The sequence below is a fragment of the Collinsella sp. TF10-11AT genome (assembly GCF_003437565.1).
Lineage (GTDB): Bacteria > Actinomycetota > Coriobacteriia > Coriobacteriales > Coriobacteriaceae > Collinsella.
Window position 1 is genome coordinate 108,215 of record NZ_QSQW01000006.1, and the last position, 47,681, is coordinate 155,895.

Genomic DNA, 47,681 nt, shown 5'->3' on the forward strand with positions numbered 1-47,681 from the left:
CATTGCCGCCAACGTGCTCAAGGCGCTCGACGCCGTGGCCGAAGCGGAGGCCGAGTTCGGTAACTCGCCGCGCTCCATTGCGCTGGCCTTTGACCGCTTCCTGGCGGGCAAGGAAGCCCCGGGCGCGCTCAACGAGGAGGGCGACGGCGCGGTGCGCATCATGACGGTGCACGCCTCCAAGGGCTTGGAATATCCGGTCGTGGCGGTCGCCGAGTGCTTTGGCGTGCGCAAGTCCTCGGGTGCGGCACAGATGGGTCGCGTCGAGGGCGGAGCGCAGGTCGTGGCACTGCCGGCACGCTTCGACGGCGTTAAGCTCGCCGACGGAACCTTTGTGAAGGGCGACGACGTTAAAAAGCAGTTTGAGCATGCGTTTAAGGGCAAGGGCACGTCGCTGTGGCTGCCGCCGGAGCTCATGGAGGACGTCTGTGCGACGGGTTCTCCCGCCGAGGCATTTGCTCGCCTGCGCAACGATGACCTGCAGCTTTCGCTCGAGGAGCGGGCTCGTCTGCTCTATGTGGCCATGACGCGTGCGCGCGAGCTGGTGATCTTGGCGATGGATGCCGGCGTGAGCCGTGGCAAGCTGTGCGCGCCGACCTTCGACGTCGAGACCGATCTGACCTATGACGTGCTGCGCCGTATTTTGCCGACGGACGGCCTGGACATGCCACAGCTCGATGCCGACCGCCTGGTGTTCGACAACTCCCAGCCGGGCGACTACGAGCTTATCTCGCTGGCGGACTTTACGTTTGGCGAGCAGGCGTTTGAGGCCAACGCTTTACTGGATGCCGAGGGCAGGCTTGTCTGCGGCGATGCGGAGCCGGAGGGTGCCGGTGCAGATGCCCGCGCCGCCGTTCCCGGTCCTGCCGACCCCGAGCCCGATGCGTTTGAGCTCGTGTATCCCCAGGCGGTGGGCGTGCGCATGGGCGCCTGTCCGTTCCCGGCGCGTGACTCGTATAGCTACTCGTCAATTGCCGCGGCGCTCCATGCCGAGTCCGAGGACCGTGCCGCCGAGGCACACGTGCCCATGGACGAGGCTGGCGATGATGCCGAGTCGGATGGCTCGGAGATGACGGATGCAGACGTGGCTGCTGTCGAGCCCGCCGGCAATCCCATGGCCTTGGGTTCGGCCTTCCACGCCGCATGCCAGTGGCTCATCGAGATGGGTGCCGATGCACTGCCCACCGCGCGCGCCGAAGCGCTGGCGCGTCTGTGGCGCTTGACGCCGGAGCAGCGCGAGCGCTTCGACGTTGCCCTGGACCGCTGGCTCAAGTCGGCTGTTCGTGCCGACCTGCTCGCGTGGCCGTGCGTTCGCGCCGAGGTGCCGTTCTTCTCGCTGGGTTGCGAAGACGAGGACATCGCCCGCTACGGTGCCTATGCCGAGGGCGCCATCGACGCTTTGGCGACGAACCCGGCGGATTCGTCACGCGCGCTGGTCATCGACTACAAGACGGGCGGCACGCCGGACGAGACGCCGGAACAGCTGCGGGAGAAGCACGCCCTGCAGGCGCGCGTCTACGCCGATGTTCTGCACAAGGCGGGCTTTGAGGCCGTGACCGTCAAGTTCGTCCGCGTGGAGCAGGCCGATCCCGCCAACCCCTGCGAGCCCCAGGTGGTCACCTACAACCTCTAACCCTCAACAACCTGCGGTGGAATACGGACTGTTTTGGCCAAAAAAGCCGCCAAACAGTCCGTATTTCATCGCAACTCAATAGGAGCCGTGTGGGTTTGGCTAGGTTCGGGTGCTGTCCGTGCCGTGGGGTAAAATCGTTCAGTCAGAACACGAACCCGCATCGGAGCTCATCACATGGCATTCGTCCATCTGCACAATCACACTGTCTTCTCCATGCTCGACGGCGCAACCCGTATCCAGGATATGGTCAACCGTGCCGTTGAGCTGGGCATGCCCGCCGTGGCCATTACCGACCACGGCTACATGTATGGCGTACCCGACCTGGCGCTGGCCTGTGACGCCGTCAACCACAACACGCCCGAGTACAAAACCTGGAGCCACGACAAGGCCTTCTTGGAAAAGGACCGCCGCGACGAGCTGGTGGAGCCCGACCCCGAGGAAAACCCGCGCGAGCATGCCCAGTATGTGAAGGACATGGCCATGTGGGACGAGAAGGGCAACATCGACGAGCTCAAGCCGCCCCTGGTCATCAAGCCCATCTTTGGCTGCGAGGTTTACTTTACGCCGGACGAGACCCTTGCTCGCGACCATAAGCCCGAGCTCTACCACATGATCCTTCTGGCCAAGGACCAGGAGGGCTACGTCAACCTGATGCAGACGGTCTCCGAGGCCGCCGTTCAGGGCTTTTACTACAAGCCGCGCGTGACGCTCGACAACCTACGCCGCCACGCCAAGGGCATGATCTGCACCAGCGCCTGCATCGCGGGCATCATTCCCAAATACATCGACCGCGGTGACATGGAGGGCGCCATCAAGTGGGCCGAGACCTTCCGTGATACCTTCGAACCTGGCGACTTTTATATCGAGATCCAGGAACACGGCATCACCACCGACAATGGCCTGACCGACGAGCAGATGGACCGTACGCTCATCGATATCGCCAAGCAGGTGGGCGTCAAGGTCATCGCCACCAACGACTTCCACTACCTGCGCCGCGAGGACGCGCCCGTGCAGGACGTCATCATGTGCATCGGTATGAACGCCAAGGTCGACGACCCTAACCGCATGCGCATGACTGGCTCGGAGTTTTACATGAAGACCGAGGAGGAGATGCGGGCGATGTTCCCGTATTGCCCCGAGGCCTGCGACAACACGCTCGAGATCGCCGACAAGTGCTACGTTGAGCTGGACTGGGACTCCATCATCCTGCCGCGCTTCCCGCTGCTCGATCCCGGCGAGACGCACGAGAGCCAGTTCCGCCGCGAGTGCGAGAAGGGCCTGCGCCAGCACTACGGCGACGACTGGGCCACGCGCGAGATTGGTGGCGTCAACATCAAAGAGCGCTTTGAGTACGAATACAAAGTCATCTGCGACAAGGGCTTTGCCGCCTACTTCTTGATCGTTGCCGAGTACGTGCAATGGGCCAAGGACAACGGCATCGGCGTCGGCCCCGGCCGTGGCTCGGCCGCCGGCGCTATCGTCGCCTACGCCATGAACATCACCGCGTTCGACCCGCTCGAGAACGGTCTGATGTTCGAGAGGTTCCTGTCCCCGCAGCGTACCGAGATGCCCGATATCGATATGGACTTCGACGATGAGCGGCGCCTCGAGGTCGTGGAGCACGTTCGCCAGCTCTACGGCCCCGAGAAGGTCACCCACGTCATCACCTACTCGACCATTAAGGCCAAGCAGGCCATCAACGACGCTGCGCGCGTCCTGGACTACCCGGTCTACATGGGCCAGCGTCTGTCCAAGATGGTCTCGAGCGACCCCAAGGTCAAGCTCAAGCAGGTGCTCGAAAAGCAACCCGGCAAAGAGGATCTGTTTAACCCCGATTTTGCCGAGGCCTATAAAAAGGACGACGACGCCCGCCGCATCATCGACACGGCGCTCTCGATTGAGGGCCTTACCCGTGGCGAGGGTGTGCACGCGTGCGCCGTTCTGATCTGCCGCGACCCCGTCAACGAGCACGTGCCCACCAAGCTCGACACCAAGGGCGGCGTCGAGATTACCCAGTACGAAGGTCATACCGTTGCCGACATGGGCCTGCTCAAGATGGACTTCTTGGGCCTGCGCACGCTGACGGTTATCTCCAAGGCCAAGGCAAACATCAAAAAGAACTTCGGCATCGACATCAAAGAGGAAGAGATCCCCTTTGACGACCCCGAGATCTTTAAGCTCATGGGCTCCGGCCATACCGCCGGCGTCTTCCAGGTCGAGTCCGCCGGCATGACGGCCACGATCAAGAACATGAAGCCCACCGAGTACAAGCACGTCGTGGCATTGATCGCCCTGTACCGCCCGGGCCCGCTGGGCGCCGGCATGGTTTCGTCCTACATCAACCGTATGAACGGCAAGGAGCCGGCCGTCTCCTACGACGACCGCCTGGACGACATCCTGGGCGAAACCTACGGCACCATGGTCTACCAGGAACAGGTTATGCTCATCTCCGTCGAGATGTGCGGCTTCTCCAAGGGCGAATCGGACTCGCGTATCCGTAAGCCCGTGGCTAAGAAAAAGATCAAGCTGCTCACGTCGACGGTGCTGCACTGGGAGGATGGCTCGGACGAGACCACCTACGACCACTGGATGAACGGCGCTATCAAGAACAACTACACGCGCGAGGTCGCCCAGAAGATTTGGGACGATGTTCTCGAGTTCGCATCCTACGCCTTCAACAAGTCGCACTCCGCCGGCTACGCCATCCTGGTTATGCAGACGGCGTGGCTCAAGGCGCACTATCCGCACGAGTACATGGCGGCCGTTCTGACGTCCTATACGGGCAAGACCGACAAGATCGTGCACTACGTCTCGGCGTGCCGTCACGACGGCATCCCCGTGCTGTCGCCAGATGTCAACGAGTCCGGCACCGAGTTCACGGCTACCAAGGAGGGCGTGCGCTTTGGTCTGGCCGGCATCCGCGGCGTGGGCACCGGCGTGGCGCAGGCGATTATCGCCGAGCGCGAGGCGGGCGGTCCATTTAAGACACTGCACGACTTTGTCGAGCGCGTGGACTCGAGCCAGGCCAACCGTCGCGTAATCGAATCGCTGATCAAGGCAGGCGCCTTCGACTCCACGGGGTATCCGCGTCGTCAGATGATGCACTTTGTGGACAAGAACAACCCCGAGAACATCATCGACGCCGCGATAAAGCGCCAGAAGGACCGCGCGAGCGGCCAGACCTCGTTCTTCGACATGTTTGGCGACGTTGAGGGCTCGGGCTTTGAGGTGAGCGTGCCCGATCCGGACGGCCAGGAGTGGGACCGCCACCTTAAGCTGAGCCAGGAGAAGGAGGTTCTGGGCATCTATGTCTCGGACCACCCGCTGCGCCCGTTTGAGTATGCACTAGCCAAGGCGCGCGACTTCTCGTTCTCGCAGATCGATACCGGCTACGAAGTTCAGAATCCTACGGGCGGCACCATCAACCAGGAGATTCCCGAGGGCAAGGCGCTGTGGTGGGCCGGCATGGTCTCGAGCGTGTCCAAGCGCGTGACCAAAAACGGTGACCCCATGGGCATCGTGCAGCTCGAGGACATGGAAGGCGAGGCCACCGTCGTCGTGTTCCCCAAGACCTATAAAGAGGCCGAGGGGTACCTGTACGGCGAGGTCGATCCCGAGACCGGCGCGCAGCTGTCCGATGCCTTTGTGCGCATTAAGGGCAAGCTCGAGCGCTCGGACCGCGGCGACCAGATCATCGCGCAGGAGATCGTGCCGCTCGAGCTCAACGAGGAGAACAACAAGCCCAAGGTGTTTGAGGTCATGGTGCCCAACAGCCGCTTTAGCCAGGGCAATATGGCGCGCCTGGCCACGGTGCTCACCGCTAACCCGGGCGGCGACCGCGTGGAGATCTTTATCGAGCAGGTGGACGGGCGCGTGCTGCGTGCCGAGGTACCTGCCAAGGTCAACGCGCGTTCGATTCCGCTGCTGGCCGAGGCCAAGGCCATTGTGGGTAACCAGGGCCGCGTGACGGTGATCTAAGCTACCCCGGGTGAGATTGGAGGAAGTGATGGCGCAGGGGACGTTTGTGCAGGCGCTTCGCAAAGAGGCGGCGTTGAGCGGCACCTTTATGAAGGGGCGTTCGCTCATGCTCAACGGCGCCGTGCTGTCGATCGAGGACAGCGGCTCGCGCTTCTCCAAAAACGTGACGGTCGAGGGCTCGGTGCGCGGTTCGCGTGGCGACCTGTACAAGACGCACGTGGCGCTCGACATGGACGAGCACGAGGTGATCGACTACGACTGCGATTGCCCCGCCGCCTATCGTTACCCCGGTATGTGCAAGCACGCTATTGCCACGGCTCTGGCGTATTTGGATGCCAGCGGCGCCGAGCCCGTCGAAGGTTTGCGCACGCCGGTTCGCACGTTTACGGCGCAGTCGAAACAGCCCGCGCGCACCGCACCCAAAGCGCCGGCCGTCAACCCCAACTTTCCCTTTCCGGCGCCCGTCCCCACGAGCCCGAGCCTTGTGGCGGCGCTCTCCGATCTTTCGGACGCGCGCATGGATGAGCTGGCGAGCATGCGCCGCAAGCTTGCCGGTGCCGTTGATCCCGACGCCCCCAAAGCGGCATTGGAGCCCTCGTTGGTGCCGTACTACAATCCGCTGTTCGCTGACCGCTTTAGCTGGGCGCTCGAGTTCCGCATTCGCTGTGGATCGGTCTCCTACGTGGTCAAGGACATCGACGGCATGGCCGATGCCTACGTGCGCGGCGGCACGTTCTCCTATGGCAAGAAGCTCACGTTTGTCCATTCACCTGAGGCCTTTGACGAAACATCGGCAAAGCTGCTCAACCTTGTTGTGACGACAGTTGCCTATCTCGATGACATCACAAGCTCGCGTTCGGCGTCGTACGACTTTGCCCGCAGCGGTTTTGTTGCCGAGCGTCAGTTGCCGCTGTCCGAGCATAGCATCGTATATGTGCTGGACCTGCTGCGCGGCCAGACCATCTCCTTTGAGCCCGCCTGGTCGCGGGGGATGACGACGCATCGCACCTACGACGTGGCGGTTGAGCTGTCTCCGCAAGGGGAGGACGAGGCATCCGCTAAGCGCCCACCGCTGCTTGCCGCCAAAATCGCGCCGGCGGCTGGTGGTAGCTATGACCTGCGCCTGCCCGCCGATATGTACTGCTTTGCGTCGGGCGATGCCGCCTACTTGGTTGACACGCGCCGCGCGCGCCGTACCGACGCTGCATTTGCTCAGCATGCCGCACCTTTTTTGTCGCGCTTGCTGCCGTGCCGCACGCCCGCCCATATTGCCGCCGAGCAGGTGGGTGAGTTCTGCCGTATGGCGCTGCCCATTTTGCGCGACTATACCGACCTCACCGCGCCCGCCGCGCTCGATACTGTGGCACCCGAGGCGAGCTTTGCCATGGCAATCGGCGTCGACGATGGTCTTGTGACCTGCAAAATTACGGTTACCTACGGCGATTGGTCGGCTGATCTCTTTAGTCTTGGTGCTCCGGGCAGTCCTTTCGAAGAGCAACGCCCCGGCGTTCCGCCCCGCGATACGCTGGCGGAGTTTCGCGTTATGGACACGGCTGCCATGTACTTCGATTTCTACGAGGGCGGCCTGGCGTTTGAGGAGCGCGATGACGAGAGCCTGTTCCACTTGCTGACCGAGGGCCTGTCTGCCCTGTCCGAGCTGGGCGAGGTCATGCTCAGCGACCGTCTGCGCCAGATTTCGGTCCGCCCTGCGCCCAAGCTCTCGGTGCGCGCGACCGTCAAGAGTAACCTGCTCGATGTCGAACTGGGCGCGAGCGGCCTTTCGGCGGCAGATCTTGCCATCTATCTGGACTCGTACAAGCGCCACCAGACGTTCGCGCGCCTGACGTCCGGCGACATCGTGCGCCTGGATGAGGGAGCGCGTGCCGCGTTTGGTCTTGCCGAGGACCTAGGCGTCGATGCCGTCGACCTGCTCGACGGCGTGTCGCTTCCCGCGTCGAGTACCCTTTTTGTCGATAGCATGCTCGCACGCACGCCGGCGCTCGAGGCCGATCGCGACGCTGCGTTCCGCCGCACCGTCGAGCGCCTGGACACGCTCGGCAAGATGGACTTTACGGTGCCGGCATCGCTCAAGGCAACGATGCGCGGCTACCAGGTCGACGGATACCAGTGGCTCGGCTCGCTCGAACACCTGGGCCTTGGCGGCATCTTGGCCGACGACATGGGCCTGGGCAAAACGCTCCAGATGATCGCGCATATCCTGGCGCGCGTGGAGGCGGGGGACACCAAGCCCACGCTCGTGGTATGCCCGGCCTCACTCGTGTACAACTGGACTGCCGAGCTGGAGCGCTTTGCCCCGTCGCTCGATGTGTGCGCCATTGTGGGCGCCAAGGCTCAACGTCGTGTACAGATTGCCGGCGTGGCCGAGCATAACGTGGTCGTAACGTCGTATGACCTTATGCGGCGCGATATCGACGAGTACGTCGAGCAGGATTTTGCCCGCGTGGTGCTCGATGAGGCACAGTACATTAAAAATCCGCTCACGCAGGTGGCGCGCGCTGCCAAGCGCCTGCCTGCCGGCGTGCGCTTTGCCCTGACGGGCACGCCCATCGAAAACCGCCTGTCCGAGCTCTGGAGCATCTTCGACTTTTTGATGCCGGGCCTTTTGGGGACGCGCGAGTCGTTTGCCAAGCGCTTTGAGAGCCCGGTCGAGCACGCCGAGGGTGACAGTGCCGCTCGCCTGCAGGCGCTCGTGTCGCCGTTTGTGCTACGCCGCGTAAAGGAAGACGTGGTGGCCGATCTACCCGAAAAGATCGAGGACACCGTCATGGCACAGCTCACCGGCGAGCAGCGCAAGCTCTACCTGGCCAACCAGGACCGCATCGCCCAGCAGGTGCAGCACCGCGAGGCATCCGAGTTTAAAAAAGACAAGCTCAAAGTGCTCGCCGAGCTCACCAAGCTGCGCCAGATCTGCTGCGACCCGCGTCTACACTACGAGGATTACAAGGCGGGGAGCGCCAAGCTCGATACGTGCATGGAGCTCGTGCACGGCGCACTCGACGGCGGGCATCGCATCCTGTTGTTCAGCCAGTTTACGGGCATGCTCGATATCATCGGCAAGCGCTTGGCCAAGGAGGACATCGCCTTCCTTAAGCTCACGGGCGCTTCGTCTAAGGAGAGCCGCGCCAAGATGGTCGCGCAGTTCCAAGCGGGCGAGGTTCCGGTCTTTTTGATTTCGCTCAAGGCGGGCGGCGTGGGCCTCAACCTGACGGCGGCCGACGTGGTCATTCACTACGACCCGTGGTGGAACGTGGCGGCGCAGGACCAAGCGACCGACCGCGCGCATCGTATTGGCCAGCAACATACCGTGACCGTGTACAAGCTCATCGCCAAGGACACGATCGAGGAACGCATTATGCAGATGCAGGAGTCCAAGCGCGACCTGGTCAACAGCGTGCTTGGCGGCGACGGCATCTCGTCGGCGCTGTTCACGCGCGAGGATGTTCTGGCACTGCTCGGCGGTGACGGTCGCTAGCCGCGCGCGGGGTGGGACTGCTGGAGTGGGCAGGACGGTCGACGCATTTTGGCCCGACCGCTTGCCTGATCCGTTATGTGTTCATTTGCAATGCCGTGGATGGTTTGTCTGCCTTTGGGCATAAGAACCATCAAGAACATTGGCACATCAGAAAAGGAGAACATCATGGCGAAATTCTTTAAGGACCCCGACGGTAAGCTCATCGCCGCCCTTGGCAACGACGTTGCAACCCCTGCCGGCTGCACGGAGCTGACCGCGAACACCGAGGACGCGGCGCACGAGAAGCACGTGCCTGTTGTCGAGACCGAGCGCGACGGTCACGTGATCCGCGCACGCGTGGGCTCGGTCGAACATCCCAGCCTGCCCGAGCACTATATTGAGTGGATCGCCCTTGAGGCTGAGGGCCGTCTGGAGATCCATTACCTTGAGCCCGGCATGAAGCCCGCGACGTTTTTTGCCGGCGGTTCCAAGACCGGTACCGTCTATGCCTACTGCAACCTGCACGGGCTGTGGTCCGCGACGTTCTAGGAGCGCGCCCCCGCTCGGGGTATCATAGCTAGCATATGCACATGCGAGCGCCGACTGCATTATGCGGCCGGCGCTTTTACTGCGACAACGATGGTTTACGACGGAAAGGGCTGAGCCATGAAGTTCGCGCTTGCACAGATCGATATGCGCCTGGGTGATATTGAGGGCATTTGCGGCCGCATCGAGGACCAGGCTCGTCTGGCCCACGGGCGCGGGGCGCGCGTGCTGTGCGTTCCGGCTCCGCTCTTTATGGGCGCCATGCCCGGGGGCCTGGTGGGCGCTGCCGACTTTGAGCACGACATGCTTGCCGGCTTGACTGGTGTCGCCGAGCGCATCCAGGAGCTTGACATGATCTGCATCGTGCCCGCGGCGGTTTCGTTTGAGGGTCAGCCGCTGCTCGACTACATGATGCTCAAGGACGGTCATGTGGTGCCGGCGCGTTCGAGCATTGCCCTGCAGCGCGGCGAGAACAATGATACGCGCTGGGCGCCGCCGGTGTTTGACGTGGACGGCGTGCGCATCGCCGTGGTGTTTGACCTGGACCGCGAACTCGAGATGCTGCCGACTGGCGTCGACCTCATTGCGTATTTCCAATTCAACGCGTTTGACATGACCGACCGCGAGACTGCTGCCATTGCCGCCGTACGCAGCGGCGCCTACCGCAAGATCGCATCCAAGCGCAGCGTGTGGTTTGCCTGCATGGCGCCGGTCGGTGCCTATGACGAGTCGGTGTATACCGGCGGTTCGTTTGTGCTCGACGACTGCGGCCGCGTGGTGGCCCAGGCGCCGTGTTTTGAGGAGAGCCTGCTGGTTCAGGAGATTCAGCGCGGCGTGATGCTCGATGCCCTGGAAGATCACGAACTGCCCGAGTTTCGTTCCGAGGAGTGGCTGTGGCAGGCGCTGGTGCTCGCTGTGCGCGACAACGCCCGAGCCCACGGTGCGTCGCGTGCTGTGGTGGCACTCGAGGGTGACTTGCCGTCGTCCCTGCTGGCGGCGCTGGCCGTCGACGCTCTGGGCCCGCGTAATGTGATTGGCCTGGTGCTGGGGCGCAACCGTATTTTTACGCCGGCGCAGGAGGAGGTGGAGGCCGCCCGCTGTGCCGCCGTCCGCGCCATCGCCGAGCGTCTGCACATTCGCACCGTCGAGCGCGATGCACCGGATGCGGCGCGTGTGCTCGATCGCGACGTGTCGGCGGGCGATGCCGAGCGTCTGCGCTCGCGCACGTTGGGCCTCATGCTGGAGGACACGGCGCTCGAGCTGGGTGCGATGGCGCTGAGCCCGCTGTCCAAAACCGAGTACGCGCTGGCGGCGCCCGCCCTTTCCGGCGGCTACCAGGGCGACTTTGCGCCCTTTGGCGATGTGTATCTGTCGACGCTTGAGTTTGTGGCACGTGTGCGCAACCGCACGTCTGCCGTGGTGCCCCAAGAGCTCGTGACGCTCAACGCGGTGGAGGATTGCATGGAACGCGTGCTGGCGCAAGCGCTCTCGACGCTCGACGGTCCGGTCGACATGCTCGACCGCGCGGCGCAGCTGCTCGGTGGGCTCGAACCGGGTGAGGTCGATGGTGCGCTCGAGGCGCACGTGGACCGCAATCGATCTTTCGACGACATCCCGATGGCCGCTGGCAAGCCTGAGGCCTGCTCGCTGCTGCTGATGCTCGTTCGACAGGGTGAGGCTGCCCGCCGCATATTGCCGACGGCACCGATCGTCTCGTCCCGCTCGTTTGCCGAGCGCTCTTGGCCGTACATGCTCGCCTGGTCCGACCTGGGGCTTAATGGCAAGGAGCGTATGTCGGTCGATTCGCTGGCGCGCGCCGAGGTGCGCCGTTTTGCTGACGAGGATACGAGTGAGCGCATGCGAAACGAGATGATGGGCGTGCTGGGCGAGCTACTGGGTATTTCGCCCGAGCAGATGGAGGAGCTGCGCTCCGAGGACGGTCAGCGTCGTTTGCACGAGGGAATGAAGAAGTTCGAGGGCGAGGTTCAGGACGCCATCGATAAGATGATGGGCGGTCAGGGCGGCTCGCAAGGTGGTCCCCAGGGTGGTCCGATGCCGCATCCGCCGGTGGATCCCCGACAGTTCCCATTCTTCTCGCAGAACTAAACTGGGGACGGGGCCAAGGTTACGCGGTTTTGCCAAACCGCGTAACGAGTCGACGCTGCGCGAGCCCCTGTCGGGCAATCTGCCGCTCAAACCGTCGCTTGCGTACAGAAGTACGCGGCGCTCCTCTTTCGCGACACCTTGCCACGGCAGGGACTCGCTCGCTGACTTATGCTCAACCTATGGTTCAACCTTGCTTGTTAGATACGGTCGCTGTTGTGTTATTCTAGAACAGACGTTCGTGAATAGTGCGCGAGGCCTTGTCTTGCGCCGTACTTGTGGCGAGGGGAGGTTGGCTTGGTCATTTTGGGTATCGACCCCGGTTTGGCCCATACGGGTTGGGGGATTATCGAGGAGCGGCGTGGCGAGGTTCGCTGCCGTGCCTACGGTTGTATCGAGACCAGCGCGGGTAGTCCGCTCGCGGTGCGCCTGTCGCATATCGCCCGCGACCTCAAGGGTGTCGTGGAGCGTTATCGACCCGATACCGCTGCCATCGAGAGCATCTACTTTGGCGCTAATGTCCGCTCGGCAATCCCCACGGCACATGCCCGCGGTGCCGCGCTCGTGGCGCTTTCGGAGTGCGCGCTCGAGATCGGCGAGTACACGCCTATGCAGATCAAGCAGGCTGTGGTGGGTACCGGTGCCGCAGATAAGCGGCAGGTCGCCTACATGGTGCGCACGCTCACGCAGCTCGATCACGACCCGCATCCCGACCATGCCGCCGATGCCCTGGCCTGCGCCATCTGCCACGTTAACCTCAGCCGTACCCGGGCGCTTACCGGCGGCGAGTTCTATCAACAGAGAGGAACCGGATACTGATGATCTCCCAGCTCCACGGAACGCTTGTCGAGGCCACGATGAGCTCTGCTGTCGTCGATGTGTCGGGCGTTGGCTTTGAGCTCGGCATCTCGGGCAGCACTGCGGCCACGTTGCCGACGCCCGGCGGCGAGGTCCGCCTCTACACGCGTATGCAGGTGCGCGAGGACGCCATGACACTTTTCGGTTTTTCCTCTAAGGATGAGCGCACGATGTTCGATCGGCTCGTGTCTGTCTCGGGCGTTGGCCCGCGCTTGGCGCTCGCCGTGCTTTCCACCTATACCGTGGGGCAATTGTATTCGCTGGTGATGGCCGAGGACGACAAGGGCATGGCCAAGGTGCCCGGTGTGGGCAAAAAGACAGCTCAGCGTCTGATCCTGGAGCTCAAGAGCACCTTTGCCAAGGACAAGGGCTTTGTGCCGGTCGACGTGATTCCCGGCCAGGTTGCGATGCCCGTGCCCGCTGCCGCTCCCTCGGCCATCGATGACGCCCGTGCGGCGCTCCTTTCCATGGGCTTTAGCCCGCAGGAGACCGATGTTGCCCTGAGCGGGTATGATGGGCAGAACATGCGTGTCGAGGATCTGCTCGGCGCGGCGCTTAAGCGACTCGGAATGGATGCGTGATGTGGGAAGCCGATGACTCTCAGGACCTGTGGGCGACGCCCGGCAACTCGCCGGCGGCATCCATGGCGCACGGCGAGCGCATGGTGGGCTCGGAGCTGACGGCCGAGGACCTCGATGTCGACCGCACTTTGCGCCCCCAGCGCCTGGACGACTACTGTGGCCAGGAGCACATCAAGCAGAGCCTGCGCGTGTTGATCGAAGCGGCGCAGAGCCGTGGCGAGACGCTCGACCACGTGATCTTCTCGGGTCCTCCGGGCCTGGGCAAGACCACGCTGGCCACCGTTATCGCCAACGAGCTGGGCGCTCAGATCAAGACCACGAGTGGCCCTGCCATCGCGCGCACCGGTGACCTGGCGGCTATCCTTACCAACCTGCAGCCGGGTGATGTGCTGTTTATTGACGAGATCCACCGCCTCAACCGTTCGGTCGAGGAGGTCCTGTACCCCGCGATGGAGGACTTTGCCCTCGATATCGTGATTGGCAAGGGTCCGGCGGCGCGCTCGATTCGCCTGGATATCCCCAAGTTTACGCTGGTAGCGGCAACGACCCGCTCAGGCATGTTGACCGGCCCGTTGCGCGACCGCTTTGGCATTTCATATCGCCTGGATTACTACACGGTCGAAGAACTCGCGCAGATTGTGACGCGCTCGGCGTCCATCCTGGGCGTGACGATCGACCACCCCAGTGCGCTCGAGATCGGCTCGCGTTCGCGCGGCACGCCACGTCTTGCCAACCGCCTGCTCAAGCGCGTGCGCGATTACGCACAGGTGCGCGGCAACGGCCCTATCGAGCTCGATATCTGCCGCCAGGCGCTCGAGTTCTTCGAGATCGATGAGCTTGGTCTGGACTGGATGGATATTCGCATTTTGGAGACACTCGCTAAGACGTTCTCCGGACGTGCCGTGGGCCTGACAACGCTTGCCAGCGCGGTGGGCGAGGACCCGGGAACGCTCGAGGATGTCTATGAGCCCTATCTGCTGCAGTGCGGCTTGATGATTCGCACGCCCCAGGGCCGCCAGGCAACGCTTCGCACCTTTGAGCACTTGGGGATTGAACCTACCATTTAGGGCGCTTTGTTTTGGCGGGCTGTTAAGCTATCGCTGAGCATTGGATAAACATATCGCCATTCATCGGTTACGGGTGTTTTACTATTGCGCGCCCGTGCTATGCTGAATTGGTCTTTTTCTCATTCGGTAACGAAAGGACCGCTCATGCCTACTGACATCGAAATCGCACGTTCTGTCACGCCACTGCCTATTACCGAGGTGGCCAAGAACGCCGGCGTCGACGTTAAGCACCTTATTCCGTACGGCTTCGACAAGGCTAAGGTCGACTATTCACTGCTCAACGAGCCGACTGATCACCAGGCCAAGCTCGTCCTCGTGACCGCTATCAACCCAACGCCTGCGGGCGAGGGCAAGACCACCACGACCATCGGTCTGGCCGATGGCCTGCGTCGCCGCGGCGTCAAGAGCGCCGTGGCCCTGCGCGAGCCTTCGCTCGGCCCCGTCTTTGGCGTTAAGGGCGGTGCTGCCGGTGGCGGCTGGGCTCAGGTGATCCCCATGGAGGATATCAACCTGCACTTTACCGGCGACTTTCATGCTATCGGTGCTGCCAACAACCTGCTGGCCGCCATGCTTGATAACCACATCCAGCAGGGCAATCAGCTCGGTATTGACGTTAAGCGCATTACTTGGAAGCGCGTCGTCGATATGAACGACCGTCAGCTGCGCCACGTTATCGACGGCATTGGCGGTAAGGCCCAGGGCGTGCCGCGCGAGGACGGCTTCGATATCACCGTCGCCTCCGAGGTCATGGCAATCCTGTGCCTGTCTACGAGCATCAGCGACCTCAAGGAACGCTTGGGTGAGATCGTCGTCGGCTACAGCTTTGCCGGCGAGCCCGTCCGTGCCCGCGACCTTAAGGCCCAGGGTGCCATGGCCGCGTTGCTTAAGGACGCGCTCAAGCCCAACCTGGTGCAAACGCTCGAGGGCACGCCCGCGTTTGTCCACGGCGGTCCCTTCGCCAACATTGCCCACGGCTGCAACTCCATCATGGCTACGCGTATGGCGATGCGCTTTGGCGATGTCGCCATTACCGAGGCCGGCTTCGGTGCCGATCTGGGTGCCGAGAAGTTCCTCGACATTAAGTGCCGCATGACGGGCGTTCGCCCCAGCGCCGTCGTGGTCGTCGCGACCGCTCGTGCGCTGAAGTACAACGGTGGCGTTGCCAAGGCCGACCTCAACGACGAGAACCTCGATGCCCTCAAGGCCGGCATGCCTAACCTGCTGCGCCATGTTGACAATATCCAGAACGTCTATGGTCTTCCCTGCGTGGTCGCCATCAACCGCTTCCCGACGGACACCGAGGCCGAGCTTGCGCTCATCGAGTCCGAGTGCCAGCAGCTCGGCGTCAACGTTAAGCTTTCCGAGGTCTGGGCCAAGGGCGGCGAGGGCGCGCTCGACCTGGCCGATGAGGTCATGCGCCTGATTGAGCAGCCGAGCGAGCTCAAGTTTGCCTACGAGGACGGCGCCGATGTGGCCGATGCCCTCGAGGCCGTCGCCACCAAGGTTTACCGCGCCGATGGTGTCGACTTTACGCCGGCTGCCAAGCGTCAGCTCGCCGAGCTGCGCGAGAACGGCTTTGGCAACCTGCCGGTGTGCGTCGCCAAGACGCAGTACAGCTTTAGCGACAACGCCAAGGCGCTGGGCGCTCCCGAGGGCTTCCGCATCACCGTGCGCGAGCTCAAGGTTTCCGCCGGTGCCCACTTTGTGGTTGCGTTGACTGGCAGCGTTCTGACCATGCCGGGTCTGCCCAAGGTTCCCGCGGCCGAAAACATCGACGTCGACAACGACGGCAACATTACCGGCCTGTTCTAAGCCTGCTGCCCATAGCTGCTTGTCCGCCCCGCCGTGCCCACAAGGCCCGGCGGGGCTTTTGTTTTCTAGCCGCGCTTGTCTTGTAGATATGGACGGGCTCTGTCCGTCACGGGCTTTTGCGCGGGTAGAATGCATGGATAACTTGATGCTTACGGGCGACGGAAAGGAATCGTTGCATGGATCAGGACAAGACAACCGTGATGGGCGGCTACGGTTCCGCGCAGGCTGGCGATAGCGCCGATGCGACCCGCGTTGTTCCCAACCCCGGTTATACCGACCCCGCCGCGACGCAGCCTTCTGCCGAGCCAACCCGGGTTATGGGCTATGGCGACACAGCGCGGGATTCTTATGCCGTATCTTCGCAAGGCCCCTATGGCAACGCAGCTCCGGACCCGTTTGATTACGCGCCGCAGGATTCTTATGCCGCCTCGACGCCGAATCCCTATGATGACCTGCCGCAAAATCCCATTCCGCAGCCTCAGCAGACGACGTATATGCCTCGCACGGCGCAGTCTCGCTACGAGTCGCGCGAGCCGTATCGCGAGTACCCCAAGTCGATTCCGCAATATGGCGAGGACGAGGAGAAGAAGCCGTCGCGTTCGTCGAGCGTGATCAAGAAGATCCTCATCGTGCTGGCGATCTTCTTTGCGCTGTCGGTTGTGTTTGCCATTGTGTCGGGCATGCTCAACAAGCGAGGGAGTTCAACGGCTGATACCGCTGCCGAGCAAACCGAGTCCGCCTCGTCTAGCACCGTCGATCTGAGCGATATCCCGGGGCAGTACTGGTCCAACGCCAAGAAACTTCTCAAGTCGCGCGGCGCCAATCTTTCGAATGCCGTGGTCCTGACTGATGATGGCTCAACGCCCGTCATCGATGCCAACTGGGTCGTTACTTCTGCTTACTATAACGACAGCGGCAACCTCGAAATTCAACTCACGCACAAGAATAGCTCGGGCAACTCGCCCGACGGCCAAAGCGGTACCGACAGCTCGAGTTCCAATACGCTGGAGGACTTGAGCAACAAGGCACAGGAGTTGGGAGACAAGGCGCAAGAGCTGGGCGATACGGCACAAAACCTGGGCGACACCGCGCAGAACTTGGGCGACATGGCGACGGGTGCCTGGAATGCACTGCAAAACGGCATCTCGGGCGCGCAGGGAAACTAGCTGTTAAGCGGGCTACAGCTGCTCGGCCGGACGGTCGGGCGAGCTAAAGCCCGAGTCAAACGTAACGACGCATGAGGCATTGGGTCGGCGCTCGTGCACGATGCGCGTGACGAGCTCCAACAGCTCCTCGTCGGATATGTCAAAGTCGTCGGGACGCACCAGGTCAAACGAAACGAACCCGTCGTGCTCGTGCAGGTCGTGGATGGAAAGCGCGGGGTCGATCTGCGCTACGCCGCGCTTGACCCAGCCGCGCAGGTCATCACCGGTTGTTGCGATGGGGTCGCAGTGCAGCGTAATGCCAATGCCCATCTGGCGTTTGATATCGTGCTCGATGGTGTCCAGAATCTCGTGGTGCTCAAAGGCATCACCCTCGCCGGGCATTTCCACGTGTGCGCTGGCAAACTGACGGCCGGGGCCGTAGTCGTGTACCATGAGGTCGTGCGTGCCCAGGACCTGGGGGTACGACATGATCCTGTCGCGGATTTCCTGGACGAGCTTGGGGTCGGGCGCTTGCCCCAGCAGCGGGCTGATGGCGTCGCGCACCAGGCCCATGCCGCTGATGCAAATGAAGACGCCCACGCCCAGGCCCGCCCAGCCGTCGAGGTCAAAGCCGGTCGTTTGCGAAATAAGCGCCGCTGCTAAGACCGAGCCCGAGGTGATGACATCGTTTTTGGAGTCCTGCGCCGTGGCGATGAGCGTCTCCGAGTCGATGCGGTCGCCCAGCGTGCGGTTAAACGCGGCCATCCAGAGCTTAACGAGCATGGACGCAGCCAGTGCCGCAAGGGAAACGAGCGTGTAGGCGGTGGGGGAGGGCTTGATGATCTTGGTAACGGACTCGAGCACCAGGTTGATGCCGACGGCACAAACGAGGACGGCGACAAACAGGCCGGCGAGGTATTCGTAGCGGCCGTGGCCATAGGGGTGGCCTTCGTCTGCCGGGCGGCTGGCAAGGCGGAATCCGAGCAGGCTCACGATGTTGCTCGAGGCGTCGGAGAGGTTGTTGAAGGCGTCGGCGATGAGCGAGACGGAGCCGGCGAGCAGGCCCGCGATGCCCTTGGCTAGGCACAGGGCAATGTTGAGGCCAATGCAGATAAGGCTTGCGGCAAAGCCCGCGTTGGTGCGACAAGTTGTATCGACCGGCTCGTCCTCACTGCCGGGAACAAGCGTATGTACCAGCCGATTTACAAATAGCATGGCAATCGTCCTCACAATCATGGTTAAGGGGATAGTGTAGCTCGCATGGGCGCACCGTGCGCCGATGCTCAGAAAATGCAGCAATGGTCTGCTGGTGCTAACGAGTGGGGCTTCTTGTCCGACCGGGTGCTCCATTTTGGGCCACATGGGTATGGGCATGTGCCTGCCCGCCCGACATACTTAATGTCGACAGCCCCTGCGCAAAGGAGGACGTATCCATGGACGAGATGTTTGCCATTAAATGCCAAAACTGCGGCGGCCCTATGTACTCACACCAGGCTAAACGCAGCTTTGAGTGCGCCTATTGCGGCACGGTCGTTCCGTGGCAGGCCGATGCGGGGGAGCCCAAGAGCGCCCTGGGCATTCGCCATACGCCACTGACGGTTGTCGATGGACTGCTTAAGCTCACCTATGTGTCGCAGCTCGAGCGCCCGGAGGACCCGGACTGGTATTTCTTCAATTCGTACTGGCGCAACCAGTCGGTTCTGGAGCATCTGCTGTGGGAGGACCGCGGCACGGCTCAAGAGTTCCAAGAGGCAGCGCACGTGAGCATTCCCTGCCCCTTCTGCGGTGCGTCCTTTGAGGGGTCATCGACCCAGCGCGTGTTTGAGTGCCCGTCCTGCGGTAATACGATCGGCGTTGCCGACCTGCTCAAACCCGGTACCTTTAGCAAGCGCCTGACTATGGGCGTTGGTGCGGAGTATGTACCTGAGCAGGGTATTCCCTGCGAAATCTCGCCGCAGCAGGCACGTGCCAACGCGCTGCAGCTGGTGCGCCAGTACCCCGACGCCTTTGCCGGGCACGACGTGGAAGACGCGATTCAAAATGACATGATGCTCTTCTACTTCCCCATGGCGCTCGCGGATCTACGCATGATGGCGTCCTTCCCGGGCAAGGGGCTGAGCAAGGAGACCCTGGTGTACTACGAGGTGCTCGACTGGGCGTATTCCAGGGCAAACTACCTGGACGTTCGCCTTATGGGGATTTTGGAGCCGTGGGACTTTGCCAAGGTTGGGCCGTTTGACCCGGCCATGCAGGAAGGTGACTTCCGCGTTGTCTCCGTCGATGCATCTACCAAGGACCAGGTGGTCATTGATAAGCTGGCGCTCGACATTGCCGGCAACGATGCCGAGGCGGTGCTGGGGCTCAATAAAAAGAGCATCCGCGCCCGGGCGCGCAAGGCCCGCAAGCACAAGGATGGTTTGCTGATGGTGCCGGTCTACTTTGTCGATCGTCCGGCGACAGACAGCCGCGATGGCGAGCAGGTGCGCATTGCCGTAAACGGCCAGACGGGCCGCGCGGCCGCGGTGGTGTTTAGCGACAAGCGCGAGACGCATGTGGTGGCGCCACTCAACCCGAGCCTGCATCTGTCCGGTGAAAGCACTGTGCATGCCACGCCCATCGAGGTCAAATACGTTAAATCACCCTTCCTATATCAGATCGTGCGCCGTGGAGGCGGCGAGCAACCGCGCCAGGTTACAGCCGCCGTCGAGGGTTCCTACCGAGAAGAGAGGCCCAAGCGCCGTGGTCTTCTGGGTGCGCTATTTGGGAAGTAGGGAGTAGTGCCGGGGTGTCGGGCTGCATCACAAGGTCATTAGATGAATTTAAAAGTGCTGGGAACGTGCTAACATTGCCGATAGCCTTAATCTTGCAAAAGCGGAGGTCGGATTATGGGTTTTGCCGATCAGCAGCTTCAGATTCAGATACCGTATTCTCCTGACGACACGTTTAATGCCTTGAAGGCAGCTATGGAAAAGCTACCTAAAGTAAAAGTTGATAGCGCATCGCCCACAACAAGAACAGTTGCAGCCGAGATTGGTATGAGCCTTTGGTCCTGGGGTGAAAATGTCAGTATTTCGGTTGTTCCAGTTGAAGGTGGATCTGGCGTTACTGTCAACTCGTCATCTAAGGTCAGGACAAACGTACTAAACGGGGGCAAAAATGCAAAGAATATTGCCGAGATAGTCGATGCCCTATCGAAGGAGCTCGAGCAGTATCCGCAGGTTTCACAGACTATTGAGACGCTGGTGGATAGTGGTGATGTAGTTGCAAGGCCCGAGAGACTTGCAGCGCTGCGTGATAGTGGAGTACTTACCGAGGAAGAGTTTGCTGCAGAAAAGGCGAAAATCCTTTCGTAGTTAGACACGATGGTTGGATTTGCATTCTGGTATTGAACTTGTTTATACCAGGCTGAAAACATCGTGTGGAATAAAAGTGCGCAGTAGCCTCGCCTTATACAGCAATAGGGACCTCTTTGGGGCGTCCCGCCTTTGGTGCGTCGGCGAGTCGTGCCTCGATGGAAGCTTTGGACACCATTCGCTTGGTGCCATCCTTCCATGAATCCAACAGTTCAGCATTTATCAGTTGCGATACTCTTGCCGAGCTAACGCCAAGCATGCGCGCGGCATCCGCTGCGGTGACGGCGGGGGTATCGTTGAGTTCGCAACTGACGGCCACGGCGATAATTTTGCCACCGTGCTGCGGCTCGTGGCCAAAGTCCGGCGCAGGCAGGTCGACGCCACCCATAAGGTGATCGTCGACCATACATGCGAGAAAATCAGCGGCGCTTTCGACGGCGTCGTTTAGGTCGGAGCCGAACGTCCCACCTCCGCCCAGCGAGCCACATGGCACAGCGTCGACGACGCCGTCCGAATCAAAGACTCGAATTCCCATGTCACCTAGCGCCTTCGTGCGGGATTCCCGAAGTGACTAAAATGTGACCATAGAGGCAGTTTTAGCGAACCCCATGGGAGTGACACGCATGGACAACAACACCTTGCTGTTTCAGGACAAGGGTTCGGGTAGGTTTAAAGACGTCAAGATCTACCCTAACCGTATCGAGGTGCTCAAGAAGGGCGCTTTCGGCGGCAAGCACACCGAGATTGTCTACCTTAAGGACATCACGGGCGTCAATAGAATCAAAGGCCGCGATGTTTTTCTGCGTAACAGGCTGTTGACTGCTTGCGTCTTTAGCCTGAGCAGCCGTGCGAAGGCCCAGGAGTTTGTTAACGTGCTGAATATGGTGATGTAGCCTATGGCGGCGTTCGGGCCAAGGTAAAAATTGGGGGCACAGAACGGTGTCCTGCGCCCCTCGTCGGGTCGATGTGTCCAAAAGGGTCGGCTTGCCTATTCGCTAGCGCCTTCGCTGTCTTCGCGATCGTTGGCAAGCATTGCCGCGCCGGCGACCGTTGTCGCCACGGCGGCAGCGGCGAGCCCGGCGACGATGCCAGAGCCGTCGCCCGTGCCGGCGAGCTTCTCGCCCGATTCCTTGCTCTTGTTGCCCTTGCCGTTCTTGTTGGCGCTGCCCGCGTTGGTGCCGGTGCCGGTGTTGCCTGCACCGTCCGCGTTGCCCGAAGTCGTCACAGTAAAGCTTGCGGCTCCGTCGGTGGCGAGCGTGTAGTTTTGCGCCGCGTCGCCCAACAGGCCTTTCGCACGCACCCAATACGTCCCCGCGGCAAATGCCTCATCCTCGGCCATTGCCGTGCCCGGAGCGCCGTTTGCATCGTGCATAAACTCGAGCTGGGCGGTGCAGGCATCGCCTTCGAGCTTGCCGTCGAGCGGCGCCGCGATCTTTGCGCGCACGTCCTCGCCGGCCTTAAGGCCCTCGAGCCCTTCAAAGTGGGGCGTCAATGCGCGCGGGTCGATATCGATGGGCACGGAACCCTGCAGTTCCGTAACGGTCTCGTTGCCCAGGGCGTCGACATCCACGTATTCGATAGCAAACGTGTTGCCCGAAGCTGCCACGTTGAGTACGTTACTGCTGTCGACAAGGCGGAAACGACCCTCGCCAACGGTCTTTCCATCCCGGAGTGAGGCATCGCTCAACGAGTCGCCGTATGTCATGCGCATACGGGTCGGGAGGTAGTACGAAACGGTCTGCTTGTGCTTCGCATCGTAATTGCGCTGGTAGATGCTTCGGGCCAGTGCCGCATCAACAAAGTCGGACGCAATGATGCCAATGTGCTTGAGGCAGTCCTCCTTTGTGCTCTCATTTCCGGTGCTGTTTATATACTGGCTCTTGTATAGATGCTCGTTGACCACTCGTGCTGCGGTAAAAGGATTGCTTCCTTGCTTGTAGTTCGTGCAGCTGGTGTAGTTGATACACCAGCTGTGCTCCAGGACCTTTACCTTGGCCCCGTCATTGTCCTCGACGTCCACCATGATGCGGGCGAGCTTGGTTGTCTCCTGCAGCGCCATATCGACCCAGCCGATTTTGTCGGTTCCTGTGCATTCGTAATGGTCCTGGGCGTATACCTTGGTGCAATAGGGCTCTTCGTCACCCGTTTTCCCCACGGCTTCAAAGCCCCGCTCGTCTCGAACGAGACACATGGAGGTGCTGTCGGTGTGTGCTGCGATTTTGTCGTCCCATTGGGTGAGGTCGAGGCCCCATGTGTGGCTGCTTACGCTGTTGCCGGCGAGCCCAAACCGACGCAGCAGGACGATCTTTCCGCGCACCTCGCCCAGCGTGGGGATGCGACTCGATGTGTAGAACAGGTCGGGGTTCTCATCCAAAACCTTGCCAAAGGCCGTCGTGAGGCTTTCGTTGGTAGCCTCGCCATTGCCCCGCGACACGAGCATGATGAGCGCTTCTGTCGGGTTTTCGCTCAAAAACGTATTGAAGTACCCGATGACATCGGAGAGATGCATAAAGTTCCCGTCTTTTTTGAGCAGGTAACAAGCTCCGTGGTCGATGCCGGGGTCGCCGTTCTCGTCGTTCTTTCCAAGTCGGATATCAAAGTAGCGAATGCCTTCGAGCAACTGCGTGGGGATGTAATCCTGCTGGCATTTTGCTTGGGAGGATTGGGGCTCGGTGTCATTGTCCACGCTGCAGGTGCCCGAATCGTGCGTGCCCGGGATGCTCAGTTCGTCGAGGAACTTGCTGTTGTCGACGTATTTCATCCAACAGGGCCCGTCGACGTAGCTGCTGTACGTGATCCAGTCGAGGCTGCTAACCGTGGCATCGTTCTTTTTCATATCGTAACCGATAAGTTCGAGCTCCCACGGAATGCTCTTACTCTTATGGCAGATCTTATTGTTGTCCTGGTCTTTGCCGTCCGATTCTATTGCCAGGTACTTAATGTCTTTTTTCTCGGTTTCTTTCTCGACCGTGCGGTCTCGGATGATATAGGTTCCGTTTGACTGGCGTTTAAACGCAAAAGCGCGGCTGGGCTTGTCGTCATACTCGCCACTCCATACGTGGATGACCTTTCCATCTTTGTCCGAGTCGCCGTCGACCGACCAAATGCTGTAGCCCGTCTTTTTATGCTCTTCGAAATTGAGTAAGGTGCGGATGGCATACCAATTTGTATTATCTGCATCGGTCACTACGTGTTCAAGGATGAGTTTGCTGGACGTGCCGTCATTAAACAGGTGGCAGACGTTGCCGCGAACGTTGCCGTCTTGGTTGACGCTCGCGGTGCGAAAATAGCCCGCGGGGCGAAGGCGAATGATGAACTTGTCGAGGGTGGCCGCCGGTGTGGGCGTGTCTTCTGCAAATGCCGCGCGCACGGGAAGGCCCAGCGCCGCGGTTTCGGGCAGGCTTGCAAATGGCGACAATGCTGCGAGTCCTAGGCCCAGCGTAAATGCTCGACGACTGATGGCGTGGTGTTCGGTCATAACTCCTCCATTCGCGGGGTGCGGTTATGCGCTCGTTTTGGTCACTATACTGCCCGGATGTCTAAACGTGTTGGCTTAATTGTCTGCGCGGTGCTATTAATCGGCGGGCGGACGCGTTGGGGCGCTTGTCTATTTGTGTTGCTACCGCGCTGGGGGTGGTTTTGCCGTCCGGCACCCTCGCGTTCGCCGGCTATCGGCATAAGAAAGGGAGGGCCGGCGAGCCGATCCTCCCTTAGTACGAAACGCTGGGGCACCGCCGCTTGTTGGCGCTGCGCTCGTGTTTTTCGTTGCGCTCGCGAGTCGCTTAGCGCTTAATCTCGATATCGTCGAGCTTAACATCCATGGCCTCGGTCTTGGCCTTGGCGATATCATCGGCAAATTCCAGAGACTTCATCATGGTTTCGACGGCATCCTTGTGCTCCTCGACGTTGTCGATGCGCACGTAGACGCTGCCGCCGCCTGCTTCGGTGAAGTACTCAGTCGTCACGCCGCCCGAGTGTGTATAGGAAGCGTTGCGCCAAGTCTTGCCGTTGTACTTGACGGGGTCATTCTCGGTCCACTCAAAGCTGGCATTCCACTTTGCCTCGTAGTCGAACAGCTCGTCGGCGTTCTTGTCAGGATCGAAGACGGGGATGAAGCGATCGCTGGCGTGCTCGCTCTCGGTGAACTTAAACTGGGCCCTGTCGGCGGTATCGCCTGCGACGTCGGTGACCTCGACGCCCTCGGGGACCTCGACCTTAAACCAGATGAAGTCGGTCCTCATATCCACGGCTGGCTTTTCCGCACCGCCACCGCTGCCGGTAGCTCCACCGCTTCCGCCACAGCCCACCAGGGCAACTGCGGCAAAGAGACTCATGCAGAGGGTGAGAATCGCAAAGGCCTTCTTTTTCATGGTCGTGTCCTCCTCGATCTGTAACCGCCCATGGATTACCTGCCTTTACTGTACGCGCGGACGGCTCGCTAGGGTGGGCCATGTGTCCCATTCTGGGTGCCGGATTTGCGCCGTTAAGTGGCAATATGCGCGGGCGCAAAAGAGGGGAGGGCCGGTGCCGACGCCTATCGTTCGTCATAGAAATCCGCGATGGCCAGGTGTGCTGACGCTTATGTGCTTATGGGCTAGACTTAGCATCATTACGTGTTTGATGCGGTTGGCCGGCGGTTGCCGCCCGACCGATCTATATGACTTGAAGGTGCATGCGTATGAGCCAAGAGATGATGGACAAGACCTGTCGCGGGTTTGCCGAGGCGCTGGCCGCGCGCGAGCCGGTTCCCGGCGGTGGCAGCGCGAGCGCCTTTGTGGGCGCGCTGGGCGCCTCGCTGTGTGGAATGGTTGCCCGCTACGGTGCGACCAATCCCGCGCTTGCTGATCGTGCGGATGACCTGACGCGCGCGTTTGCCCAGGCTGATGAGCTGGCCCAGGAGCTTGTCGAGTTGGTTTCCGAGGACGTTCGTGCCTACAGGCGGGTGTCCGCGGCGTACGGTATTCCGCGTGACGATCCGGCTCGAGCGACCGCGATTCAGGATGCGCTGCATGTGGCAGCCATGCCGCCGTATCGCATTATGGATGCCTGCGGGCGCGCACTGGCGCTGCTCGAGGACATGGCCGATAAGGGTTCGCGTCAGCTGCTGTCCGATGTGGCGTGCGGCGCCGTGTTCTGCCGTGCCGCTATGCAGGGCGCGAGTTTGACGCTCTTTGCGAACACCACGTCTATGAAGGATCGCGCTCGTGCTGAGGAGCTCGAGACGGCGTGTGATGAGTTGCTCGACACATGGTTGCCGCGCGCCGATGCGCTGGCGCGCCGCGCCTCCGACGCTGCAAGGAAGAGGGGATAGCCATGGCTGAACTGCTGAAGGGTGCTCCCGTTGCTCGCGCTTTGACCGTGGAACATGCTGCTCGCTGCGCAGCCCTGCGCGAGCGCGGCGTTGTTCCGACGCTGGCCATCGTGCGTGTGGGCGAGCGCGAGGACGACCTGTCCTACGAGCGCGGCGCCCTCAAGCGCTGCGAAAAGGTTGGCATTGAGGCTCGCCGCATTTTGCTTCCCGCCGATGTTTTGCAGGACGAGTTGTTGGCCGCCATCGAGGACATCAATGCCGACCCCGCTGTTCATGGCTGCCTGATGTTTCGTCCGTTGCCCGCTGGGCTTGACGAGGATGCGGTTGCCGCGGCACTCGATCCCGCCAAGGATGTTGACTCCATGACGCCGGCCTCGCTGCTTACCACGCTTTCGGGGCGAGGCGAGGGCTTTGCTCCCTGCACGGCCGAGGCTGTGTTGGCGTTGCTGGACCATTACGACGTTGAGCTGGATGGGGCCAAGGTCGCGGTCGTCGGTCGATCGCTGGTGATTGGCCGTCCCGTTGCCGCCATGCTTACGGCTCGCAATGCCACGGTAACGACGTGCCATACGCATACGCGTGACTTGACTGCCGAGTGCCGTGCGGCTGATATTATGGTTGCGGCCGTTGGACGCGCGCGCACGATTGGCGCGGATGCGGTTCGCGATGGCCAGACGATTATCGATGTTGGCATTAATTGGGACGAGGCCGCTGGCAAGCTGGTCGGGGACGTTGATTTTGATGCTGCAGAGCCGGTTGTTGGTGCCATTACTCCCGTGCCGGGCGGCGTGGGGGCTGTGACCACCGCGATTCTCGCCAAGCACGTGATTGAGGCGGCGGAGCGCGCATCGAAATAGGCGTTTTTGACCACAGAGGTTGCCGAGGTCGCGGTTTCGCCCTTTTTGTGCCGAAGCGATACACTGTTGCCGTTTGATTTCTTCGCTCAAGGAGGATGCGCATGCCGTGCACAACGATTTTGGTTGGTAAGAACGCGAGTTACGACGGCTCGACGCTGGTTGCCCGCAATGAGGACTCGTCCAATGGAGTATTTGAGCCCAAGCGCATGCGCGTAGTACATCCCGACGAGCAGCCGCGTGTCTACACGAGCTTCCTGAGCCACCTGACCGTTGAGCTGCCCGACAATCCCATGCGTTACACAAGCGTCCCCGACGTTGTCCCGGGCCATGGCATTTGGGCCGAGGCCGGTTTCAACGAGCTCAATGTGGGCATGTCCGCAACCGAGACGCTCACCACCAACGAGCGCGTTCGCGGCGCCGACCCGCTCGTCGACTACGTGCCCGCCAAGGGCAACGAGGACGAGGACGGCTATGTTCCGGCGCAGCCCGGCGGTCTGGGCGAGGAGGACATGGTGACCCTGGTGCTGCCATATGCCAAATCCGCCCGCGACGGCGTACGCATTCTGGGTGACCTGCTCGAGCGTTATGGCACCTACGAGAACAACGGCATCGCCTTTAGCGACGTGGACGAGATCTGGTGGCTCGAGACCATCGGCGGCCACCACTGGATCGCCAAGCGCGTGCCCGATGACGCCTATGTGACCATGCCCAACCAGCTGGGTATCGACAGCTTTGACCTGGATGACGCCGAGGGCGCCCAGGCCGACCACATGTGCTCCGCCGACCTGCGTGCCTGGATGGCCGAGTGGCATCTGGACCTGACGCTGGGCGTCGATGGCGACGGCCCGGCTGCGATCTTTAACCCGCGCGAGGCCTTTGGCTCGCACAGCGACAGCGACCATGTCTACAACACGCCGCGCGCCTGGTACATGCAGCGCTGCCTCAACCCCAGCGATGTGTGGGACGGTTCCGAGGCCGACTACACGCCCGAGAGCGACGATATCCCCTGGAGCCGCGTGCCCGAGCGCAAGGTGACCATCGAGGACATCAAGTACGTGCTTTCGAGCCACTACCAGGGCACGGAGTACGACTGCTACGGCAGCAAGGGCACGCCCGCCACGCGCGGTGCCTATCGCCCCATCGGCATCAACCGTAACAGCCAGCTCGCCGTGCTGCAGCTGCGCCCCTATGCGCAGCCGGCCTACCGCGCCGTGCAGTGGATGGCCTTTGGTTCCAACTCGTTTAACGCGCTGGTTCCGCTGTACGCCAACGTCGAGACCATGCCCGAGTACTATGCCGATACGCAGGCTCGCGTGACGTCCGAAAACTTCTACTGGGCCAACCGCCTGATCGGAGCGCTGGCCGACGTCCGCTTCCATGAGTGCGGCCGCGCTGTGGAGGACTACCAGGAGAAGGTCGGTGGCATGGGCCACAAGCAGATCCATGACGTCGACGCTGCCGTAGCCGCGCTGCCCGAGGCCGAGGTGCCTGCCGAGCTTGCACGCGCCAACGAGGAGTTTGCCGAGCTCGCGCGCGTGGAGACCGATGCCCTGTTGGGCAAGGTGCTCTACACCACGAGCTGCGCCATGAAGAACTCTTTCGCGATGAACGACAACGTGAGATAGGGATTTCCCGTCGATCGAATAGCGCTTAAACGCTTTGTCGCTTTCACTCAATCTTGGGTACAAGAACGCCAATGCAGTTGTTTGTGATTGGAGACAACCATGGTTATGAAACTCGATCAGCTTGTTAACGGCGCCATCAACGTGGGCTTTGGCGCTGCCGCCGTTGCTGTCGAAGGCGGCAAGAAGGTCCTCGACGACCTTAACACCAAAGGCGAGCAGGTCCGCAAGGACACCGCCACCCCCGATATCGCCCGCAGCGTGTCCGACATGTTCGAGCAGGCCGGTGGCACCATCTCCGATCTGACCGAGCGCTTGGGCATGCAGGGCGAGACCGCGGCCCAGCGCGTGCTCGACGAGCTCATCCTGGCCCGCGTCCGCGTCATGACCGCCCCCGAGCGCACGGCCTTCCTGGCCCATGTGCGCGACATCGTCGATTCGGTCGAGGACAACGTGACCTCGGTGCCCGTCGAGTCCGTTGAGCCCGACGATGCGAAGGATACCGAAGAGGCCGAGTAGCAGCGCAGATGGCAGATTCCACCACCGATTACAACAATCTAGATCCCTTGGGTGACGAGGCGGCGGTTGTCGATGAGGTCGATGCCGTCGTCTCGGGCGCTCGCAAGAAGCCGCGCGCTGTCGATATGGTCCCCGAGGAGCCCGACGCGATGGCGCCGGACGAGGAATACCAGCTCACGCCGGCGGGTCGCCGCGAGCGCATCGGACAGATTGTTCGCCTGGTCAAAAAGTACCGCGTGTGGGATAACCTCACGCCGGTTCGTTTGCGCCGCCTGCTCGAGGAACTCGGCCCCATGTTCGTCAAGATGGGGCAGATTCTGGCCAACCGGTCCGAGATTCTGCCGCAACGCTTTTGCGACGAGCTGCGTCGTCTGCGCTCCGACGTGGAGCCGGTGCCGTACGAGGTCGTACTCAGTTGTCTGGAAGAAGAATACGGCCTGCGCCTGGGGGAGATGTTCGATGCGATCGACCCCAATCCGCTTGGTAGCGCATCGCTTGCGCAGGTGCACCGCGCACGTCTGGTGACGGGCGAGGACGTGGCCGTCAAGGTGCAGCGCCCCGGTGCGCAGCAGGTTATGGCACAGGACATCGATATCATCCGCTCGGTGGTGCGTATCGTTTCCAAGTTCGTCAACACCGATCAATTCGTTGACCTGCACGGTGTAGTCGAGGAGTTGTGGACCTCGTTTCGCGAGGAGACCAACTTTTTGGCCGAGGCCAAAAACCTCAACGACTTCTACGAGTTCCATAAGAGCGTTCATGGCGTGACGTGCCCTAAATCCTATCTGGACCTGTGCACCGAGCACGTGGTGGTTATGGACTACGTCGACGGCATTTCGATCGCCGATCCTGAACGCTTGGTGGCCGAGGGCTATGACTTGGAAAAGATCGGTGCCGCAATCGTCGAGGACTACTCGACGCAGGTGCTCGACGATGGCTTTTTCCATGCCGACCCGCATGCGGGAAACATCATCCTCAAGGATGGCATCGTCTACTTTATTGACCTGGGCATGGTCGGACGCATGTCGAGCCACGATCGCGGTATCGTAAAGGACATGATTTTCGCCGTGGCCGAGGGTGACGTGCCCAAGCTCAAGGATTCGCTCATGCGCTTCGCCGTGACGCGTGGCGACTCGGCTGAGCTCGATCATTCGGCCTTTTTGTCCGATTTGGACTTTATCGTTGCCGACTTTGCCGGGCTCGACCTTAAAGACCTGGATATCGGCGAGTTTTTGACCTCGCTGCTCAATCTGGCGCGCAAAAATGACGTTGAGCTGCCGAGCGTGGTGACGATGTTCGCCCGCGGCATGGTGACGCTCGAGGGCCTGTTGACCGAGTACATGCCCAACGTCAACATGATCCAGATCATCCAGACGCACATCAAAAACGAGAAGAGCACCTATGCCCGCATGCGTGATATGGGACGCGATCTGGCCGCGAGCAGCTATCGCGCGGCAAAAGGCTCGCTCGAGGCGGCCGAGTATTTGGGCTTGGCTTCGCGTATGCTCACGCGCGGCCAGCTTAAGGTGAACACGCAGATCATGAGCAGCGATAAGGCGCTGCGACAGCTGGGCGGAATTATCGACCGCATGTCGATGGCTATCGTGATCGCCGGTCTGTTTATCGGTTCGTCGGTGGTGTACTACGCGCGCATCGAGCCGGTTGTCCTCGGCATTCCGGTCATCGGCTTCTTTGGCTACGTGAGCGCGCTGGTGCTGGCGCTTATGCTGGGCCGCAATATCTGGCTCAACAGCCACGGCGGCAAGCACTAGAGGCTGCGACCGTCACCGCATTTTCCTATCGCAAACAATAGCTTTTACCTTGGGCTTCGCCTGCGTGCGAGGCCCTTTTGCGTGATACCATTTTGACGGTAATAATCGATGGCCTAGATGGTGGTGCGGAGACGCACGAATGCGCGGTTTTCCTGCGCGTTTGGGAGAATCGGGGTGCAAGTCCCCGGCTGTACCAGTAACCGTAATTCCTCTTGGCTCGGGATGTTCGCGTCGCAGATCGGACGGCGCGCCCGAGTCGTTAAGGTTAAGTCGGATCGCCTCCCATCTTGCGTGCGGCTGCGGCGTATGCCGCCGGTGTGCATAGGGCTCTGGAGGGAAGGAGGACCCCGATGGGGGAACTCGAGCGCAACATGCGCGATGACGTGGGGCAGCCTCAAGGCAACGCTCCAAGTACAGACAATGGGGGACAAATGGATATGTTTGTGGACGAGCGCCAGCGCGTCTCGCATCGCCGAGGCGCAATTGCGCGCGGCGTAGCCAAGCGCGGCCTGGTGGCATTCCTGGCCTTCGCGATGGCCTTTGGCACCACGCCGGCTCAGCTGTGGGCCGAGGGCGCCGAGGGCATTGCCGAGGCTGTGGCTCAGGCTGCGACGCCGAGTGAGGACGCAGCGCTTGCGGGCGGTGCCGCCGAGCAGAGCGGCGCCGAGGTTTCAGATTCTGGGAGCGCGCCCGCAGCTAGTGCCGCCACAACAGGGGCGGCAGCTGGCGACGAAGGCTCGGCGACGGGGGAGAACCCTGCCGCGAGTGAGCAGTCTTCGACGGTAGCCGCTGGCCAAGCAGGATCTGCCGCCGCGACTGCCGTCCAGACAGAGAACCCGACAGAAACCGGCGATGTCGCCAAGAAGCAAGTCGAGGTCTCGTTCTCGATTATCGGCATCGATGCCGACGGCAAGGCTCAGACCTGGGTGGCACCTACGCAACTCAAGCTCGACGAGGGCGCGACGGCTGCGGACGCCTTCGTTAAGCTGCAGCAGAAGGTGGGCTTCAAGGCGAAATACGATCCGAACACGGCATACGGTTTTTACCTCGAAAGCATCACGTCCCCGAGCGATGGCCGCACGCTTGCCTTCGATCCGGCGACTTATGCCTACTGGCAGCTGTTTGTTGACGGCGCGTCTTCCTCGGTTGGCGCGAGCGGCGTCAAGCTCACCCAGGGGCAGAAGATTGAGTTTGCCTATACGGCTGGTAGCTCGTCCCCTGTCGTTAAGGACCAGGTTGCCGCAAATGTGACCGTCATTGGTCGCGATGCCCAGGGCAAGACTCAGACTTGGGTCGATAACGCGCAGTATGTGGTGACGTCCGGCTCGAACGCACTTGACCTTACGAAGGTCGCGCTCGAGGCGAATGACATCGATGCCGTTGTTGCGGGCTCCTTCATTCTGAGCCTTAAGTACAACGGCGTTGAGCTGGGTAAGCCGCTCGATTATTCGACCTATTGGCAGCTGTTCATCAACGGCAAGTCGAGCGACTACACGGCAGACAATGTCACCATTCATGCTGGCGATACCGTTACGTGGTTCTACGGTGGCTGGGGCGACCAGTTGCCGTCCGATTCCGTCCATGCTTCCGTTCAGGTCCTCGGTAAGGACAAGGACGGCAAGCAGCAGGTTTGGGCTTCGACGGGCCAGACGAGTCTCAAGGCGGGTTCTACTGCCAAGGATCTCCTTGAGCAGACCGGCCTTACTCTCGATGCTGGCGAATCGTCTTGGGGCTGGTTCCTCAACGGCATTACTTCGCCGCTTGACGGTAAGACCTATAAGTATGATCCTGCGACCCGCAGTTATTGGCAATTCTATGTAAATGGCAAGTCCGCCACGGTCGGTGCCGGCAACTACGAGCTCCAAGAGGGCGACGCCGTCACCTTTATGTATGGTGCTGACGCCGATGCCCTCCCCGGTCAGGTTCTTGGGTCTGTCGATGTTGTCGGCCCCGATGTCAACGGCAACAATACTTGCTGGGGCTCGGCAAGCAGTGTTTCTTTGCCCGAAGGCTCTACTGCCCAGAACCTTATTGAGACGGTCCTGAAGGCCAAGGGCGTTACGTACAACGGCTCCCAGAGTGGTGAGTACTGGTTCCTCAATTCCATCAACTCGCCGTTCGATCACAAGCCGTATGCCTGGGATGCTGCGACCAATAAATCTTGGCACCTGTATATCAATGGAGAGCCCTCCTTACTCTGCGCCAACCAGATTACGCTCAAGAGCGGCGATAAGGTTACGCTTGCCTATACCACCGACGATTCGCCCATGCCCGATCCCGACAAGATTGTCGTGGACCCGAGTGCGACGACTCCTGATTGGGATGCCGAGTGGGCCGGCTACGGCAACAGCGGCAACGGTACGTCCGTTACGGACGCCAAGACGCCTGCGCAGGCCGCCGGTCTTAAGTGGGCCTTCGATTGGAAGGCCGAGTCTGGTCAGCAGTATGCCAACTGCAGCGAGCCTGTCATTGCTAACGGTTTTGTGTACATCGCGACCGAGAACGAGCTCATTAAGATCGATTCGTCCACGGGCAAAAAGGTTGCCTCTGCGCCGCTTGCCTCCAAGGTGAGCTATACCTCTCGTCCGATCTATACCAATGGCCTTATCATCGTTCCGCTCAACGGCGGTGCGGTCCAGGCGATTACTGCAGACAAGCTGATCTGCAAGTGGCTGACGCCTGGTTTGACGGACTTGACGCAGAGCTCCTGCACCGTCGTTTCGGACGGCGAGTACGTCTATGTAGGCTCGGTCGATATTTCGTATGACGAGAATTACAACGCGACCTACGGCAACGGCTCCCTGAAGCGTATCAAGATTGCCACGGGCGAAGTCTCTTGGCAGAACATTGACCCTTCCGAGGGCTATTATTGGACTGGCGCTGCGCTGACGGATAAGTACACCATTGTTCCTACGAGCGCGGGCACGCTTAAGTGCATTGATAAGACGACGGGCGATGTCGTTTCGGCCATGAAGCTCGGCGCTGTCGCAAATGCCGATTGCATTGCCGATCCGTCCAATGGTTCGACCTTCTATCAGATGACGCACGACGGAAAGCTCCATGTGATTTTGCTTTCGGCAAAGGGCGTGCTGAGTGAACAGAAGACGGTTGATCTGGGCCTTACGAATAATCTGAGCGCCCCTGCGGTGTCTGGTGACAATCTGATTGTCGGCGGACAGACGGCTACGGGCTCTGCTCTGGTTCTCTATAACCTGAAGACGGACAAGACCACGATGGTCGCTGCTGCCGACGGCAAGGCGCTGCCGGCTGGCCTCAACGGTATTGCTGCTACTCCGCTGGTGAGTGTTCAGGGCGGCAAGACCTATGTGTACTTCACCGTGAACAGCGCGGATAGCAAGGATTACGTCAACTACTCTGCTGGTGGTGGCGTGTATCGCTATACTCTCGGCGATGCAGAGGCGACGCAGATCTATGATGCGGCCGGCCATTACCAGTACTGTGACTCTCCGGTCATTGCCGATGCTTCTGGCAACCTGTACTACATCAATGATTCGGGTACTCTGTTCAAGCTGGGGGCTGTTGAGTCTTGGACGGTTGCCTTTAATTCCAACGGCGGGTCTGCTTGCGACACTAAGTTTGTTGCTACGGCCGACGGCAAGCTGGTCAAGCCGGCCGATCCGACGCGCGATGGCTACACTTTCGGTGGTTGGTATACCGATGAGGCTTGCACGCAGGCGTATGACTTCAGTACGCCAGTGACGGCCGATCTGACACTGTATGCCAAGTGGACCAAGAATGCCGTTAACCCTGGCGGCAATGGCGGTTCTGGCACTAATGGTGGCAACGGTGGCGCTGGCAACGGTTCCGGCGCTGGCGCTGGCACTGGCACGGGTTCCGGCTCCGGCTCTAAGGGCCAGCAGGCCGGCGGCGCTATCGCCCCGGGTCATAAGCCGACGACCAAGACGACGGTGTCGACCAAGACCGAGACCAAGGACAACAAGTCCGACAAGAAGGACACCGATAGGTCCGATAAGAAGGACGAGAAGAAGTCTGACAAGAAGGACAGCAAGTCCGACAAGAAGTCCGATTCCAAGTCCGATACGGGTGCTGCTTCCACGACCACTGCTAAGAAGTCCTCTAGTGCCTCCGAGCAGGAGGCTGGCACCAACCCGCTCGCCATTGTTGGCGTTGCCGCCGGCGTCATCGGTCTCGCCATCGTCGGCGTGTTCGTGTTCACCAAACGTCGGTAGGTGAGGGCTGTGTCCAATAAATCCAAGGACGCTGACCCCAAGCAACCAGATTCCTCGTTTATCCAGCTTGACGATGCAAAGCAACAGGGCGCCGCTTCGGCGGCGTCCGCCCTTCGTCGCAAGACGTTCCTCGGCGTCCTGACTGCCGCGTGCACCATTCTGATCGTCGTCTCGCTGGGTTTCGTCCATCCTTCCGAGAGCGGTGCCTGGTCCATCGACTGGATCATTCAGACCGTGACGGGGGAGAGCGTCGTCACCAAGGACACCAAGGTGTCTGGCTCGACTACGACTTCGGGCGAGGCCAGTTCCAAGGATTCCAAGTCATCGAATGACGCAAAAGATGAGTCCAAGCATTCTGATGAGTCCAAGTCCAAGGACGATTCCGAGTCTTCAAACAAGGAATCGGACAAGAACTCGGATAACAAGAAGTCCGAGGACCAGGACGGCAAGAAGTCTGGCGATAAATCCGCTGCCCAAAATACGGGAGCCGGTGATACTTCCAATGCGTCTGGCGGTGGCCAGTCGTCTGATGGAGCCTCATCCTCTAATGGTGGAAACGCCTCCTCGGGCGGCCAGAGCGGCTCGCAGGAGTCCAGCTACGTAACAGTGACGGTTTCGGTCACATCGAGCGCTGTGGGCAATCCTGTGTCTTCTGGTGGCACCTTTACCTTTAACGAAGGCGCTACCGTCTATGATGCCCTGTGCGCGCTGGGCCTTTCCGTTAACGCACATGGCTCGTCGTACGGCACGTATGTCTCCGCGATTGGTGGTTTGGCCGAGAAACAGCACGGTGGCACGAGCGGCTGGATGTACTCCGTCAACGGCACAACGCCCATGACGGCCTGCAGTAACTACGTTCTCTCCAATGGCGACAACGTGGTCTGGTATTACGTTACAGGCTAGGGACCTCGACATAGTGCGCCAGACGGGCGGTTCGGACAAACATCCGGGCCGCCCGTTTTTCATGCGAATGGGACTGGGTCGCCGGGTCTCTCGGCAAACAAAAAAACCGGTTGGAACGGGAATTCCAACCGGTTTTACATTCAAGCAAATAGTGAATCGACTACGACCGTGCGCCCTCGAGGAAGAAGCGGCGGCTGAAGTAGTTGTACCAGGTGACGAGGAACGTGGCGATGGCCTTCATGGCCTGGTAGCCGATGCTCAAAAACGTGACGCCCACAAACATGTACAGGTCGTTGAGGCCCAGGCCGATCACCGACAGGATGGTGAAGATCGTGAACTCGCGCTTGCGGCTCATGCCCTCGCGGTGGTCGAACACGTACTTCATGCTGAGCCAGTAGTTGACCACGACGGACGTGATGAACGAAACCGTGGTGCTCATCAAGAAGTCGAGGTGAAACAGCTCGACGAGCGCAATGAGCATACCCCAGTCGATGCCAAAGGAGACAAGACCCACGACAGCGAACTTGAGGAACTGCTTGGTATGAGGTTGTGCCAGTGCCTTGCGCACGTAATCACATCCAATGCGTTGATGAATCGAGCAGAGGATACTTTAGAGCTTTTGCAAGGGAAACGTAAGGTCCTTGCCAAGAACTATACGAACTCGCCAAATTTTCAAGAGCTAATCCGCAAACGTTGAAAACTTGCCCGTAAACGAGCAATGCCCGCGAACAACACGGCGCTCGACGCGCGTCATCCGTGGGCATTGTAAAGCTGTAAGGTTGCGAGTTACTTGGTCTCGTCGCCTTCCAGGAAGATCTTTCGGGTCACAAAGTTGTAGACCATGACAAGCGCGGTGGCGCAGATCTTGGCGATATTGGCCTCGAGTCCCAGGCCGGCGTTGAGTGTCAACACGATACCGTCGTTGAGTGCCAGGCCGATCACGGACAGCACGACAAAGATAATGAACTCGCGGCGGCGGCTTATGCCTTCCTTGTGCGCAAACACGTATTTCATGCTTGCGAGGTAGTTAAAGATGAGTGAGATGATAAAGCCGCTGGTGTTGGCGATTAGGATGTTAAGGCCCAGACCGTAGTGGAGCAGATTCATAATGCCAAAGTCGATGACCGTGGCAATGACGCCGACGACGCCAAACTTCATGATCTGCGCAAGGAGCTTTTGCATGGTACCTGCCTTATGGTGGCGCCGGGGCGCCGCGGGGATGACAAACTCAGCAAGTTTAGCCAATCCCCGCGGGTGGGGCTAGACGCGCTCCTCGATAGCACCGTTTCTATATGCATCGAGCAGCTGGCGCAGATCCTGGATCTGGCTGCGGATCTTGGCGCCGGTATCGGTGTCGCTCACCATGCGGCGGCGGTCGGCCTCGTCAAAGCGGTTGGTCTCGCTTTCGATGTCCACGTTGCGCGTGAGTGCCTCGGCAACGGTGGTAAAGGCCTGGTGCGACTTGAGGCGGCATCCTCGCGAGCTCGAGATAAGCGTGTAGCCGGCGATGCCCGTCTTGGGATGGTAAGCGCGGCAGAATCCGCCATCGATGACCAGCAGCTTGCCCTCGGCGCGGATGGGCTGCTCGCCCTTGGTGGTTTTAACGGGCGTGTGGCCGTTGATGATGTGACCGGTCGGTGAGCATGCCATGGGCGCGACGCCAAACTCGCGCATGATGTCGTCGCAGACCGAGGGCGACTTGGTAAGCGTAAAGTACGGGTCCATCGGCTCGACCCAGGTGCTCTTGTCGGCGATATAGGCGCGCTCAAAGGTACGCACCAGGCGTCCGCTGGCGGGTGAGTTAAAGCCAATCCACAGGTACCACATCCAGTCGAGAGCGTCGCGGTCGCCCACGCGCCAGGCGCGGCGGGCGATGTGGTCGCAAAAATCGAGATAATCGCGGCCAGCGTGCCAGGTGCCCAGGCAGTTCATGCTGCTAAAGGTGCCGTCTTCGTTGAGCGGCACGCAGCCGTGGAACAGCAGGTTGCCGTTGGCGACCTTGTACATCGAGCCGTGGGAATAGAGGAAATCGATATGGCGATGCAGGTGATCGGCGGTGACAAACTCGGACACGAGCTTGTCGATGATGTGCTGCTCCTGAGACGTGAGCGTATAGGGGTCCGCCGGGTCGACGGTGGGGAAGTCGTTGGTCGTGAGCGGCCACACGCTGCCGTCGGCGAGCGTGACCGTGCCGGTGCCGTGATCGATCTTGTCGAGTAACAGACGGTCGGTCATGTCGAACTCGGGATGGCGCTGGATAATCTGGCCCTCGAGCTTAAAGAGCAGGACGTTGATGGCCTTGATCAGTGGGGTGATGGACTCACCGGCGGTGTAGGTGGCATCGGCAAAGGCGACAAGCTCACGCAGCGAGATGCCGTAGTCGTTCTCCAGGATCTCGTAGTTGTCGTAGCGTAGGTTGTTGCGCAGCACCGTTGCGATGCAGGCGGGCTCACCGGCCGCAGCGCCCATCCACAGCAGGTCGTGGTTGCCCCACTGGATGTCGAGTGAATGGTAGGTGAGCAGGCGGTCCATAATCTTGGCAGCGCCGCCGCCGCGGTCGAAGATGTCGCCCACCAGGTGCAGGTGGTCGACGGCCAGGCGCTTGATGAGCGAGGCGAGCGACTCGATAAAGTCGTCGGCGCTGGCGGTCTCCAGAATGGACTCCACGATGCGCTCGTGATAACGCACGCGATAGTTGTTCTCGTCCGGATGCGTGTGCAGCAGCTCGTCGATGATGTAGGCGTAATCGCGTGGGATGGCCTTACGCACCTTGGAGCGCGTATAGCGGCTCGAAAGCGAGCGGGCGACCATGATGAGCTGGTCAAGCATCGTCCTGTACCAGGTGGGCGAGTCTTCGCGCCGGCTGCGGACCAGGTCGATCTTCTCGCGCGGGTAGTAGATGAGCGTGCACAGCTCGCCCTTTTCGTCAAAGGAAAGCGTGTCGCCAAAAATCTCGTCGACATGTTCGCGCACGACGCCCGAGCAGTTGTTGAGGATGTGCATAAAGGCTTCGTACTCGCCATGCACGTCGCTCATAAAATGCTCGGTGCCTTTGGGTAGGTTGAGGATGGCCGAGAGGTTGATAATTTCGGTAAATGCGGATTGTTCGGTGGGGAACTGTCTCGACAGCAGGCGCAGATACTTGAAGTCTTGCGGATTGCGATCGAATGCGACCATGAAACACCTTCCGATAGGGCTGGTAAAACTGATAAACAGTGTCAAACGTTTATCAGTATGCGCCGCTTTTGTTTCGATTGGGGATGGGCGGCCGAATTGTTAGCCGAACGGTTTGCTAAATCGATTTAGTGGAGGTAGATATGGCGGTTGAGTGGAGACGAAGCGGGTGATTTTGCCCACGTTGGCCCATGGCGGGGGATGGGGATGTTCATGATAAAGATATTGGATGCAAATGGTTCGCATTGGTAAATAGCGGACATTTGTATCGTATTTAGGCTTGCTGTGCGATAATTTGCGCAGCAATACTTAAGGAGCCTCATATGAGTGATTTTGTCCTGACCTGTGAATCTGCCGCCGATCGAACCCGTGAGTTCTTTGAATCGCGCAATATCCCCGTCGTGTGTTTTCATTACGAGATCGACGATGTTGTCTATACGGACGATCTGTATCAGTCGATTACGCCGGACGAGTTTTTTGCCCAGATATCCGCGGGCGCCATGCCCAAGACGTCTCAGGTGAGCGTGGGTGAGTACGAAGAGTTTTGGGAGCCGCTTGTTGCCGAGGGCAAAGACGTGCTGCACCTGACGTTGTCGTCGGGTATTTCGGGCACGTATGGATCGGCCTGCGTTGCGGCGCAGATGCTCGCGGATCGCTATCCCCAGGGCGGCAAGGTGCGCGTCATCGATTCGCTGGCAGCGTCTTCGGGCTTTGGCCTGCTGGCGGAATGTGCCGCCGACGTGCGCGATAGCGGGGCTTCACTCGACGAGACGGCCGCTTGGATCGAGGAGCATAAGCTCAACCTGCACCACTGGTTCTTCTCGACCGATCTGTCGAGCTACCTGCGCGGCGGTCGCATTTCGGCTGCGAGCGCGATCATCGGCACGGCGCTTAAGATTTGCCCACTTATGACGGTCGATTGCGAAGGTAAGCTGTCGCCACGTGAGAAGATTCGCACTAAGAAGCGCGCGATTTCCGAGATGGCTAAGACCATGATGGCACACGTGCAGGACGGTGCGGATTATTCGGGTAAGTGCATCATGTCGCACTCGGCGTGCCGCGAGGATGCCGAGGCAGTTGCGGCGCTGATTGAGGAACAGGTTCCGCAGCTTAAAGGCAAGATTGAGATCAATAACATCGGTACTCTGATTGGCTCGCATACCGGACCTGGTACGGTGGCGCTCTTCTTTATGGGCGACAAGCGCGTGGATTAATTTGCCCCATCACATCGCTGCATGATTGCTCAAACGAAAACGGCCCGCCTCACGTTTGTGGGGCGGGCCTTGCTGTTGGGGTTAGCGTTTCTTTCCTCGGAAGAAAAAGCCGTGCAGTGAGGGCTTGAGCCCGCGGTTGGCGCGACGCTCCTCGACGCGCTCGTGGATCGAAGCGACGCGCTCGATGACCTCGTCGGGAATCGGCACGTCGGGATTCATGTTCTCGACCTGGCTGACCTCGGCGGCGGAGACCTGGTCGATAATGGGCACATCGTCGTGCGAGATGACAGGTGTGGCGTCTTCCTTCATCTTGCGATAACGCTGCATCATGTCGGTCTGTAGCTGCTGTGCCGAAGGCGGCGTCCAGATGATGGCGTTGGCGCCGGCAGCGATGGTCTCGCGGATGCTCTCGGGCGTCTTGCCGCCCGGCGCGATGAGCGGCAGGTTGGGATAGTGCTCGCGCAGTTCACGCAGGACCTGCGGCGTGTTTTTGCCAGCGGCGATGTTAAGAATCTTGGCGCCGGCGCGCACCTTTGCGTGAGCATCGTCGTCGCAACGTACGACCGTGGCGATGACGGGGATGTCGGCGATGTTGGTGATGTGCTCGACCATCTCGGCGGTGGCGGGGGAGTTGACCACGCAGCCCGCCGCGCCCTGCATCTCGGAGACGGCTGCCATCTGAACGGAGCGCTTGCCGGTGGTGGTGCCACCGCCCACGCCTACGAAGACCGGGCACTCGGCGACGGTCAGCAGCGCCTGCGTAATGGCGGGCTGCGGCGTGAAGGGGTAAACGGCAAAGACGGCATCGGCGTTGGAGTTGCGGATGACCGCGACGTCGGTGGTGTAGATGAGCGATTTGATACGACGGCCGAAGAGCGTGAAGCCGCTGGCCTCCTCAATCTCGTCAGGCATGCGAAGGGCCGCCTTGCGCAGGCGCCCGTCGATGGGCAGCGGCTCCATGGGAAGCAGTCCGTTGGGGGTCACAGCTACCTGGGGTTCGGTGAACTCGTCTGCGAGCTCGACCTCGGAGAAATCGACCGAGGCGACAATGTCCTCGTGAACCTCGGCGGGCACATCGATGGGGGCTTGGTCGTTTGCCGCGGCAGGCGTGTCGAAAGAGCTGGTGCCGACGAAGGCGTCGACGCGCTCATTTAGATCGTTGAGGGTATCCATGGAAGCTCGATTCTATGTGATGACGGCCGGCGCGATGCAGCCGGAATTGCGAATGCTAAACCGTTTGACGAGTTGATTTTTCCCCGCCGCGTCCTCCGTTAGACCGAAGGGCGGCGAACGTGAAGGAGCTGTGGTGGCGGTGATCGGGGTGCTATCTTGAAAGTCCCGTTTAAAAGAGAGGTGACGCGGTATGGAATTTTCGGCAATGTTGGGCTCGATTGGCCTATGCGTGGGCGCAATCGTAGCCGCCGCGGTCATCTACTTTGTGGTCACGGCCATTAAGGGCAAAAGGGCCGAACGCAAGGAGCGCACGATGCTTAAACAGCATCGCGACCAGCAGGGCAAACGCGCACAGAGATAGCTTGTTGAGTTTTGGATCCGTGCGCTAGCTGCGTTTTCGGATCAGGGCAATGTAGAAGCCCTCAAAGTCGCGGCTAGGCGGAATGGTCAGCGTGCCGGGCATACCGTTGGCGACGGACGAGACGTGGCTGGCGGCGATGGCCTCGGTGAGGGCGTTGCACTCGATGCGTGGCTCTTCGCCAACTTCCTGAGCACGGCGCGTTTCACTTTCGCTCGGCGTGCCGTCGAGGGGGATAAGCTCGCAATCCATGTGCTTGTCGAGGGCCTCTTGCAGGGCGTCCTCGTTTTCCTGCGGCAAGATCGAACAAGTCGAATAGACGAGCGTGCCGCCCGGTTTAAGGGCTCCCATGGCGCGGTCCAGAAGTGCTCGCTGCGAGCGGGCACACTTGCTCAGCAGCTGCTCGGTCAGGCCGCGCAGGCTTTTCTCGTTGCCGCTGATGACGGTGCCCGTGCCGGTGCAGGGGGCGTCGAGCAGGATGCGGTCAAAGCGGAAGAACTCGTCGAGCTCGCGTGCGTCGATGCGCATGACGGGCACGTTTTTTGCGCCTTGGCGGTGGAGGTTGGCTTCGAGCTTCTCGGCGCGGGGAATGCTCATCTCGCAGGCGGTAAGGTGCGCCTGCCCCTGCGTGAGGGCGGCGATCTGCGTCGTCTTGCCACCGGGGGCTGCGCACATGTCCAGGATGTCCTCGCCTGCCTGTGCGCCCAGGACCAGCGGCGGCATCATGGACGACAGGCTCTGCAGGTAGATTTTGCCGTCGCGGTAGATGTCGAGATCCCACAGATCGGAAACCTGGGCCTCGGGCAGGATAAAGGCGTCCGGGTACCAGGCGACAGCGTTGTGGGCGATGCCGGCGGCATCGAGCGCCGCAGCGATGTCCTCGGCGGTTGCCTTGAGCGTGTTGGCGCGCAGCGTGACCGGGCGTGTGGCCGCGGCGCCGAAGCCCTCGATCATGAGCTCGGCATCGGCGGGCGCATAGGCGCCGGCGACCGTGTCGACCATAAAGCGCGGCAGGTCGGCGGCGCAAGGAAGGGCGGCAAGCTGGTCGGAAAGCTCGGTGGCGGCAAACTGCCTGAGCTTGAGCTCGGCCTTGACCTGCTTTTTCTGCTTACGACGACGCGGCTTGGACATCCGTCTTTCCTTCCCATTCCATTACATGTCGAGTGTTTAGTACTGGCTCTCGTGCTTGCTAAAGAAGTCGAAGCGCTGGGGCAGCGGCTTTACGCGGTGCTCGCCGGGCTTCTCGCCCAAGCTCTCCACAAACTCATCCGTGGAGGCGAAGATGTTATCCCAGCTAAAGAAGGCGACCGGGTCGATGTCGAAGTACTCGCAGATGAGCTCGCAGCCGGCAGGGACGATGCCGTGCATGAGCACGGTCACCACGCGCAGCTCGGTAAAGGCGTCGACGAGCGCCTGCGTCATTGCGGCGTTTGCCTCGTTACCCTCGAGCTTGTTGGCGGCCTTGGAAGCGTCGCTCCAGCGCTTGTTGGCGGCGCGCAGGTAGTCGTCGCACACGGCAAGCGCGCGGTGCGTCTCGAACTTGTACATAGCCTGCTCAAAGGCGAGAGCTGCCTGCTCGGCGGCTTCGACCACGGTGTCAGAAGCGGCACCGGCGGGGATGCAGCCGTTGCGGTAGGGGCTCTCGTCGCCTTCCTTGACGGCGACGCCGTAGAAGCAGCTGCGGGCCAGACGGTTGAACACGCCGGTCAGCAGCGCGCTCTCCTTAAGGGCCGGGTCGATAACGCGCTTGTCGTCGCAGGCGCGTACCTCGTTGCCGTCCTTGTCCTTGCCGGTCACACGCGTGTCGTATGCCTTGGGGCTAAAGCTCACCGGCTTTTCGGATAGGCCGAGCGACAGCCAGTGCGCGCGCATCTGCTCGCAGGTATAGTGGTTGAGCAGGTCGTCTGCCGGCGGGGGAGGCGTCTGCGAGGACGAGCTGGCCTTTTTGCCCATGTAGAGCAGGTGGTAGCAGGCGCTGACGGTGCTCTGCGTGAGGTCCCAGCCCAGGGCCTCCCACATGGCGGTCTGCGCGATGCAGTAGAAATAGATGTTGTCCTGACCGATGAACTGGTAAATCTGAGCGTCGTCAGAGCACCACCAGTCGCGCCAGTCGAGCGAGCTGTGCTGGTAGGTGGGTGCGGGCACCTGCGTGGAGTCGGCGGCGGGCTCGCCCATGAGGGCGGCATCCTGGGCGGCGACGCCCTCGGTCACGCCGGCGGCCTTGGCATCGCGCGCGAGCACGGTACGCGTATAGCTGATGGGCGCCCACAGGCTCTCGGGCCAGCACCAGCAGGTGACGTCGGAGACGCCATCGACCTCGGGCACCGGAACGCCCCAGTCGATGTTGCCGGTGATGCGGAAGGGCACGAGTGCCTTGCCGCTGCGGAAGCGCACGCCACCGTTGGCGAGCACCGCGTGGGCGTCGTCGCGCTCCTTCCAGCTGGGGAAGGTGACGGTAAAGCTGCTCTTGTTGCCCTCGGGCTCCAGCACGGTGTGCTCGGGGAGCTGGTCCTCGACGGCATCGAAGGCCTCGCGGAACTTGTTCTGGATGTAGAGCTGAGCCGGCAGCAGCCACTCCTCCATGGTCTTGGAGACCACGGAGCGAACCTGCGGGTTCTGGGCGAGCTTGGCGGTGTAGGTCTTCATAAAGTCGAGGTAGGCCGGCAGGTCAAAGTAGAGATTGTCGACCGGGCGCAGCTCGGGCACCTCGCCGGTGAGCTGGCTCTTGGGCGCGATGAGCTCCTCGGGCTCAAACTGGTGGCCCAGATCGCACTCGTCGGCATAAGCCTTCTCGGACTTGCAGCCCTGGATGGGGCAGCGGCCGATGACCTGGCGGCCGTTGAGGAACGTGCCGGCCTTGGCATCGTAGAACTGCAGCGTGGAGCGCTTGGAGATGGTGCCCTGCTCGTGCAGGCGCTCGATAATCTCGGCAGTCACCTCGTTGTGGATCTGGGCCGCCGGCTCAAGGCCCGAGCCGCCGTAGATGTCGCAGCTGATGTTGTAGTTGTTGAGGGTCGCGGCCTGGCGGGAGTGATTGGACTCGACATACTCGCCGATGGACTTGTCGTAGCCCTCGTTCTCCTTGAGCTTGCGGTAGCTCTCCATGATGGGCGAACCGTAGCAGTCGGTGCCCGAGGTGAAGATGACGTTTTCGCGGCCCAGGCGGTCGCGCAGGAAGCGGGCGAAGAAGTCGGCCGGGACAAAGACGCCGCCGACGTGGCCAAAGTGCAGACCCTTGTTGCCGTAGGGCTCGCCGGCGGTAACGATGGCGCGGCGCGGCCAGCTGGGACGGTCGTTCATGGAGTATTTGGATGCCATGGGACTCCTTCGCATATAGGTAAGAGCGCGGCCGGGCACGGGGTTCGGCGGCGCGGTGGTCAATTCGTGCATATCGTTCGACATTATCGCACATGCGGGCGGGTGCGTGGCAGGGGCGCTATCCTAAGATGCTATGAATGAGATTTCCAACATACATGCGTTTGAGGACGAGGATTTTCTACACGCTTGCTTCGTGTGGGGGATGGCCGTGATCGCGGTGTTTGCCGTGTGCCTGGTGCCGGTGTTTATGCTGTTGGGCGGGCCTGCGGACTTGGACGCGGCTGAGGCGGGCGGCTGGATGGCTGTCGTGGGCTGGATAGTCGGCTTGGCTGCGGTCTCAATGGCATCGTTTGCCGTGCACGAGCTGGTGCATGCGGTGTTTTTTAAGCTGCTGGCGCCTGCGGGCGCGCAGGTGACCTTTGGGGCGAATCGCGAGACGGCGATGATCTATGCCTGCGCCGAGGGCGTTGTGTATTCGCGCCGGCGGTACATGGCGGTTTGCCTGGCGCCGACGGTTGTTGTGACGACAGCATTTGCCCTGGGGTTTGCGTTCTCGGACTATCCGCTGCTGTGCTACCTGGCGGCTGGTCTGCACTTGTCGGGCTGTGTGGGTGATTGGTATTACGTGCGGACCATTCTGCGCGACCGCCGTATCGTCGCCTGCGAGGATACGTCCTTTGGCGTGCGCTTTTTCGCAAAGTAGTCTTTTTGGGACGGGGCTATTTTAGCTGCCATGATGTCGGGGTGAGTTTTCTGGGACGGGGATGTCGATGAAGTCGTTGTTGCTGCATGCGTGCTGTGCACCATGCTCGCTTGAGCCGGTTCGCCTGCTGCGCGAGGAGGGGTTTGAGCCCACGATTTGCTGGACCAATCCCAATATTCAACCGCGCGATGAATGGCGGCGGCGTCTGGACGAGCTGCGCCGGTGGTGTGCCGATGGCGACATCGAGCTCATCGAGGCGGGGGAGGACCGCGAGCGCTGGGAGGCCGGCGTGGCCCCGCTGGGTGCCGATCGGCCCCGTCGCTGTCGCTCGTGCTATGCCTTGCGCTTGGCCGAGGCTTGCCGCGTTGCCCAGGAGCGCAGGTTTGAATATGTGGGTACGACGCTCGCCGTCTCGCCGTATCAGCTGTTCGACACCTGCAATGACGTGCTTGAGCGTTTGGCGGCCGCCCATGGGCTCACCCCGGTGATTCGCGATTTTCGCCCGTATTATCCCGAGGCTACGCGCCGTTCGCGCGAACTGGGCATGTATCGACAGAACTACTGCGGCTGCCGCTTTTCTGCTGTCGAGGCGGCCATGGACCGCGCCCGCATCCGCGACGAGCGCAAAGCCGCCAAAAAGTAGTTCGTTTGGGACGTCAGCCTGCTAGGATGTAGAGCGGACTTTAGCTATATAAGGAGTATCCGACGTGTCTATGCGTACCGATGATTTTGACTACAACCTTCCTGAGGAACTGATTGCCCAGGCTCCTGCCGAGCCGCGCGACTCCTGCCGCCTGCTGGTGGTGGATCGCAAAGGCTCCCAGGCGGGGAAGCCGCTGGAGCACGGCGGTACCGTTGAGCACCGCATCTTCCGCGACATCATCGACTATATCGAGCCGGGCGATGTGCTCGTCATCAACAAGACGCGTGTGATGCCGGCCCGCCTGATCGGTCGCAAAGCCGGCTCGGGTGGCGTGGTCGAGACGCTGCTGCTCAAGCGCCGTGAGGATGTTGACCCGCTGGGCCACGTTTGGGAGTGCCTGGTCAAGCCGGGTAAGCGCCTGAAGCCCGGTGCTCAGATTGAGTATCGCGCCGGTGGCGCCCATGCGCCCGAGGGGGCTCCCGTGGTGCTGACGGCCGAGGTCATCGACTTTGTCACTGATAGCCGCGGAGGCCGTCTGGTGCGCTTTGAGCCGGCCGGCTGCAATGCCGCCGGCGAGCCGCGCACGCTCGACGAGGCCATTCATGCTGCCGGTCACGTGCCGCTGCCGCCCTACATTACCGATTACGAGGGCGATCCCGAGAAGTACCAGACCGTCTACGCCATGAAGGAGGAGCACTCGGCTGCCGCTCCTACGGCGGGTCTGCACTTTACCCCCGAGCTCATGGCCGCTATCGAGGCCAAGGGCGCGAAGTTTGCCGCCGTCGAGCTCGAGGTGGGTATTGATACCTTCCGTCTGGTGGAGGAGGACGACCCCACGCAGCACGTCATGCACACCGAGCGCTACCACGTGTCACAGGAGGTTGTCGACGCCGTGCATAAGGCGAAGGCCGAGGGGCACCGCGTGATCGCCGTCGGCACCACCGCAGTACGCTCGCTCGAGAGCGCCTTTGACGCTGAGGCACCGGTGTCTGATCCGGCCGTGACGGCGCGCTATTTTGAGGGCCGCGAGGATGGGGCCGACACGCTCGGCCGCGGCGACATCGTGGTGCGCGAGAACGCGACGACGCAGCTCTACCTCATGCCCGGCTCGACCTATCACGTGGTCGACGCGCTGATCACGAACTTCCACGTGCCGCGCTCCACGCTCATGATGCTCGTGAGCGCACTTGCCACCCGCGACCAGATCATGGATGCCTATGCCGCCGCCATCGAGGAGCGCTACCGCTTCTTCAGCTTTGGCGACGCCATGCTCATTTTGTAGGTTACGGCGTTTTCCAAACGCCGTAACCGGCCGACGCTGCGCGGGCCGCATTTGGACAATCTGACGTTCAACTTCA

General features: G+C 61.1%; 35 protein-coding genes (1 of these 35 cut by a window edge). 25 read left to right on the plus strand and 10 right to left on the minus strand.

All coding sequences use genetic code 11. The features are described from left to right. From DXC99_RS05815 to DXC99_RS05860, 10 genes are all read left to right on the plus strand, one after another. A protein-coding gene (locus DXC99_RS05815; RefSeq protein WP_117629578.1) for a UvrD-helicase domain-containing protein crosses the window boundary here: on the plus strand, positions 1–1,630 show its final stretch. Its footprint begins 2,006 nt before the window's first position; 1,630 of the gene's 3,636 nt are visible here — the last part of the coding sequence; its start codon lies off the left edge, out of view; the stop codon is at positions 1,628–1,630. A gap of 174 nt (positions 1,631–1,804) precedes the next feature. After that, complete coding sequence (gene dnaE, locus DXC99_RS05820; RefSeq protein ID WP_089572165.1) at positions 1,805–5,608, plus strand: DNA polymerase III subunit alpha; 3,804 nt, start codon at positions 1,805–1,807, stop codon at positions 5,606–5,608. A 28-nt stretch (positions 5,609–5,636) separates the two neighbouring features. Continuing rightward, complete coding sequence (locus DXC99_RS05825; protein ID WP_117629579.1) at positions 5,637–9,101, plus strand: SNF2-related protein; 3,465 nt, start codon at positions 5,637–5,639, stop codon at positions 9,099–9,101. Positions 9,102–9,266: 165 nt separating this feature from the next. Then, positions 9,267–9,629, plus strand: a complete 363-nt coding sequence (locus DXC99_RS05830) for a desulfoferrodoxin family protein (protein WP_117629580.1) — start codon at positions 9,267–9,269, stop codon at positions 9,627–9,629. Between the two features lie 117 nt (positions 9,630–9,746). After that, the gene (locus tag DXC99_RS05835) at positions 9,747–11,732 is read left to right on the plus strand and encodes a hypothetical protein (protein ID WP_117629581.1); all 1,986 of its coding nucleotides are present in this window, start codon (positions 9,747–9,749) and stop codon (positions 11,730–11,732) included. A gap of 294 nt (positions 11,733–12,026) precedes the next feature. Beyond that, positions 12,027–12,548, plus strand: a complete 522-nt coding sequence (gene ruvC, locus DXC99_RS05840) for a crossover junction endodeoxyribonuclease RuvC (RefSeq protein WP_035137351.1) — start codon at positions 12,027–12,029, stop codon at positions 12,546–12,548. After that, entirely contained in the window at positions 12,548–13,168 is a 621-nt protein-coding gene (gene ruvA, locus DXC99_RS05845) for a Holliday junction branch migration protein RuvA (RefSeq protein ID WP_055310211.1), read from the plus strand. Before ruvC ends, ruvA begins: the two co-directional genes overlap by 1 nt. Then, positions 13,168–14,235, plus strand: a complete 1,068-nt coding sequence (ruvB, locus tag DXC99_RS05850; RefSeq protein WP_117629582.1) for a Holliday junction branch migration DNA helicase RuvB — start codon at positions 13,168–13,170, stop codon at positions 14,233–14,235. Before ruvA ends, ruvB begins: the two co-directional genes overlap by 1 nt. A 144-nt stretch (positions 14,236–14,379) precedes the next feature. After that, positions 14,380–16,047, plus strand: a complete 1,668-nt coding sequence (locus tag DXC99_RS05855) for a formate--tetrahydrofolate ligase (RefSeq protein ID WP_117629583.1) — start codon at positions 14,380–14,382, stop codon at positions 16,045–16,047. Positions 16,048–16,223: 176 nt separating this feature from the next. After that, a complete protein-coding gene (locus DXC99_RS05860) occupies positions 16,224–17,213 on the plus strand; it encodes a hypothetical protein (protein WP_089572154.1) in 990 nt (329 codons plus the stop codon). Positions 17,214–17,225: 12 nt separating this feature from the next. Here DXC99_RS05860 and DXC99_RS05865 read toward each other — a convergent pair whose 3' ends face one another. After that, positions 17,226–18,407: a cation diffusion facilitator family transporter gene (locus DXC99_RS05865; protein WP_117583976.1), complete on the minus strand. Its 1,182-nt coding sequence runs from the start codon at positions 18,405–18,407 to the stop codon at positions 17,226–17,228. 218 nt (positions 18,408–18,625) lie between these two features. Here DXC99_RS05865 and DXC99_RS05870 point away from each other — a divergent pair, with 218 nt between their 5' ends. Together DXC99_RS05870 and DXC99_RS10410 are read left to right on the plus strand one after the other, a co-directional pair. Further along, positions 18,626–19,963: a hypothetical protein gene (locus tag DXC99_RS05870; RefSeq protein ID WP_117629584.1), complete on the plus strand. Its 1,338-nt coding sequence runs from the start codon at positions 18,626–18,628 to the stop codon at positions 19,961–19,963. A 114-nt stretch (positions 19,964–20,077) separates the two neighbouring features. Further along, positions 20,078–20,545 carry an SHOCT domain-containing protein gene (locus DXC99_RS10410; RefSeq protein ID WP_117583978.1) on the plus strand — a complete coding sequence of 156 codons (468 nt, stop codon included), beginning with the start codon at positions 20,078–20,080 and terminating at the stop codon, positions 20,543–20,545. Positions 20,546–20,639: 94 nt separating this feature from the next. Here DXC99_RS10410 and DXC99_RS05880 read toward each other — a convergent pair whose 3' ends face one another. After that, complete coding sequence (locus tag DXC99_RS05880; RefSeq protein ID WP_117583979.1) at positions 20,640–21,080, minus strand: helix-turn-helix domain-containing protein; 441 nt, start codon at positions 21,078–21,080, stop codon at positions 20,640–20,642. Between the two features lie 88 nt (positions 21,081–21,168). On the opposite strand from DXC99_RS05880, the gene DXC99_RS05885 reads away from it, so the two are divergent. Next, entirely contained in the window at positions 21,169–21,438 is a 270-nt protein-coding gene (locus tag DXC99_RS05885; protein WP_117583980.1) for a hypothetical protein, read from the plus strand. A 95-nt stretch (positions 21,439–21,533) separates the two neighbouring features. On the opposite strand, the gene DXC99_RS05890 is transcribed toward DXC99_RS05885, so the two are convergent. Next, positions 21,534–24,023: a phosphatidylinositol-specific phospholipase C gene (locus DXC99_RS05890; protein ID WP_117629585.1), complete on the minus strand. Its 2,490-nt coding sequence runs from the start codon at positions 24,021–24,023 to the stop codon at positions 21,534–21,536. A 304-nt stretch (positions 24,024–24,327) separates the two neighbouring features. Then, entirely contained in the window at positions 24,328–24,915 is a 588-nt protein-coding gene (locus DXC99_RS05895) for a hypothetical protein (protein WP_117583982.1), read from the minus strand. 308 nt (positions 24,916–25,223) lie between these two features. Here DXC99_RS05895 and DXC99_RS05900 point away from each other — a divergent pair, with 308 nt between their 5' ends. The 7 genes from DXC99_RS05900 (at position 25,224) to DXC99_RS05930 (ending at position 35,740) form a co-directional block, all read left to right on the plus strand. Then, entirely contained in the window at positions 25,224–25,856 is a 633-nt protein-coding gene (locus tag DXC99_RS05900) for a cyclodeaminase/cyclohydrolase family protein (protein ID WP_158551663.1), read from the plus strand. A gap of 2 nt (positions 25,857–25,858) precedes the next feature. Beyond that, entirely contained in the window at positions 25,859–26,713 is an 855-nt protein-coding gene (locus tag DXC99_RS05905) for a bifunctional 5,10-methylenetetrahydrofolate dehydrogenase/5,10-methenyltetrahydrofolate cyclohydrolase (protein ID WP_117583984.1), read from the plus strand. Between the two features lie 101 nt (positions 26,714–26,814). After that, entirely contained in the window at positions 26,815–28,338 is a 1,524-nt protein-coding gene (locus DXC99_RS05910) for a C69 family dipeptidase (protein WP_117629586.1), read from the plus strand. A 99-nt stretch (positions 28,339–28,437) separates the two neighbouring features. Continuing rightward, complete coding sequence (locus DXC99_RS05915; RefSeq protein ID WP_117583986.1) at positions 28,438–28,854, plus strand: hypothetical protein; 417 nt, start codon at positions 28,438–28,440, stop codon at positions 28,852–28,854. A gap of 8 nt (positions 28,855–28,862) precedes the next feature. After that, a complete protein-coding gene (locus DXC99_RS05920; protein ID WP_117629587.1) occupies positions 28,863–30,626 on the plus strand; it encodes an AarF/ABC1/UbiB kinase family protein in 1,764 nt (587 codons plus the stop codon). A gap of 350 nt (positions 30,627–30,976) precedes the next feature. Beyond that, positions 30,977–34,837, plus strand: a complete 3,861-nt coding sequence (locus DXC99_RS05925) for a DUF4430 domain-containing protein (protein WP_117629588.1) — start codon at positions 30,977–30,979, stop codon at positions 34,835–34,837. A gap of 9 nt (positions 34,838–34,846) precedes the next feature. After that, entirely contained in the window at positions 34,847–35,740 is an 894-nt protein-coding gene (locus DXC99_RS05930) for a DUF4430 domain-containing protein (RefSeq protein ID WP_233505679.1), read from the plus strand. A 160-nt stretch (positions 35,741–35,900) separates the two neighbouring features. Here the strand turns inward: DXC99_RS05930 and DXC99_RS05935 are convergent, their stop codons facing one another. From DXC99_RS05935 to DXC99_RS05945, 3 genes are all read right to left on the minus strand, one after another. Continuing rightward, positions 35,901–36,308 carry a GtrA family protein gene (locus DXC99_RS05935; RefSeq protein WP_117629589.1) on the minus strand — a complete coding sequence of 136 codons (408 nt, stop codon included), beginning with the start codon at positions 36,306–36,308 and terminating at the stop codon, positions 35,901–35,903. Positions 36,309–36,526: 218 nt separating this feature from the next. Further along, positions 36,527–36,922, minus strand: coding sequence for a GtrA family protein (locus tag DXC99_RS05940; protein ID WP_117629590.1), 396 nt, complete (start codon positions 36,920–36,922; stop codon positions 36,527–36,529). Positions 36,923–37,000: 78 nt separating this feature from the next. Beyond that, positions 37,001–38,917 (minus strand): fructose-1,6-bisphosphatase, encoded by a 1,917-nt coding sequence (locus DXC99_RS05945; protein ID WP_117629591.1) that lies wholly within the window; start codon positions 38,915–38,917, stop codon positions 37,001–37,003. Positions 38,918–39,237: 320 nt separating this feature from the next. On the opposite strand from DXC99_RS05945, the gene DXC99_RS05950 reads away from it, so the two are divergent. Continuing rightward, complete coding sequence (locus DXC99_RS05950) at positions 39,238–40,128, plus strand: DegV family protein (protein WP_117629592.1); 891 nt, start codon at positions 39,238–39,240, stop codon at positions 40,126–40,128. Positions 40,129–40,209: 81 nt separating this feature from the next. Here the strand turns inward: DXC99_RS05950 and DXC99_RS05955 are convergent, their stop codons facing one another. Then, on the minus strand, positions 40,210–41,301 hold the full coding sequence (locus DXC99_RS05955) for a hypothetical protein (protein WP_117629593.1): 1,092 nt from the start codon (positions 41,299–41,301) through the stop codon (positions 40,210–40,212). 190 nt (positions 41,302–41,491) lie between these two features. Here DXC99_RS05955 and DXC99_RS10360 point away from each other — a divergent pair, with 190 nt between their 5' ends. Further along, entirely contained in the window at positions 41,492–41,662 is a 171-nt protein-coding gene (locus DXC99_RS10360) for a hypothetical protein (protein ID WP_156058414.1), read from the plus strand. 24 nt (positions 41,663–41,686) lie between these two features. Here the strand turns inward: DXC99_RS10360 and DXC99_RS05960 are convergent, their stop codons facing one another. Together DXC99_RS05960 and DXC99_RS05965 are read right to left on the minus strand one after the other, a co-directional pair. After that, positions 41,687–42,790 carry an RsmB/NOP family class I SAM-dependent RNA methyltransferase gene (locus DXC99_RS05960; RefSeq protein ID WP_117629594.1) on the minus strand — a complete coding sequence of 368 codons (1,104 nt, stop codon included), beginning with the start codon at positions 42,788–42,790 and terminating at the stop codon, positions 41,687–41,689. A gap of 36 nt (positions 42,791–42,826) precedes the next feature. Then, a complete protein-coding gene (locus DXC99_RS05965) occupies positions 42,827–44,977 on the minus strand; it encodes a methionine--tRNA ligase (protein WP_117629595.1) in 2,151 nt (716 codons plus the stop codon). Between the two features lie 133 nt (positions 44,978–45,110). On the opposite strand from DXC99_RS05965, the gene DXC99_RS05970 reads away from it, so the two are divergent. The 3 genes from DXC99_RS05970 to queA all read left to right on the plus strand — a co-directional run bounded on the left by DXC99_RS05970 (position 45,111) and on the right by queA (position 47,605). Then, a complete protein-coding gene (locus DXC99_RS05970; RefSeq protein WP_117564474.1) occupies positions 45,111–45,680 on the plus strand; it encodes a DUF3267 domain-containing protein in 570 nt (189 codons plus the stop codon). Between the two features lie 67 nt (positions 45,681–45,747). Next, positions 45,748–46,323: an epoxyqueuosine reductase QueH gene (locus tag DXC99_RS05975; protein WP_117564473.1), complete on the plus strand. Its 576-nt coding sequence runs from the start codon at positions 45,748–45,750 to the stop codon at positions 46,321–46,323. Between the two features lie 70 nt (positions 46,324–46,393). Next, on the plus strand, positions 46,394–47,605 hold the full coding sequence (gene queA / locus DXC99_RS05980) for a tRNA preQ1(34) S-adenosylmethionine ribosyltransferase-isomerase QueA (protein WP_117629596.1): 1,212 nt from the start codon (positions 46,394–46,396) through the stop codon (positions 47,603–47,605). The last annotated feature ends 76 nt before the right edge of the window (positions 47,606–47,681 follow it).

Excerpts from the sequence above, each read along its gene's own strand:
- dnaE (WP_089572165.1), top strand. The coding sequence starts at position 1,805 with ATGGCATTCGTCCATCTGCACAATCACACTGTCTTCTCCATGCTCGAC.
- DXC99_RS05825 (WP_117629579.1), top strand. The coding sequence starts at position 5,637 with ATGGCGCAGGGGACGTTTGTGCAGGCGCTTCGCAAAGAGGCGGCGTTG.
- DXC99_RS05830 (WP_117629580.1), top strand. The coding sequence starts at position 9,267 with ATGGCGAAATTCTTTAAGGACCCCGACGGTAAGCTCATCGCCGCCCTT.
- DXC99_RS05835 (WP_117629581.1), top strand. The coding sequence starts at position 9,747 with ATGAAGTTCGCGCTTGCACAGATCGATATGCGCCTGGGTGATATTGAG.
- ruvA (WP_055310211.1), top strand. The coding sequence starts at position 12,548 with ATGATCTCCCAGCTCCACGGAACGCTTGTCGAGGCCACGATGAGCTCT.
- ruvB (WP_117629582.1), top strand. The coding sequence starts at position 13,168 with ATGTGGGAAGCCGATGACTCTCAGGACCTGTGGGCGACGCCCGGCAAC.
- DXC99_RS05855 (WP_117629583.1), top strand. The coding sequence starts at position 14,380 with ATGCCTACTGACATCGAAATCGCACGTTCTGTCACGCCACTGCCTATT.
- DXC99_RS05860 (WP_089572154.1), top strand. The coding sequence starts at position 16,224 with ATGGATCAGGACAAGACAACCGTGATGGGCGGCTACGGTTCCGCGCAG.
- DXC99_RS05865 (WP_117583976.1), bottom strand. The coding sequence starts at position 18,407 with ATGCTATTTGTAAATCGGCTGGTACATACGCTTGTTCCCGGCAGTGAG.
- DXC99_RS05870 (WP_117629584.1), top strand. The coding sequence starts at position 18,626 with ATGGACGAGATGTTTGCCATTAAATGCCAAAACTGCGGCGGCCCTATG.
- DXC99_RS10410 (WP_117583978.1), top strand. The coding sequence starts at position 20,078 with ATGGGTTTTGCCGATCAGCAGCTTCAGATTCAGATACCGTATTCTCCT.
- DXC99_RS05880 (WP_117583979.1), bottom strand. The coding sequence starts at position 21,080 with ATGGGAATTCGAGTCTTTGATTCGGACGGCGTCGTCGACGCTGTGCCA.
- DXC99_RS05885 (WP_117583980.1), top strand. The coding sequence starts at position 21,169 with ATGGACAACAACACCTTGCTGTTTCAGGACAAGGGTTCGGGTAGGTTT.
- DXC99_RS05890 (WP_117629585.1), bottom strand. The coding sequence starts at position 24,023 with ATGACCGAACACCACGCCATCAGTCGTCGAGCATTTACGCTGGGCCTA.
- DXC99_RS05895 (WP_117583982.1), bottom strand. The coding sequence starts at position 24,915 with ATGAAAAAGAAGGCCTTTGCGATTCTCACCCTCTGCATGAGTCTCTTT.
- DXC99_RS05900 (WP_158551663.1), top strand. The coding sequence starts at position 25,224 with ATGAGCCAAGAGATGATGGACAAGACCTGTCGCGGGTTTGCCGAGGCG.
- DXC99_RS05905 (WP_117583984.1), top strand. The coding sequence starts at position 25,859 with ATGGCTGAACTGCTGAAGGGTGCTCCCGTTGCTCGCGCTTTGACCGTG.
- DXC99_RS05910 (WP_117629586.1), top strand. The coding sequence starts at position 26,815 with ATGCCGTGCACAACGATTTTGGTTGGTAAGAACGCGAGTTACGACGGC.
- DXC99_RS05915 (WP_117583986.1), top strand. The coding sequence starts at position 28,438 with ATGGTTATGAAACTCGATCAGCTTGTTAACGGCGCCATCAACGTGGGC.
- DXC99_RS05920 (WP_117629587.1), top strand. The coding sequence starts at position 28,863 with ATGGCAGATTCCACCACCGATTACAACAATCTAGATCCCTTGGGTGAC.
- DXC99_RS05925 (WP_117629588.1), top strand. The coding sequence starts at position 30,977 with ATGGGGGAACTCGAGCGCAACATGCGCGATGACGTGGGGCAGCCTCAA.
- DXC99_RS05940 (WP_117629590.1), bottom strand. The coding sequence starts at position 36,922 with ATGCAAAAGCTCCTTGCGCAGATCATGAAGTTTGGCGTCGTCGGCGTC.
- DXC99_RS05945 (WP_117629591.1), bottom strand. The coding sequence starts at position 38,917 with ATGGTCGCATTCGATCGCAATCCGCAAGACTTCAAGTATCTGCGCCTG.
- DXC99_RS05950 (WP_117629592.1), top strand. The coding sequence starts at position 39,238 with ATGAGTGATTTTGTCCTGACCTGTGAATCTGCCGCCGATCGAACCCGT.
- DXC99_RS05955 (WP_117629593.1), bottom strand. The coding sequence starts at position 41,301 with ATGGATACCCTCAACGATCTAAATGAGCGCGTCGACGCCTTCGTCGGC.
- DXC99_RS10360 (WP_156058414.1), top strand. The coding sequence starts at position 41,492 with ATGGAATTTTCGGCAATGTTGGGCTCGATTGGCCTATGCGTGGGCGCA.
- DXC99_RS05960 (WP_117629594.1), bottom strand. The coding sequence starts at position 42,790 with ATGTCCAAGCCGCGTCGTCGTAAGCAGAAAAAGCAGGTCAAGGCCGAG.
- DXC99_RS05965 (WP_117629595.1), bottom strand. The coding sequence starts at position 44,977 with ATGGCATCCAAATACTCCATGAACGACCGTCCCAGCTGGCCGCGCCGC.
- DXC99_RS05970 (WP_117564474.1), top strand. The coding sequence starts at position 45,111 with ATGAATGAGATTTCCAACATACATGCGTTTGAGGACGAGGATTTTCTA.
- DXC99_RS05975 (WP_117564473.1), top strand. The coding sequence starts at position 45,748 with ATGAAGTCGTTGTTGCTGCATGCGTGCTGTGCACCATGCTCGCTTGAG.
- queA (WP_117629596.1), top strand. The coding sequence starts at position 46,394 with ATGCGTACCGATGATTTTGACTACAACCTTCCTGAGGAACTGATTGCC.